This window comes from Azospirillum sp. P4_B5 (genome assembly GCF_056402275.1).
Genome location: NZ_JBFUHT010000007.1, coordinates 115343 through 156379, shown reverse-complemented (window position 1 = coordinate 156379; position 41037 = coordinate 115343). Strand labels below are relative to the sequence as shown.

27 protein-coding genes and 3 pseudogenes (1 of these 30 running past the window's edge) are annotated in these 41037 nt (G+C 66.2%); 21 read left to right on the top strand and 9 right to left on the bottom strand.

Annotated elements, in window-relative coordinates:
- The first annotated feature begins 98 nt into the window (after window positions 1-98).
- The 6 genes and pseudogenes from AC1DVI_RS07735 to AC1DVI_RS07710 all read left to right on the top strand — a co-directional run bounded on the left by AC1DVI_RS07735 (window position 99) and on the right by AC1DVI_RS07710 (window position 6928).
- Window positions 99-1219, top strand: a pseudogene (locus tag AC1DVI_RS07735) (IS256 family transposase).
- Window positions 1220-1415: 196 nt separating this feature from the next.
- Window positions 1416-2276, top strand: a complete 861-nt coding sequence (locus AC1DVI_RS07730; protein ID WP_476957440.1) for a site-specific integrase — start codon at window positions 1416-1418, stop codon at window positions 2274-2276.
- Window positions 2277-2295: 19 nt separating this feature from the next.
- Window positions 2296-3480, top strand: coding sequence for an IS91 family transposase (locus AC1DVI_RS07725; protein WP_476957444.1), 1185 nt, complete (start codon window positions 2296-2298; stop codon window positions 3478-3480).
- A gap of 969 nt (window positions 3481-4449) precedes the next feature.
- Window positions 4450-4659 (top strand): cold-shock protein, encoded by a 210-nt coding sequence (locus AC1DVI_RS07720; protein WP_149222407.1) that lies wholly within the window; start codon window positions 4450-4452, stop codon window positions 4657-4659.
- Window positions 4660-4792: 133 nt separating this feature from the next.
- Window positions 4793-5212: a DUF6481 family protein gene (locus tag AC1DVI_RS07715; RefSeq protein WP_476957439.1), complete on the top strand. Its 420-nt coding sequence runs from the start codon at window positions 4793-4795 to the stop codon at window positions 5210-5212.
- A 441-nt stretch (window positions 5213-5653) separates the two neighbouring features.
- Complete coding sequence (locus AC1DVI_RS07710) at window positions 5654-6928, top strand: DEAD/DEAH box helicase (protein ID WP_476957438.1); 1275 nt, start codon at window positions 5654-5656, stop codon at window positions 6926-6928.
- Between the two features lie 361 nt (window positions 6929-7289).
- Here the strand turns inward: AC1DVI_RS07710 and AC1DVI_RS07705 are convergent, their stop codons facing one another.
- Complete coding sequence (locus tag AC1DVI_RS07705) at window positions 7290-8672, bottom strand: site-specific integrase (RefSeq protein WP_476957437.1); 1383 nt, start codon at window positions 8670-8672, stop codon at window positions 7290-7292.
- Window positions 8669-10765, bottom strand: coding sequence for a KAP family P-loop NTPase fold protein (locus AC1DVI_RS07700; RefSeq protein ID WP_476957436.1), 2097 nt, complete (start codon window positions 10763-10765; stop codon window positions 8669-8671). Before AC1DVI_RS07700 ends, AC1DVI_RS07705 begins: the two co-directional genes overlap by 4 nt.
- A gap of 199 nt (window positions 10766-10964) precedes the next feature.
- Between AC1DVI_RS07700 and AC1DVI_RS07695 the strand changes: the two genes are divergently transcribed.
- The 11 genes and pseudogenes from AC1DVI_RS07695 (at window position 10965) to AC1DVI_RS07645 (ending at window position 25040) form a co-directional block, all read left to right on the top strand.
- A complete protein-coding gene (locus AC1DVI_RS07695; RefSeq protein WP_476957435.1) occupies window positions 10965-12644 on the top strand; it encodes a Mu transposase C-terminal domain-containing protein in 1680 nt (559 codons plus the stop codon).
- The gene (locus AC1DVI_RS07690) at window positions 12637-13509 is read left to right on the top strand and encodes a TniB family NTP-binding protein (RefSeq protein ID WP_476957434.1); all 873 of its coding nucleotides are present in this window, start codon (window positions 12637-12639) and stop codon (window positions 13507-13509) included. The genes AC1DVI_RS07695 and AC1DVI_RS07690 overlap by 8 nt, the downstream gene beginning before the upstream one ends.
- Window positions 13506-15026 (top strand): TniQ family protein, encoded by a 1521-nt coding sequence (locus tag AC1DVI_RS07685; RefSeq protein WP_476957433.1) that lies wholly within the window; start codon window positions 13506-13508, stop codon window positions 15024-15026. Before AC1DVI_RS07690 ends, AC1DVI_RS07685 begins: the two co-directional genes overlap by 4 nt.
- Window positions 15027-15321: 295 nt before the next feature.
- Complete coding sequence (locus AC1DVI_RS07680) at window positions 15322-17517, top strand: peptidase domain-containing ABC transporter (RefSeq protein WP_476957432.1); 2196 nt, start codon at window positions 15322-15324, stop codon at window positions 17515-17517.
- Window positions 17514-18143: pseudogene (locus tag AC1DVI_RS07675) on the top strand (hypothetical protein); the annotation flags it as partial. The gene AC1DVI_RS07680 and the pseudogene AC1DVI_RS07675, both read left to right, overlap by 4 nt.
- 76 nt (window positions 18144-18219) lie before the next feature.
- Entirely contained in the window at window positions 18220-18834 is a 615-nt protein-coding gene (locus AC1DVI_RS07670; RefSeq protein WP_476957443.1) for an HlyD family type I secretion periplasmic adaptor subunit, read from the top strand.
- A 237-nt stretch (window positions 18835-19071) separates the two neighbouring features.
- Window positions 19072-19581, top strand: coding sequence for a toxin-activating lysine-acyltransferase (locus AC1DVI_RS07665; protein ID WP_476957431.1), 510 nt, complete (start codon window positions 19072-19074; stop codon window positions 19579-19581).
- Window positions 19582-19777: 196 nt separating this feature from the next.
- Complete coding sequence (locus AC1DVI_RS07660; protein ID WP_476957430.1) at window positions 19778-20263, top strand: hypothetical protein; 486 nt, start codon at window positions 19778-19780, stop codon at window positions 20261-20263.
- 47 nt (window positions 20264-20310) lie between these two features.
- Window positions 20311-20760, top strand: coding sequence for a hypothetical protein (locus AC1DVI_RS07655; protein ID WP_476957429.1), 450 nt, complete (start codon window positions 20311-20313; stop codon window positions 20758-20760).
- 329 nt (window positions 20761-21089) lie between these two features.
- Window positions 21090-21917 (top strand): annotated as a pseudogene (locus AC1DVI_RS07650) (calcium-binding protein); the annotation flags it as partial.
- Window positions 21918-21920: 3 nt separating this feature from the next.
- Window positions 21921-25040 carry a calcium-binding protein gene (locus tag AC1DVI_RS07645; RefSeq protein WP_476957442.1) on the top strand — a complete coding sequence of 1040 codons (3120 nt, stop codon included), beginning with the start codon at window positions 21921-21923 and terminating at the stop codon, window positions 25038-25040.
- Between the two features lie 60 nt (window positions 25041-25100).
- Here AC1DVI_RS07645 and AC1DVI_RS07640 read toward each other — a convergent pair whose 3' ends face one another.
- Entirely contained in the window at window positions 25101-26006 is a 906-nt protein-coding gene (locus AC1DVI_RS07640) for a recombinase family protein (RefSeq protein WP_476957428.1), read from the bottom strand.
- A gap of 135 nt (window positions 26007-26141) precedes the next feature.
- Here AC1DVI_RS07640 and AC1DVI_RS07635 point away from each other — a divergent pair, with 135 nt between their 5' ends.
- From AC1DVI_RS07635 to AC1DVI_RS07625, 3 genes are read left to right on the top strand one after another with little or no spacing between them, the layout of a single operon-like run.
- Window positions 26142-27824, top strand: coding sequence for a transposase (locus tag AC1DVI_RS07635; protein ID WP_476957427.1), 1683 nt, complete (start codon window positions 26142-26144; stop codon window positions 27822-27824).
- Window positions 27817-28689 (top strand): TniB family NTP-binding protein, encoded by an 873-nt coding sequence (locus AC1DVI_RS07630; RefSeq protein ID WP_476957426.1) that lies wholly within the window; start codon window positions 27817-27819, stop codon window positions 28687-28689. The genes AC1DVI_RS07635 and AC1DVI_RS07630 overlap by 8 nt, the downstream gene beginning before the upstream one ends.
- Window positions 28686-29693 (top strand): TniQ family protein, encoded by a 1008-nt coding sequence (locus tag AC1DVI_RS07625; protein WP_476957425.1) that lies wholly within the window; start codon window positions 28686-28688, stop codon window positions 29691-29693. The genes AC1DVI_RS07630 and AC1DVI_RS07625 overlap by 4 nt, the downstream gene beginning before the upstream one ends.
- Before the next feature lie 5 nt (window positions 29694-29698).
- Here AC1DVI_RS07625 and AC1DVI_RS07620 read toward each other — a convergent pair whose 3' ends face one another.
- The gene (locus AC1DVI_RS07620; RefSeq protein ID WP_476957424.1) at window positions 29699-30643 is read right to left on the bottom strand and encodes a recombinase family protein; all 945 of its coding nucleotides are present in this window, start codon (window positions 30641-30643) and stop codon (window positions 29699-29701) included.
- 1088 nt (window positions 30644-31731) lie between these two features.
- Here AC1DVI_RS07620 and AC1DVI_RS07615 point away from each other — a divergent pair.
- Window positions 31732-32841 (top strand): helix-turn-helix domain-containing protein, encoded by a 1110-nt coding sequence (locus AC1DVI_RS07615; RefSeq protein WP_476957423.1) that lies wholly within the window; start codon window positions 31732-31734, stop codon window positions 32839-32841.
- A gap of 369 nt (window positions 32842-33210) precedes the next feature.
- On the opposite strand, the gene AC1DVI_RS07610 is transcribed toward AC1DVI_RS07615, so the two are convergent.
- The 5 genes from AC1DVI_RS07610 to AC1DVI_RS07590 all read right to left on the bottom strand — a co-directional run.
- Window positions 33211-34608 carry a glycosyltransferase gene (locus AC1DVI_RS07610; protein ID WP_476957422.1) on the bottom strand — a complete coding sequence of 466 codons (1398 nt, stop codon included), beginning with the start codon at window positions 34606-34608 and terminating at the stop codon, window positions 33211-33213.
- 473 nt (window positions 34609-35081) lie between these two features.
- A complete protein-coding gene (locus tag AC1DVI_RS07605; protein WP_476957421.1) occupies window positions 35082-35969 on the bottom strand; it encodes a ParB/RepB/Spo0J family partition protein in 888 nt (295 codons plus the stop codon).
- Window positions 35959-36966 (bottom strand): AAA family ATPase, encoded by a 1008-nt coding sequence (locus AC1DVI_RS07600; protein WP_247888480.1) that lies wholly within the window; start codon window positions 36964-36966, stop codon window positions 35959-35961. The genes AC1DVI_RS07605 and AC1DVI_RS07600 overlap by 11 nt, the downstream gene beginning before the upstream one ends.
- A gap of 178 nt (window positions 36967-37144) precedes the next feature.
- A complete protein-coding gene (locus AC1DVI_RS07595; protein ID WP_476957420.1) occupies window positions 37145-39451 on the bottom strand; it encodes a DUF4347 domain-containing protein in 2307 nt (768 codons plus the stop codon).
- A 517-nt stretch (window positions 39452-39968) separates the two neighbouring features.
- Window positions 39969-41037 carry the end of a DUF4347 domain-containing protein gene (locus AC1DVI_RS07590; protein ID WP_476957419.1) on the bottom strand. The gene runs 1790 nt beyond the window's last position, so only the last 1069 of its 2859 coding nucleotides appear in the window; its start codon lies beyond the right edge, outside the window; its stop codon occupies window positions 39969-39971.

The window sequence follows — 41037 nt, the reverse complement described above, 5'->3', positions numbered from 1 at the left end:
GAGCTATGCGGGAAAGTGGGTGATGACGGTCTGAAGAAGGCGGCGTATCGAGGCGGGTGACGAAGCCTGCCAGAACCTCCACGAGGGAGCGATACGCCATGGACGAGATTAGCAAGGTTGTCCGCTTACGTCAGCCGGAGGAGATCGACGACCCGCTGACGACCATTCTGCGSGCCGGCGCGCGTCGGCTGCTGGAGCAGGCCATCGAGGCGGAAGTAGACGCCTTTCTGGCGTCGATGAGAGACCTGAAGCTGCCGGACGGCCGCGACCGGGTGGTCCGGCACGGCCACGGCCCCGAGCGGGCGATCCAGACCGGGATCGGGCCGGTTCCGGTGCGCCGGGTCAAGGTCCGTGATCGTGGCGCCGAGGAAACCGGCGCACGCATCCGCTTCACCTCGGCGCTGCTGCCGCGCTGGGCTCGCCGGACCAAGAGCCTGGACGCATTGTTGCCCATCCTATACTTGCGCGGCGTCTCCACCGGCGACTTCCAGGAGGCGCTCGGGGCCTTGCTCGGCMRGGAGGCGCCGAACCTGTCGCCCTCGGTGATCGGCCGGCTGAAGGAGGACTGGGCGGTCGACTACGTGCGTTGGCAAAAGCGCGACCTGTCGGCGCGCCGCTATGTRTATGTCTGGGCCGATGGCGTTTACCTGCAGGCCCGCATGGAGCCGACTGCGGACTGCATGCTGGTGATCATCGGCGCCACGCCGGAAGGCCGCAAGGAACTGGTCGGCTTCCAAGTTGGCGTACGCGAGAGCGCCCAGAGCYGGCGCGAACTGCTGGTCGAYCTCCAGGCCCGCGGCCTCACCACCGCCCCCGAACTCGCCGTCGCCGACGKCGCGCTGGGCTTCTGGAAGGCGCTGGAGGAGGTATTCCCGACCACCCGGCACCAGCGGTGCTGGCAGCACAAGACGGTCAACGTCCTCAACAAGGTGGCCAAGTCCGTCCAGCCAGCGATGAAGCAGGACCTGCGCACTGGGACCATGTCCGGACCACGAATCCCATTGAAAGCGTGTTTGCCACCGTCCGCCACCGGACTGTCCGCACCAAGGGGGCGCTCTCGCAGGAGACCGCCAAGCTGATGGTCTTCAAGCTGATCACCGCCGCCGCGAAGACTTGGCGKCGCCTGCAGGGGGAAAACCAGTTGCCCAAGGTCATCCAGGGCGTCACATTCCGTGATGGCATCGAGGTCACGGAAACCGCGTCACAGAGCGCCGCCTGACCAGACCATCACCCACTTTCCCGCATAGCTCCTACCGCGGTGAATGAAGAGCGAACCTGCAATTAGAGCGGATTGCTGGGCATCTGAATCGGGGATTGAACGAAACCGCTGACGCGGTATAGGGCGACGGAGTCGGATCGGCTTCTGTCTGGAGGGTGCGGGCATTTCCGCCCCGTCTCACGACAGGAGCTATCCGATGGCTGAGATGAGCCCTCTGCGCCGCCGCATGATCGAGGACATGACGGTTCGCAATCTATCGCCGGCGACCCAACGGTCCTACGTCCACGCGGTCGCCAAGTTCAGCCGCTTTTTCGGGAGATCACCGGAGCGGCTCGGCTTAGACGAGGTCCGCACCTTCCAGGTTCACCTGATTTCCCAAGGCATTTCCTGGGCCAGCCTCAACCAGACGGTCGCGGCGCTCCGTTTCTTCTATGGCGTCACGCTCGGACAGGCGGAGGTCCCAGAGCGGATCGCCTACGCCCGGGAACCGCGGCGCTTGCCGGTGGTGCTCGGCGCCGACGAGGTCGTCCGTTTCCTGGAGGCGGTGCCCAGCCTGAAATGCCGCGCCGCGTTGGCGACGGCCTATGGAGCCGGGCTGCGCGTCTCGGAGGTGATCACGCTGAAGGTAGCCGACATCGACGGTTCCCGCAGGCTCATCCGCATTGAGCAGGGCAAGGGGGGCAAGGACCGCTACGCGATGCTGTCCGTCCAGCTCCTCGGCATCCTGCGCACCTACTGGCGCTTGGCCAAGCCGCGCCACTGGCTGTTCCCCGGCCGCGATGAGGATCACCACATCGACCAGACCGTGCTCCACGCCGCCTGCCGCTCGGCCGCCAAGGCGGCGGGGCTGGCCAAGCACGTCACCGTCCACACGCTGCGCCACAGCTTTGCGACACACCTCTTGGAGAACGGCACCGACATCCGCGTCATACAGGTTCTGCTCGGGCACACCCAGCTGGCGACCACGGCGCGGTACACCCAGGTCGCCACGACCACGATCCAGAAGACGACCAGTCCGCTCGACCGCCTGCGCCTGGAGGTGGTGCCGCCAGCATAGCGGGACACGATGGGCGCCGCTGTTGGAGGTGGCGGACATCATCCGCCGCCACGGTGCCGCATACCGGGCCGCTCACGCCGGCCACCTGGATCGCGACCAAAGCCGGGTCTTGGCCGCGCTTGCGGCGTGCCGGACCGCGGCCTTGGGCGGTCACGCCGAGCGGTGTGGCGACTGCGGGCACGTGCGCATCGCTTACAACTCCTGCCGCGACCGGCACTGTCCCAAGTGCCAGGGGTTGGCGCGCGCCGAATGGCTGGCGGCGCGGCAGGCGGAGCTGTTGCCGGTGGCCTACTTCCACGTCGTGTTCACGCTGCCGGCGCCGGTGGCCGCGCTCGCCTTTCAGAACAAGGCGGTCGTCTACGCCATCCTGTTTCGCGCGGCGGCGGAGACCCTGCGCACCATCGCCGCCGACCGGCGTCATCTTGGGGCCGAGGCTGGCGGCATCGCTGTCCTGCACACTTGGGGACAGGCGCTGCAGCACCACCCACATGTTCATTGCATCGTGCTTGGTGGCGGGCCGGCGACCGACGGCAGCCGCTGGGTATCCGGCCGGCCGGGCTTTTTTCTGCCGGTGCGCGTCCTCTCGCGATTGTTCCGCCGACTGTTCCTGGACCAGCTGACCGCGGCCTTCGCCGCGGGCACGCTCCAGTTCTTCACCGATCTGGCCGGCCTTGCCGATCCGGCGGCCTTCGCCGGCCACGTGGCGGCGCTGCGTCGGATCGAGTGGGTTGTCTACGCCAAGCCTCCGTTTGGCGGGCCGGAGCAGGTGCTGGCCTATCTTGGCCGCTACACCCATCGCGTCGCCATCGCCAACAGCCGACTGCTCGACCTCACGGACGGCCAAATCCGCTTCCGCTGGAAGGACTACCGGCACCACGGCAAGGTCAAGGTGATGACGCTCACGGCCGAGGAGTTCCTGCGCCGCTTCCTGCTCCACGTTCTGCCGCCGGGGTTTCACCGGATCCGCCACTTCGGCTTTCTGGCCAACGGCCATCGCGGCGTCAAACTCGCTCTGTGCCGGCGCCTGCTCGCGACACCGGCACCTCCCACTGCGGTGCCGGCGGACGACTACCGGGAGCGGTGCATCCGCCTGTTCGGTCATGCCCCCGACACCTGCCCGTGCTGCGGCGGGACCATGGTGCTGATTGCCGCTCTGCCGCGGGCGGCGCCGTCGCCAACCCCGGCGGGGATCGACAGCTCATGACGCTGCCGTCCGTCCTGCCACTGCTGCCGCCGTACCTCCTGCTCCGGTTCGCCGGCCGGTGCTGGGCCGGGTGTGTGCCCTTTGCCGGCTTGGCCTCCCGAAGGGCTTTCGGCGGCGCTCCAGCCGATGGGACTACCCTTCCAAGGGCGGGTTCGGCCGCACCGGATGCAGACAGCACCGAGGATTTCAGCCTCACCCCGGGCATTCTTGCGCCGTTCAGCAGTTCCGGGCGGGTGCTACTTCTCCCATAAGCGCCGGCCACCGCCGCGGTTTCATTCAATCCGGCTTCTATGAGGTCCCAGGGAGCGTGCCCGCACCCCGAGGCGCCGGCGGGACCTCACAGAACCCTCCAGAATCTACGATTAGTAAAATCTGTTGCCACGCCATTGCCATTTCTGAATTGACGGTTCGACTTTCCACTATCTTGACAGAGTGTCGCTTCCTCCTGAAAACTTTCTTTGAAAGTTAAACTCGACGATGCTGCGAGGAGTGACCGATCGGAGTGAATTCATAAGATTTTGATATATAAAGATATTTTTCTGAGGAAAGCGTCCAATTGCAAACCGTGCACGCTGGTTGATGTGCCCAGCCCGCGCCGGGATGCAGACGGTCCTGGTGCTCCAGCACCGATCAGGGCATCGTCAACCTCGCCTGACCGACTCCGTTGCGTGCCTTCGGAATATGGTGGCGGTGGTTCGCGTTGGCCCTATGCGGCAAGTGGTTTCGGCGTCAGAGAAAAACGCCAATACGAGCCCCATATCGAGACGATTGTCCGGCAATCGAATTACGCATGGCCGCCCACCGGCGTTTTTCGCTTGCAAGATATCAGGCCACACGCCACTTTCGGTTGGTCGAGGTTGCTCTGGGCTTTGTTATTCTGATCCCGTCCAAGGATTTGAGTCTCTTCCCGAAGTGAGATTGATGCCCTGCGCAATGTTGCGCGGGCAACGCCAGGAAGGGAACTGACCCATGGCCATCGGAACCGTCAAGTTTTTCAATTCGACCAAGGGCTTCGGCTTCATCCAGCCGGAAGATGGCACGGCTGACGTGTTCGTCCACATCTCCGCCGTCGAGCGTGCCGGGATCAGCAACCTCGGAGAGGGCCAGAAGCTGTCCTTCGACGCGGTTCGCGACCCTCGCCGTGGCAAGGTTGCCGCCGAGAATCTGCGCGCACTCTGAGTGTGGCAGGTTCGGGAAAGAAGGGTGGCTCCGGCCGCCCTTTTTTTGTACCGGGATCCAGAAACGACGCCGCCGCCCCTCCCCATAGCCGGTGCAGCATCACCGCCTTCGGCGACCGTGACCGATACAAGATTTGCCTGACGGCCTGTTCCGGGGCACGGCCGGATTCACGAAATGGAAAAACATGAACGGCTTTAAAAACGCAGGGCTTTCCGAGCGTCTGAGCACGGCTGCGGGCGCAAAAAAGGCCCTGCTTGAGAAGTTCAAGGCGCAATCGACTTTGAACGATCTGGCCTTTGCGGAGCGGGAAGAGGCCCGGCGGGCCGTACGCATCGCCCGTGAGGCTCGCGAGGCCGAGCGCAACGCGGCGCGCGACGCCCGCAAGGCTGCCGAGCAGGAGGCCCTGCAAGCGGAACAGGCCGAGCGGGCCGCCCGCGAGGCGCTGGAGGCTCAGGAAACCGCCGAGCAGGCCGCGCGCCAAGTGGCCATGGGCGTGGAGGCGAAGGCTGCCCGCGACGCCCGCTATGCAGCCCGAAAAGCAAGGGCTCGCTGACGGTCCGCAGTGTCCAGAAGGCGGTGTCCAGGCGGCACCGCCAAAGCCGTCCGGTCCAGACGCCGAATGGCTCCGGACCGGATGGCGGGAGATGAAAAAAACAGACGCTGAGGAAAGCCGTGATCATCGGGTTCCAAGTCGCCACCACCGATGCGGAAAAGCCTGTGCATGGCTGACAAGCGTCTGGTTTCGCTCCTGATTGCCGAATGACCTTGATATTACGGCGTCATGTCTTATTCTATAGATATTGATCGCTGGAGGCTTAAAACGTCTCTTGAGAGAGACGCGGTAGGTTTCTTGGCGTGGCACCCTGCCGCGCTCCTCAGCAAGTCGCAACTCCCTCTTTCGACCTCCTCCTGGCGAGATCGCCGGCGCTTGACTGTTCCCCAACCGGGGGCATGGTCCGCTTTGCGCCGTCATGCTTGTGGAAGGCCCCACTCCTTGTCCGAAAATTTCGTTTCCGAACAGACGTTTGCTGATCTCGGCATTCATTCCAAAATCGCCCAGGTTCTGGGTGAGCATGGCTATATCACGCCGACGCCCGTTCAGGCGGCGGCCATCCCTCCGGCGTTGGTCGGCCGCGACATTCTCGCCACCGCCGAAACCGGCACCGGCAAGACCGCAGCCTTCATGCTGCCGGCTCTGACCCGCGTGGCCGACCTGCCCCCTCCTGCCGTCGCCGCTCCGCGCATCCTCGTGCTTGCCCCGACGCGTGAACTGGCCAGCCAGGTCACCCAAGCGGCGCGCAAATACGCCAAGCCGCTGCGCATGAACATCATCGATGTGGTCGGCGGCATGCCGTACGGCGAGCAGCTTCGCATGCTGTCGCGCCCGGTGCACGTCGTGGTGGCGACTCCCGGCCGCCTGATCGACCACATCGAACGTCAGCGCATCGACCTCAGCGCCGTCGAGACGCTGATCCTCGACGAGGCGGATCGCATGCTGGACATGGGCTTCCTCGATGACGTCGAGCGGATCGCCGACGCCTGCAAGGCCGGCCGCCAGACGCTGCTGTTCACGGCCACGCTGGATCGCCGCATGAGTCAACTCGCCGGCAAGCTGCTGCGCAACCCGGAACGCGTCGCCGTCCAAAGCCAGGCGACCGCGATCAACGTCGAACAGCGACTGCACCACACCGACGATATGGACCACAAGCGCCGGCTGCTGATGCACTTTGCCAGCCAGGATGAAGTCGGCAAAGCGATCATCTTCGCCGCGACCAAGCGCGACGCCGACGCACTGGCGGAGGAGTTGAGCACCGCCGGCCATGCCGCCGCTGCCCTGCACGGCGACATGGACCAGTCCAAGCGCAACCGCACCCTTCAGCGGCTGCGCACCGGCCAGGTCCGTCTGCTGGTCGCGACCGACGTGGCCGCCCGCGGCATCGACGTGCGCGACATCACCCACGTCATCAACTTCGATCTGCCGCGCTCGGCCGAGGATTATGTCCACCGCATCGGCCGCACCGGCCGGGCCGGTGCCTCAGGCATCGCGGTGTCCTTCGCCTCCCGCGCCGACCGCGAGACCCTGTCCCGCATCGAACGCTTCACCGGGGCGACGCTGGCGATCCATACGATCTCCGGCATGGAGCCGCAACGTTCCTTCTCCGGCGGCACCGGCCGGCCGGCGGGCCGCCCGGCCATTCGCGGCGGAGCGAGGCCGTGGCAGCGCGACGGCGGCCAGGGCAGACCGCAGGCCCGCGCCGGACGCTGGTAAACGCGTTCGGGCAAGACAACCAGATCAGGCGCGTCCCTTCGGGACCGCGCCTTTTTTCTTGGGGAACCGAAGCGGGCACCGGGCGTCTATCTGCGGATATCGCAGGGCAACGGCTTGAAGCATCTTCGCGGCTTGTCCGGCCAGTTCCTGGGCGAACTGCCGTGCCTGCGATTCCCGCGCATCGCGAGCCGCAGCGTACAGCGCAGCCTTCGGCGCAACGGTGAGAAAGCCCGTGCAATGCCTCGTCGGCTCATCCAACGTGCTCCTGAAAGCGCCGCTCCGCGTCCGTGATATCCTTGGCGCTCGGCAACCTCATACCCGCAATCGATCCTACCCTGCAGGTCCCATCTTGGATGGGCCATCAGGTGTCAGCCGATCCTCGCGCCCGGCGCACCTGGGCCACGGCTCCCCGCGTCGCGCGCAGGCGCTCGGTGTAGCGCGCCGGCATCTGCGGCGACTTCCAGCGTCCGGCCTGCATCAAGCCGGCGAGGTCGACGCCGGCGGCCAGCAGGTCCTGGGCAGCACCGACGCGCAGGCTGTGCCCGGTGATGCCGGCGGCCAGCGGATCGGCGGCGGCGGCCCGCTCCGCCACCACCCGCCGGACCGCCGCCGGGCTCATCCGCTCGCCGTAGCCGCGCCGGGCGAGGCTGCGGAACAGGAACGTTCCGGCGCCGGCGGTGGCGCCGGTGGTCGGGTCGAGCGCCACCGCGATGGCGCCACGCCACGCGGCGAGCGCCGCCATCGCCTCCACCGACAGCCAGGCCATGGCGCCCTCGCCGGCTTGGTCGGTCTTGGAACGGCGGATCAGGATCGTCCCTTCGCCGGGCTCGGCCGCCAGGTCGTCCGGATCGACGGGCTCCAGGTCGGCCCAGCGCAGCGCCACCAACTCGTCGGCGCGGGCCAGGGTGTCGCGCCCGACCAGCAGCAGCGCCCGGTCCCGCAAGGCGCGCAACGGGAGCGCGGCGCCCTCACCGGTGGATAGGCGGTCGAGGATGGCGGCCAGCTCGGCGTCGCCGAGCGGCCGGGCCTGCCGTTGGCGGGCGCCCTGCTCCTGGCGGTGCGCCTTGCGGGCGAGTTGGACCCGCCAGTGATCGCAGGGGTTGGCGGCGCCGGCGGCGCGGTGCAGCGTGGCGAGCGAGCCGAGGTAGCGGGCGACCGTCGCCGGCCGCCGGCTGGCCCCGAGGTCGTCGACGAAGGCCTGCACGGTCTCCGGCGCCGCCGGCAGCCAGGACAGGGAACGCGCCGCGCACCAGGTGGCGAACACCCGGGCGTCGGCGCGCAGCGCGCGCAGCGTCGCCAGGGCCATCGCGCGCTGGGCCAGGGCCAGGTAGGCGTCGAGGCGCCCGAGGATGGCGTCATCCGGCGGGATCGGCACCGTCGCGACAGCCGTTCCGGTGCCAGGGGTTCCTGCACAGGGATTGGCGAAGCCGGCGGCGGCGTGCCACCAGGCGAGCGAGCTGCGGTAGCGGCGCAACGTGCTGTCCTTGCGGCCAGCGGCGCGGGCGGCAGCGAGGAAGGCCCGCACGGTCGCCGGCGACGCCGGCAGCGCGACGTGGCCGGCCTGGGCGCACCAGCGCACGAAGATCCGTCCGTCTCCGAGCAGCGCCCGGCGGGTCGCCGCGGCCATAGGTCGGGCGATGGCGGCGCGCAGGCGTTCTACGGCGGCGCCGCTCAGCGTGGGGAGGTGAGCGAAGGGAATCGCATACGCCGGAGCAGTTGGAAGGATAGCGGCTTCGATCGTCATCGACGCGCGAGCCAGTGCTGAGCCCGCGCCCGGGCCGTACGGGCTCGCTGGCACCATGCCGCATCCGTGTCCACGACGGCCGCCAGACGTTCCAACAAGAGAGCGGCGTCCAGATAGTGGTTCAAGTGGGCGAAAGGGAGCATTCCATGGCTGAAGAATATGAGCGTGACGGCGCGAAGTGCTTCATCGTCGACCCGAATCCGTTCCGTCAGGCCTCCGCGGCAGTCCGCGTCCCAGCGATTCAGATTGTTTGCCAGGAACAGCGGCTCCGGTGTGCTGATCGCCGACAGGAGGGTTCCAGCCTGCCAGTGAATCACTATGGCATCGACCAGCACATGACACAGACGCTCGACGGTTTCAGGGGAGAGCCATGCGCCGGTGGCGTCCTGCTGCTGTTCTCCGAACAGGCCATATGAGAAGACTTGCCCGCGCAACACGGTCGCCACCACGTCGAGATGACCGGCTTCCATCAACGTGGTCAGCGCACGCATCCCGAGGTCGGCCGGCGCCCCGCAGCGCATTACCGCGTGCTGCAGAAAGCCGGCGAACCAGAGACTTCGGGTATAGCTTTCGCCGGCGCGCTCGTGTGCGGCAGCGTCGATGTCCCGCGGGACCTTGCCGAGAACTAGCAGGAGTTGCTCGGGATTGGGGCCCCCAATGTCCCCATAGATGTCCTGCAGCCGCTCAAGGAAGGGCTCGAGAGTCTGTTCGTCGTGGCGCCGCCGGAGCTGCGTCAGCATGGAGTCGTCGGTGCCTGCGAGAAAAGCAACGACTTCGGGGCGCGCCACGGCGCCGGGCAGCAGGCCAAGACGCAAGACGGTCATCAGCGGACGGTACCGGCACAAGCTGTCGGCGGTTACCAGGAGCACCGACAAAGATGAGTTGCGCAGCCGCGGGAACAACAGCGCCAGAAGACGGGCCAGCGGCGTTTCTGGGGCGACCCCCAAACGGGCCAGCCGATCGGTGGGGCTTGCCCGTTCCCGTTCAGAAAAGGCGGCCCAGTCCCTGTCGGCTTCCCGGTCCACCGGTGCATCAGGCACCACCAGGCGCGGCTCGTGGCGGATCGCCTCGACGACAGCCGGAGCCTTGGCCAGCAGGATGCAGTAGCCGAGCAGATCCAGCCAATCGACCTCGCCGGCGACCATCGGCGCCAGCACGGCGTACATGCCGCAGACCTGCCGGCTGTCGCGCGGCGTGGCCAGCAGACCGTCGGTGGCGATGGCCAAGAGGCGGGTCCAGCGCGGATCGGAGTGCCAGCCGGCCGGCAGGGTGCCGGCCAACACCGCGCCTTCGAACTCCGCGGTGAAGAGGCCCCGCGTCTCGGAACCCACGGCGCTGGGAAGGGGAATCTCCAGCTGGACGATCTTCTCCAGGTAGGCGGCTCCGCGATCCGAATTTCCGCCGCCCAGCGCCTCGACCACCCGGTCGCGGTCGTAGGCGAGGAGGTAGGAGAGGCCGGTGAAATCGGCGACGGCGCGCACGAGCTGGGCGACGGCGCGGACCTCGGCGTCCTCGACGCGATCGAGCTCGTCGATAAGAACGACGATCGGCACCGCCACCCCGGCCAGCAGCGCGGTCAGTTCGCGGTGCTGCGCCGCCAGGGAGCGATCGCGGGTCAGCAAGGTTTCGGCCACCTTGACGGCGCCGGCGGCCGCCGCGCCGACACCAGGCACCACGCTGAACAGGCTGGCGGCCGGCGCCAGGTCCTTGGCGTAGTCGGCCAGCTTGGCGCCCAGGTCGCGCAACGCATCGCCGTGCCGGCCGTTGGCGGTGCCCACCGCGTTGATCGTCGCCAGCAGCTCGGCAAAGAACTGGGTGATGACGTCATCGCGGCCTGACACCAGCCAGGGGTCGAAACGCACCACCACCGGCTCGGGCCATCCGTTCCGCTGTGCCGCAGCCTTGATCTCGGTTTCCAGCAGGTTGAGGAGGGACGACTTGCCGCTGCCCCAGGGGCCGGTGAGGCCGACCACGACACCGCTGGCCCGGCCGTCCGGGGTGACGAGGGCGCGGGCAAGGCGGGCGACGAAGCCGTCGCGCCCCAGGCGGTCGTCGGCGGGATCGGCGATCGGGCGGTCGGGGCGGTGGCTCACGGAGCGGCCTCGGGCGGGGGAAACGGCAACGGCCACGGTAGCCCAGGGCGCTTCCGCCGCCAAGGGTTGTCGCCGCAGAGTAGATCTGTTTAAAAGCTCACCAGGAAAACCGCGGGGTCGTAGGAAATTTGGTTGAATAGATCAGTTTAGAAAAAGAGGTATTCTGGTTAAAAGTGTTGAGCGGATCAGGTGAAAAGTCTTGGCCCGATCTCCGACCGATACTCCCCTGACCAAGGTGCCTGACGAGGTCTGGCAGACCGCGCGGGAGCGTGAACGAGTCATCAGAACGCTCGTCCAGCAGCCGGTTCTGTACGGAGCCCGCAGCGAGGCCATGGTTGCCGCGGCCAACGAGCTTGGGATCACCCTCCAGTACCTTTATCGCCTCGTCAAAGCCTATGCCGCCGACCCGCGAACCCGCTCCCTGCTGCCCAAGGTCCCTGGGCCGCAAGCAGGGTTGCGGCGCCTGCATCACCGTGTCGAGACGATCATCGAGGAGGAGATCCAGACCCGCTACATGGATCTTCTCAAGCCGAAGAAATCACTTCTGATGAAGGGCATCCATGCCCGGTGCGTCGCCGAAGGGTTGGGCAAGCCGGCCCGTGAAACCGTCGAGGCCCGGCTGGCGGTTATCAGCAAGCGGGAGCAGACCAAGCGGCGCCACGGCCCCAAGAAGGCGCGCGAGGACTTCAACCCGATCCGCGGATCGCTGGAAGCCGAGCGTGCCTTGGAGATCGTCCAGATCGACCACACCCCGACCGACGTGATGGGGGTGGAGCCCGACACGCTGGAGGTCATCGGACGCCCGTTCATCACCCTGGCGGTGGACATCCGAACCCGGATGTACTGCGGCTTCTACCTGACCTTCGATCGGCCCAGCGCGTCCAGCGTGGCGGCCTGCCTCGCCCACGCGGTGATGGACAAGAGCGACTGGCTGTCGACGCGCGGTCTTCCGGCCAAATGGCCGGTCGGGGGCCTGTGCGAGGTCATCCACGTCGACAACGGCAAGGAGTTCCACTCCAAGGCCTTCACCCGGGCCTGCGAGGATTACGGCATCGAGGTGCGGTACCGGCCGCCGGGAACGCCGCACATGGGCGGCCACGTCGAACGGCGCATCGGCCATCTGATGCAGGAACTGCACCTGCTGCCCGGCACCACCTTCTCCAACATCAAGGAGCGGGGGATCTACGATCCGGCCGGCAACGCCTGCCTCACCATCGCCGAGATCGAGTGGCTGGTGGCCAGCATCATCCTGGAGCATCACGCCAGCTTCCACGAAGGCATCGGCACGGCCCCGCTCGCCAAATGGACCGCCGACACGGAGGGGCGAACCTTCCGCACGCCGGCTGACTTGCGGACGTTCCACCGCGACTTCCTGCCGTTCGAGGAACGGAAGGTCCAGCAGGACGGCATCCACCTCTTCAACGTCCTCTACTGGCACGACGCGCTGACACCCTTCCTTCACAACAACGCGTGGGTGACGGTCCACTACGACCCGGCCAACCTGTCCAAGGTCTTCGTCCGGGGCGTGTCGGGGGAGTACCTGGAGGTGCCCTACCGGAACCTGCGCCGTCCGGCCATCTCCAAGTGGGAGTTGAAGGCGGCCACCCGCGCGCTGCGCCGGCAGGGACGAGCCGGCGTCGACGAGGCGATGATCTTCGAGATGGTGCTGGCGCGACGCAAGTTGGTCGACGAGGCCCGCGGCCGCAGCCGGCGGGCGCGGCTGGAGCATGCCCGCGGCGCCCGGCCGGGATCGGGACCGGCGCTGCCGGCCCCCGATACCACGCGGATGATCGACGCGGAGTTCCAGGCCGTCGCCGAGGACGCCGACGATGTTCCTCTCGACCTGCCCTTCTACGAGACCGAGGAGTGGGATGACTGACGCACACGGGCATCTGGGAACCTCGGCGCGCGATGTGATCGGGCTGTCCCCCGAGGAGCGCATCGCCCGGATGCAAACCCGCCGCTTCACCGAATACCCGCGCTGCCGCATGGTGCTCGACCTGCTGAGCGACCAGATCAACCAGCCGAGCGGCGTGGTGAAGCCCAACCTGCTGGTCTGGGGCGAGTCCGGACAAGGCAAGTCGACCATCATGGAAAAGCACCTGCGCGACCACCCGGCGGTCTTCGACAAGAAAACCGGTGTGCGGCGCACGGCGGTGGTCGGCCTGGAAATGCCGCCGATGTGCGACGTCCGCTGGTTCTACATCAAGCTGCTCAGCGCCATCGACGCGCCGGTCAGCGAATCCCGCAGCAGCTTGCCGGTCATGGCGGATCGGGTGGTTGCCCTTTACCGCCTGATGGGCGTCCGTCAGATCCTCGTCGACGAGGCGCACAACATGCTGATGGGCAGCGTGCGGCAGCAGCGCGTGATGCTGGCGGTGATCCGGAACCTGTCCAACGAGCTGGGCATTCCGCTGGTGCTCTTCGGCATTCAGGACGCCCGCGAGGCCCTGATGCACGACCGCCAGCTGACACGGCGTTTCCGTTTCATCGAACTGCCGATGTGGGGGGCCGGGGAGGAGTTCCAGGCCTTGGTCGGCAGCATCCTGCGCTCCTTGCCGCTGCGCCGCCCCTCGCCCCTGACGGCACGCGCGCTCAAGACCCTGCTGACCCACAGCGACGGCGGGACCGCCAAGCTGTTCGAAACGTTGATCGACCTCGGCATCGATGCCATCCGCTCCGGGGAAGAACGCATCACCCCGGAGATGATCAAGGATTACGTCAGCCTGCCGGTTCTGGCATGACCGACAAACCTCTGTTCACCACCATGCCGGAACTGCCGGTGGTGCCGTTGCCGGCCAGCGGAGAGGCTCTCGGCAGCTGGGTCTGGGCGATCGCTCGCACCTACGGGCTGATGCCAGGAACCTACCTTCGACGGTTGGGCATTCCGCATCGCTGGGTGACCAAGGATATCCACCGGGACCTGGTGATCCGGCCGCTGCCGAGCGTGATGGAGCGGCTTCAGGCCGACACCGGGGTAGCTCCGGAGGTTCTGCGGCGCATGACCTTCTCCGGGCTGAACCGCGAGCTGGAGGAAGCCTGCCATTACCACCATCTCCCTTGCGCAGCCTGCGTGGATGAGGCGTCTCGTCGGGCCGGCCGGCCTGTCGGCTTGCTTCATGCGTGGGCCGTGTGGCGCGTCGTCTGCCCCGATCATCCGCCCTGCCCGAAGCCGAGGGACGTGGCGGAAGGGCTCCCGCTTGCGCCCTTTTACGGCCAGGTGCGGACCATCATCACGTTTCTCGACCGGGCGGCGTTCGATCCGCGGGCGTTGGAAGGCATCGTCGGCACACGGATGGCTCCAGCCCTCACGGTTGCGGCCTTCGTGCGGTTCGTGTTTCTGCTGAACGCGTATCTCAGCGTCCGCGTCACCGAGTTTGACGAGTTCCGTGATTTGGCCGGGTTCCGCATCCGGCATGCCTTCTCCCGGAACGAGGACGGTGAACCGATGCCGCTTCCACCGGAGGAACGGAACGACCCGGCCATCTCCCTGGTTCTGGCGTGGCAACTCGTGGCCGATCCGATGCGCACACTGCTGGCCGGCTTGCACACCGCCAGCCCGGTTCACCGCAAGACCGAACGCGATGCCGGACAGTTCATGGCGCTGGTCGGGCTCCTGCTGGAATTTTGGCCGGACGAGATGCTGTCTCTGCTTCTGACCGGGCATGCCTTGTCCCGCCGGGCCTGGAGCGGCGATGGCGTCCGCACCGGGCTGGCCATCGCCGCGACCGATCAATGGAGCAACGATCCGAGCCATTCCGCGCGCCTGGCCGAGGCGCAGTGGAATCACACCGCCTGGACGAGGGTTCTGTTTTCCGACGCAGTCCGGAACCGTCACGCCGGATGGAGATCGCGGTTTCCGATCGACGGGCCGTTCCAGTCCGGGTTTGTGGCCGCCAACACGAAGGCGGCGAGCCTGATCGGGCAGGCCCGCCGTGACGCATGGAGGCCCAGCCAGGATGAGCGATCTGGTCTGGGACGGTTCCTGGCGAAACCAGCGCCGGCGATCCGGGAGGCGCACGCAGCTCCGCCGCAACCGATGTCGGTGCCCGCTATCCCAACGCACATTGCGCAGGCCGTCCAGTTCGCCTTGGACGCCCATGGCCCCCTGCCGACCGGAAAGCTCCGAGCGCGCCAACGGCGTGCGGTGCAGCGCAAACTGTCCGCGGCGGCGGTCCGATGCTTGAATCAGGAGGCGTGGTGCGGGATAGCCGGCAGCACCTCACATGACCCGCCCGTTCCGTCCCGGAAGACGCGTTGATGCCGGGGCGCCGACCGCAGTAGGCCTTGTTCGGGCCGTGGGCCGCCGTGATGATCCTCACCATGGTCGGCATCACCGAAACCTCAACCAGCGTGTCCGCCCCAGCGGTCATGCACAGGGGCACACAGCCGCGCTCGGACATGACAGAAATTTTATGATTGGCGTTGACTGGTTTAATGTCGTTGTGGCATTGCAACCAAAAAACGAGAATGTATGCGGAAAATGCCCTTTTATCGGGTTCTAGAGACATAAACGCATACAGATATATGCACGACTCTAGGAACTGGAGCCCTTATTGGTTGCTCTTGAGTGCCAGATCGAGGACGTCACGCCGACGATCCGTCCACCCTCGGTTCCCCCTGCCGGGGAACATGCCCTGTCCGCCTTTCTGCGGCTGACCGGCCGTCCAGTCGACGCCGGCCAGATCACGACGGCGGTGGCGGGATTGCCCCAGCCGCTCGACGGCAAGGCGCTGGTGGCCGTGGCGCACCGACTGGGCGCTCCGGTCCGGCGCCACCGGGTCGGGCGGCAGAGGCTGGCGGGGACCCGGCTGCCCGCCCTGGCGGAAATGGCCGGTGGCGAGGTCGTTCTGATCGCCCGCGCCGATGCCGAGCGCGTGCTCCTGCTCGACACCGTGGCCAACCGTCCGGTGGAGCAGACACGCGACACCTTCGACGCCTCCTGGACCGGCCATCTGATCACCTCAGCACCGGTCGGCGCCGCCCGGCCCTTCGGGTTGGCGTGGTTCCTGCCGGCCCTGGGCCGGCACGCCGGTGTGCTGAGTCAGGTCACGCTGGCCTCGCTGTGCATCCAGCTTTTCGGTCTGGCGACGCCGCTGTTCAGCATGATCGTCATCGACAAGGTGCTGTCGTCCGGCACCATCACCACGCTGGACGTGCTGGCCATCGGCATGGCGGCGATGGCGGTGTTCGACTTCCTGATGGGCGCCCTGCGCGCAGCACTGCTGTCCCACACCACCAACAAGGTCGACGTGGAGTTGGGCAGCCGGCTGTTCGAGCATCTGATGGCCCTGCCGCTGGCCTTCTTCGAAAGCCGCCCCGTCGGCGTCCTCGCCGCCCGGGTGAAGGAGCTGGACAGCGTGCGCGCCCTGCTCACCGGGCCGGGGCTGACGGTGCTGCTGGACGTGCTGTTCACTTTGATCTTCATCGCGGTGATGTGGTCCTTCAGCCCGTACCTGACGGGCATCGTGCTGCTGACGCTGCTGGGCTTCGCGCTGGTCCACGGGCTGCTGGCGCCGCTGCTGAAGGCGCGGCTGACCGACCGCTTCGCCAAGGGCGCCGAGGCCCAGGCCTTCCTGGTCGAGGCGGTGCATGGGGTCGAGACGCTGAAGGCCGCGGCGGCGGAACCGCGCATGCTGCACCGCTGGCAGGAACTGCTGGTCGCCAACACGCGGGCCTCCTTCCGCTCCGCCGTGCTGTCGGAGACGGCCAACCAGGCGGTCGCCTTCCTGACCAAGATCATGAGCGTGGCCATCCTGTGGTACGGGGCCCGGCTGGTGATGGACGGGGCGCTGACCGCCGGCACACTGATCGCCTTCAACCTGATGGGCGGGCGGATCAGCGCCCCGGTGCTGCGGCTGGCGCAGATGTGGCAGCAGGTCGAGCAGGGCCGCGTCGCCATCGCCAGGCTGGGCGACGTGATGAACGCCCAGCGCGAGCCCGGCGCCGTGCCCGGGCGCACGCCGCTGGGGCGGATCGAGGGGCGGGTGGCGCTGCGCGGCGTCACCTTCCGCTACGGGCCGCGCGGGCCGGCGGTGCTGGAGGGGCTGAGCTTCGCCGTCCCGGCCGGACAGGTGGTCGGGGTGGTCGGGCTGTCCGGCTCCGGCAAGTCCACGCTGGTCCGGCTGCTGCAACGGCTGCATGTGCCGGAGCGCGGGGCGGTGACGGTGGACGGCATCGACCTCGCCGGGGTCGATCCGGCGTGGCTGCGCCGGCAGCTCGGCGTGGTGCCGCAGGACGTGACGCTGTTCAACCGGTCGGTGCGCGAGAACATCGCCCTGGCCGACCCGACCCTGGACATGGAACGGATCGAGGCGGCGGCCCGGCTGGCCGGGGCGCACGACTTCATCGCCGCCCTGCCGGAGGGCTACGACACGGTGGTGGGCGAGCGCGGCATGCGGCTGTCCGGCGGGCAGCGGCAGCGGCTGGCCCTGGCCCGCGCCCTGGCGGGCGACCCGCGTATTCTGATCCTGGACGAGGCGACGAGCGCGCTCGACTATGAATCGGAGATGCTGATCCACCGCAACATGCGGGGCATCTGCGCCGAGCGGACGGTGTTCATCGTAGCCCACCGGCTGGCCGCGCTGCGTCACGCCGACCGCATCCTGGTGCTGGAGCACGGGCGTGTGGTCGAGGATGGGCCACACGCCAAGCTGGTCGCCGCCGGCGGGCGCTACGCCCGGCTGCACGCCATCCAGGCCGGCCTGGCGGCGCCCCAGCAGCCCCGGCCACCGGCGGGAGGCCCAGCATGACCGCGATCCCGGAGCACAGCCTGCACGACCTGTTGCCGCCGCCGATCCTGGAGGTGACCGAGGAGCCCCCGCCCTGGCTGCTGTGGCTTCTGCCCTGGCTGGTGATGGCGGCGACCGCCGCCGGTCTGATCTGGGGGGTGGTGGGGGAGCTGGACATCGTGGTGCCGGCGCAGGGGACGCTGGTGCCCTCAGGGCGGGTCAAGGTGATCCAGCCGCCCGAGCAGCGGGTGGTCCGGCGCATCCTGGTCATCGAAGGGCAGCGGGTTGCGGCGGGCGACGTCCTGCTGGAGTTCGACACCACCGACGCCCTGGCCGACCGCGACCGCACGGCCAAGGAGCTGGCGGCGGCCCGGTTGCGGGCGGCGCGGCTGCGCGCGGCCCTCGCCGGGGCGGCGGGCTTCGCGGTGCCGGAGGGCGCCGATCCGGCGCGCGCCGCCGACGAGCGCCGGCTGTTCGAGGCGGAGCGGGCGCGGTTGGAGGGCGAGGCGTCGGGCCTGCGCCAGGAACGCGACCGGGCGCAGGCGACGCGCGAGGCGACGGCGGCGACGATCGCCAAGCTGGAGGCGGTCCTGCCGCTGATCCGCACGCGGGAGGAGGCCAAGCGGACGCTGGTGGAGCGCCAGCACGCCACGACCTCGGAGTACCTGACGCTGCGCCAGGAGCTGGTGACCGCCGAGGCCGACTTGCGCATCCCGCGCGACCCTGCGCGAGGCGGAACTGGCGGCGTTGGCGGCAGCGGACCGGATCGAGCAGGCGCGCCGCTCGGCCGCGCGCGATCAGGCGGCGGAGCTGGTGGAGGCGGAAACCCGGGCGGCAAGCCTGGCCGAGGAGTTGGCGAAGGCGGAGCAGCGTCTGGCGGCGCTGACCCTGCGGGCGCCGGAGGACGGGACGGTGCACGAGCTGGCGCTGCACACGGTGGGCGGGGTGGCTCAGTCGGCGCAGCCGCTGATGAAGCTGGTGCCGGTGGGTGCGGTGCTGGAGGTCGAGGCGACGGTGCTGAACCGCGACGTCGGCTTCGTGGAGCCTGGTCAGCCGGTGCAGGTGAAGCTGGACGCCTTCGCCTTCACGAAATACGGGGCGGTGCCGGGCCGGGTGCAGGCGGTGTCGTCGGATGCGGTGGCGGACGAGCGGCTGGGGCCGGTCTACAAGGTCCGGGTGGCGCTGGACCAGCAGAACATCATGGTGAACGGGCGCGCCTTGCCGCTCGGGCCGGGGCTGTCGGCCACTGTGGATGTCCGCACCGGCAGCCGGCGGGTCATCGACTATCTGCTGATGCCGATGCTCAAGGCGACGCAGGAGGCCATGCGGGAGCGATGACTTGATCGGGCAAAGAAAAGATTTTCATGAGGATCATTTTGATGATGTACGACTGCAAAGGTGGTCGTGCAGGCGGAGCATTTTCCTGAACACTACTACACAATAAACAAAAACGATGCTTCCAATGTTTTATTGTGTTTTTCTTGTTTTGCGCTAATGAATGCTTGCGTATATCATTTTATACCTATCAAAAGACGCATGCGGCGATCCGAAGTGTAAGCAGACGGAGACAGTACGGTGAACAAACCTACGAAAGCAAAGGCACCTTCGGAAGCCGGTGAGACGGCGATGACAAACGGAACGGCAGTCAATGGAGTGCCATCGCCGGACCGGACGCTGGAGAACGCGACATCTCCGAAGATGGCGACACTGCTGGGGGAGATCGTCTGGCTTCTGACCCAGTCGCCGGCCCATCGCCACCTGTTCCTTGCCGACCTCGAATGGACTGTGATGCCAGCGTTGAAACTGCGGCAGGTCTACCTGTTTCGCTCGAAAGAGCGAATCGTGGGATTTGCCGCCTGGGCCAAAATTTCCGAAGAGGTCGAAAAGCGACTCTCGTGTGGGGTCAATCGCTTAGCTCCTCACGAATGGAACAGCGGAGAAAATCTCTGGCTTATGGACTTGGTTACGCCATTTGGCGGAGCCGAGCATATGATTAGCGAGATGAAAGTCCACCTATTTCCTAATAGAGTAATAAAATTACGTGCATCTAATCGAGAAGGAAAGCAATGCTTTAGGCATCTGTAATACTGTGTTGGAAAAATTTAAACAGAAACGAAATAATAAAAATGCCATTTTAATAAATAAAGGCTGTCTAAGAATTTATTTATTAAAATTGAGAAAATATTGTTTTACTGTTGTGGGCATTAACTTTGCATGACAAACCCTGTTGTTGTGGCAACTCTTAGGGGATATCTCTATCCAAATAGAAAGGAGATCAGCTATGATGGAAGAAATAAAAAATATTTTAAGTAAACGTTTTACATTTTTGCAATGCAATATCATTGCGCTTATAATTTTATGTCTACCTAATACAGTGTATGCTACTGAGAGTAGCGAAGAAAGACAAAGAAAAGGTGTCATATATTTGTATGATCATAATCCATTGCAAACAAAGTCATCTGATCACAGATGTTTTATTAATATTTACATGAAAATATCTAGAGAATTTTCTAAAGAATTTAAGATTATTTTATCAAGAGGCAAAAACATTCAGCTTTCTGACAGTAGAGGTGAATATAAATTATACGTTTACTGTCAAGAAAGGGCTGATCATGCATTCTTTCATATTGATGCTTATAGAATTGATATAAACCCCATGAATAAGATCTTGTCATCAACATATGTTGAAATGCCGATTAGGACGAATGAGGATACAGAAAAAATGATTTACGACCTTTCAAACAAAATGCGCAATTTGTCTAATTAATCATTTACGAGTTTTGTTCCTGTAAACAACCCTATGATGAGGATACAATGGCTGGAAGTGCAAATGCTGCAGATGGTGAGAATAACAGCGACACTGATTCTCGTGATGCTGCATATGGCGGCGGCTGGAGTGACGGCGGACAGAATGGAAATGCATCGTCCTCCGAGGAAATTTCCCCGAATCCAGCTCCGGCTCCGCGATCACATGTAGAGGTTACGCCACTCGACCCGCCTGTTCCGAACCAATCCACAACCCAGGAAACCCCAAGATCACCTGTTGTCACAGATGAGACGGCTATTGAAATTGGAAAGGTAACAGAAGTTGATGAAATGGATAGAGTTGTAAGAGAGCAAACAACCATTGGTCTAAAGGGGCTTGTTGCAACACCTGATTCCCAAATGACTAAGGACGACAATGTAATAGGTCCAAGCAAATATGGTGACTATCCAAGCAATTTTGACTTTTCTGACACCCCCGTGGTACGCCTGTTATTTTAGATCTCAATGGAAATGGGATCGAGATAGTAGGTCTAGATAACAGTGTAACATTTTTCGACATTGACGGCGATGGTTTTAGAGAAAATGTTGGGTGGGTAAGACCAAATGATGGAATTCTTACTATTGATCTGAATGAAAACGGGATAATTGATCAGGCACATGAAATCAACTTTACTATTCATGCGCCTGGTGCAGAAACCGATCTCGATGGGTTGCGGGCGTCTTTTGATAGTGACCATAATGGCATTTTAGATGCTCGAGACGCTCAATTTGCTAGCTTCCGAATTTGGCAAGATCGCAATAGTGACGGAATATCAGAATATAGTGAAATGCAAACTTTGCAGGAAGCCGGTATTGTCTCGGTAGGTTTAACTGGTCCGCGTGCTGATGAGGTTCATGATGGAAATATAATTTCTCGCTATACAAATTTTACTAGAAGCGATGGTTCAAATGGGCAGGTTGCAGATACAGGATTTTCTGTCTCACATGCTGGCTTTAGAATAGTAGACGGCGTACTCAGTGTATCCTCTAGTCCTATCAACCGTATTGAAGCCTCTTCTTATGGAGGGGTAGCAATAGATGGTAATTCTAATTCCCTTATTGTGGGAAACACTGGACAGGAAACACTTATAGGCGGAGGTGGAAGCGATTGGATTGTCGGTGGCGCTAGGGCAGATAGTTTATCTGGAGGTGACGGGCACGATATATTGTTTGTTGATCATATGGACAATATAAACGGAGGCTCTGGATTCGATATAGCGTTAGTTGACGATTATGACGGAGTAAGCATTAATCTTGGCTCAACCAATATCGAAGCTGCTATTGGGGGATATGGAAACGACTCGTTTTACGGAGGTTCTGGAAACGAGTTTCTATCAGGTGAAGGGGGTAACGATTTACTAACAGGTGGGCAAGGCAGTGACACAATATATGGGGGTAGCGGCAATGATGTTGCAATGGGGGACGATGGTCACGACATTGTTTCCGGAGAAGATGGAAATGATAGTGTTTACGGCGGGAAGGGCAACGATACTGTCATAGGAAATAATGGTGATGATTGGCTGCATGGCGGCGATGATGCAGACACGCTCTTTGGCGGTAATGGCAACGACTCATTAAATGGTGGTGCGGGTGGTGACCGCATGGATGGCGGTTCTGGAGTGGACAGTGCAGTTTACCAATGGGCCACCTCCGGCGTTGGCGTATCGCTCGAAACCGGCTCCGGTTCGCTGGGTGAAGCGGCCGGCGACGTCTATGTGTCGATTGAAAACGTGGTAGGCTCCGATTACGGCGACAGCATCGTCGGCGATGGGCAGGGCAACTGGATCGCCGGGCTGGGCAGCAACGACACGCTGGTCGGCCAGAACGGCAACGACACGCTGATGGGCGGCTGGGGCGAGGATTATCTGGCCGGCGGTGCCGACAACGACTCTCTCACCGGTGACGACGGCTTCGACACGCTGGTTGGCGGAGCCGGCGACGACGCTCTGTTCGGCGGCGGCCATAACGACACGCTCAGTGGCGAGGACGGCTTCGACACGCTGGTCGGCGGCTGGGGTGAAGACTATCTGGCCGGGGGCAACCACAACGACGTCCTGTTCGGTGAGGACGGCTACGACACGCTGGCCGGCGGTGCCGGCGAGGACAACCTGTTCGGCGGTGGCCACAACGACACGTTGTTCGGTGAGGACGGCAACGACACGCTGTCTGGAGATTGGGGCGACGACCACCTGCACGGCCAGAATGGAAACGACACGCTGTTCGGCAACGACGGCTCCGACTGGCTGACCGGCGGCGCCGGAGCCGACTGGCTGGACGGCGGGGCCGGCTGGGACAACGTCAACTATAATGCCTCCTGGGGCGCTGTGGCCGTCGATCTCGCCGACGGCGTCGCCTGGAGCGCCGAGGGCGAGGGTGACCGCCTGATCAACATCGAAGGCGTGCAGGGCTCCCAGCACAACGACGACCTGCGGGGCGACGGCAACAACAACTGGCTGCACGGCCAGGGGGGTGACGACTGGCTGTTCGGCCGTGGCGGCGCAGACATTCTCGACGGTGGTGACGGCTTCGACGTGGCGAACTATGTCGACTCCTGGACCGGCGTCATTGTGGATCTGCGGAACGGTACCGCCAGCGGTGGTTCGGCTCAGGGCGACCAACTCCACAACATCGAGGGCGTGCACGGTTCGATCCACGACGATCATCTGCACGGCAACGACGCCACCAACTGGCTGTACGGTTCCTGGGGCAACGACTGGCTGCACGGTTACGGCAGCGACGACAGCCTCTACGGCGACACCGGCAACGACTCCCTGAACGGCGGCTGGGGCGCCGACAATCTGTTCGGCGGCGCCGGTAGTGACTGGGCCACCTACATGTGGGCGTCCTCTGGCATCGGCATGACGCTGGAAGGCAACTACGGCTGGCTCGGCGAGGCGGCGGGGGACAAGTTCTACGAGATTGAGAACATCCTCGGCTCTGAACACGGCGATGAGATCCACGGCGACTGGCAGAGCAACTATTTGGTCGGGGCCGGCGGGGATGACGCACTGCTGGGCAAGGATGGCCACGACACGCTGGTCGGCGGCTGGGGCAACGATTACATGGAGGGTGGCGGCCACAACGACGTTTTGGTGGGTGAAGACGGCCACGACTACGTGGTCGGCGGCTGGGGCGAGGATTACCTGGCCGGCGGCAACCATAACGACACGCTGATCGGCGACGACGGTCACGACACGTTGGTGGGCGGCGCCAACGAGGACTATCTCGTCGGCGGCAACAACAACGACGTGCTGCACGGCGAGGATGGCTACGACACGCTGTTCGGCGGTGCCAACGAGGACTACCTGCACGGCGGCGGCCACAACGACACGCTGATCGGCGACGACGGTTACGACACGCTGGTTGGCGGCTGGGGCGAGGATTACCTGCACGGCGGCGGCCACAACGACGCGCTGCATGGCGAAGACGGCCACGACTATCTGGTCGGCGGCTGGGGTGAGGATTATCTGGTCGGCGGCAACAACAACGACACGCTCTTCGGTGAGGACGGCCACGACACGCTGGTCGGCGGCGCCAATGAGGATTATCTGATCGGCGGCAACAACAACGACGTGCTGCATGGCGACGACGGCTACGACACGCTCGTCGGCGGTGCCAACGAGGACTACCTGCACGGTGGCGGCCACAATGATCATCTGTTTGGCGACGACGGTTACGACACGCTCGTCGGCGGCTGGGGCGACGATTGGATGAGCGGTGGCGGCCACAACGACGCGCTGCATGGCGAAGACGGCAACGATGCCATGCACGGCGGTTGGGGCGACGACAACCTGTTGGGTGGCGAAGGCGGCGACTGGTTGGTCGGTGAAGAAGGCAACGACGGCATCAACGGTGGTGGCGGCTACGACACCGCCTACTTCGCTGGCAGCCGCAGCAACCACTACATCCATTACGTCTCCAACGGCCATGGGGCGATCATCGACGCCACGGGCCGCAACGGTGGTGACTGGGTATGGGAAACCGAGCGCCTGTGGTTCGACGACGCCGTGGCCTATTTCGACGGCTCGCAGGGCTGGCCGCCGCTGGTCATCGACCTCGACGGCGACGGTCTGGAACTGACCGATGTGTTCGAGAGCACGGTGCGCTTCGACATGACCGGAGACGGCATCGTCGACCGCACCGGCTGGGCGGCGGCGGACGACGGCCTGATCGTCTACGACCTGGGCGGTGACCGGAAGATCACCGAGCAGGCGGAGGTGGTGCTGGCCACCCACGGCGAGGCCGGCATGACCGACCTGGAGGCGCTCGCCTACGCCTTCGACGACAACCGGGACGGCTGGTTCGACGCGAACGATGCCCAGTGGAAGGACTTCGGCGTCTGGCAGGACCGCAACCAGGACGGCATCACCGACGACGGGGAGTTCCGCACCCTGGACGAGGCCGGGATCGTCCGCATCGGGCTGGTCGGCGAAGGTCTGGCCGAGGTGGTGGCGGGCAACGTCATCAATTCCGTAACCCGCTTCGAGACCGCGGACGGCCGTGAAGGGCTGATCGGCGACGTGACGCTCTACGCACAGTCCGGCGTGGAAGCGGACCGCGTCGTCATCGCGGCGAACGACGACGTTTCCGAGTTGCCGAGCCTGGAAAACGCCCTGCACGGCCTCGCCACCGCGATGGCACTGTTCGACGCCCAGGGTGAGGCGGCGGTCGTGGAGATGCCGACGATCGTGGACGATGCGCTCTACCCGGTCGACGACGCACTGCCGAAGGCCGCGTAGGTCGGAGACCGAGGGAAGCGGACGCCCGACCGGCCCGCTTCCCTCGGTCCATACGCCGCATCATGCCGACGCCCGGTCTTTCTCACGCACCAGCCCCTGTTCCTTGGCGCGGTCGAGGAGGTTCTTGACCGAGGCCGCCGCCCAGGTGCGCCCGCCGCGCGGCGTGGTCTCCCGCATCGCCTCCAGCTGGGCGCCGATGGCCCGCAGCGACAGCTTGGGGTTCGCGCGGGCGATGCCGGCGACCAGCACCATGAGCCGGTCGTCTCCGCGCACGGAGGGCACCTTGTCGAGCAGAGCCGGGTCGGCCAGCCCCTCGGTGACGAAGGCGCGGACGGCCCGGCGCAACCGCTCGGCGGTCCAGTGCCGGCCCGGCGGCAGCTTGGCGTTCACGGCGCGGGTCACCGCCGCCCACGAGCGGGACGGCCGGAGGCGCCGCACGGTGGGCAGCCACTCCTCCGCCGTGTGGGTCAGCTCCAGCAGGTAGAGCTGGCGCTGCCGGTCGGCGAGGCGCTGCGTGGTCGCTGCGTCGCCCTGCTTCAGCTTGGGATTGCCGCCGACCCGGCCGCGCGCCTTGGCCGCCGCCAGCCCGGCCCGCGTGCGCTCGCGGATCAGCGATCGCTCGTACTCCGCCACGGCGCCGAGCATCTGCAGCACCAGCGTGCCGTGCGGGCTGGCGGTGTCGATCGGGCTGGTCAGGCAGCGGAAGTGGCAGCCGCGGCCACGCAGGTCCTCGATCACCTCCAGCAGGTGGGCCAGCGAGCGGCCGAGCCGGTCGAGCTTCCAGATGACCAGCGTGTCGCCGCGGGCGATGCGGGCGAGCGCCCGCGCCAGCTCCGGCCGCGCCCGGGACGCGCCCGACGCCTTCTCCTCGAAGATCTCGGTGCAGCCGGCGGCGCGCAGCGCGTCCAGCTGGCCGGCGGTGGTCTGCTCGTCGGTCGAGACGCGTGCGTAGCCGATCAGGGCCATAGCCTTTGTCGCCGTAGAGTCGTTGATGCGAAAAGTGGGTGAGGAATTCTGCGGTGGTTAAGCCCTTTCCTCAGAGCAGTTCATGCGAAAAGCAGAGCTATTCTGGTGAAAAGCCGAGAGTGGATCGGGTGAAACGTGCAGAACCATCCACGCGGGGACCAGCCGCTGACGGGTGTGCCGGACGAGATCTGGGAGATCGCCCGAGAGCGTGAACGCGTGATCCGGCGGCTGGTCCTGGAGCCACCCGCCTACGGTGCCCGCAGCGAAGTGATGGCCGCAGCAGCGGCCGAACTGGGGCTCAGTCCCCACCATCTCTATCGGCTGCTCAAAGCCTACGAAGCCGATCCCCGAACCCGGTCACTGGTGCCGAAGACGCCGGGTCCACAGGTTGGCGCCCGCCGGCTCGCTCTACGCGTCGAAACGATCATCGAGGAGGAGATCCAGACCCGCTACATGGATCTGCTCAAGCCGAAGAAATCACTGCTGATGAAGGGCATCCACGCCCGGTGCGCCGCCGAAGGGCTGGGCAGGCCGGCCCGTGAGACCGTCGAAGCCCGCCTGGCGGTCATCAGCAAGCGGGAGCAGACCAAGCGGCGCCACGGCCCCAAGAAGGCGCGCGAGGACTTCAACCCGATCCGCGGATCGCTGGAGGCCGAACGCGCCCTGGAGATCGTCCAGATCGACCACACCCCGACCGACGTGATGGGGGTGGAGCCCGACACGCTGGAGGTCATCGGGCGCCCGTTCATCACCTTGGCGATGGACATCCGAACCCGGATGTACTGCGGCTTCTACCTGACCTTCGATCCGCCCAGCGTGTCCAGTGTGGCGGCCTGCGTCGCCCACGCGGTGATGGACAAGAGCGACTGGCTGTCGGCGCGCGGTCTTCCGGCCAAATGGCCGGTCGCGGGCCTGTGCGAGGTCATCCACGTCGACAACGGCAAGGAGTTCCACTCCAAGGCCTTCACACGGGCCTGCGAGGATTACGGCATCGAGGTGCGGTACCGGCCGCCGGGAACGCCGCACATGGGCGGCCACGTCGAACGGCGCATCGGCCACCTTATGCAGGAGTTGCACCTCTTGCCCGGCACCACCTTCTCCACCATCAAGGAGCGGGGCATCTACGATCCGGCCGGCAACGCCTGCCTCACCATCGCCGAGATCGAATGGCTGGTGGCCAGCATCATCCTGGAGCATCACGCCAGCTTTCACGAAGGCATCGGCACGGCACCGCTCGCCAAATGGACCGCCGACACGGAGGGGCGGACTTTCCGCACGCCGGCCGACCTGCGGACGTTCCACCGTGACTTCCTGCCGTTCGAGGATCGGAAGGTCCAGCAGGACGGCATCCACCTCTTCAACGTCCTCTACTGGCACGAGGCGCTGACGCCCTTCCTTCACAACAACGCGTGGGTGACGGTCCACTACGATCCGGCCAACCTGTCCAAGGTCTTCGTCCGGGGCGTGTCGGGGGAGTACCTGGAGGTGCCATACCGGAACCTGCGCCGTCCGGCCATCTCCAAGTGGGAGCTGAAGGCGGCCACCCGCGCGCTGCGCCGGCAGGGACGAGCCGGCGTCGACGAGGCCATGATCTTCGAGATGGTGCTGGCGCGACGCAAGCTGGTCGACGAGGCCCGCAGCCGCAGCCGGCGGGCGCGGCTGGAGCACGCCCGCGGCGCCCGGCCGGGATCGGGACCGACGCTTCCGGCCCCCGATACCACGCGGACGATCGACGCGGAGTTCCAGGCCGTCGCCGAGGACGCCGACGATGTTCCTATCGACCTGCCCTTCTACGAGACCGAGGAGTGGGATGACTGACTCGTACGAGCACCTCGCCCCTGCGGCGCGCGCGGTCATCGACCGGCCGGCGGCGGAGCGCATCGCGACCATGCGCTCCCGCAAGTTCCTGGAGTACCCGCGCTGCCGTTATGTGCTGGATGTCATGACGGAACAGCTCGAGCGACCGAGAGGCTCGATCAAGCTCAACCTGCTGGTCTGGGGCGAGTCCGGACAGGGCAAGACGATCATCGTCCGCAAGTACCTGCGGGACCATCCTCCCATGTCCGAGCGCACGGCGGGCGTACGGCGGACACCGGTCATCGGCATCGAGATGCCGCCGCTGTGCGACATCAAATGGTTCTACACGGACCTGTTGCGGGCCATCGATGCCCCGCCCCGGACCGGCCGATCGGACCTGCCGCTCATGGCGGAGCGGATCATTCATCTCTACCGCCTGATGGACGTCCGACAGATCGTCATCGACGAATCCCACAACATGCTGATGGGGACGATCCGTCAGCAGCGGACCATGCTGGCGGTCATCCGCCATCTGTCCAACACGTTGGAAATCCCTCTCGTGCTGTTCGGCACCCAGGACGCCCGCGAGGCTTTGCTGCACGACCGCCAGCTCGCCCGCCGGTTCCGGTTCATCGACCTGCCGACCTGGGCGCCGGGCGAGGAATTCGACGCGCTGGTCGGCGGGGTGTTGCGCTCCCTGCCGCTGCGCCGGCCCTCGGTCCTGACGGCGCGGGCGGTCAAGGCGTTGGCGGCGCACAGCCAGGGGGTGACCGCCAGCGTGTTCGAGACGCTGGTCGACCTCGGCGTGCGCGCGATCCAGTCGGAGGAGGAACGGATCACCGCCACCGCCGTGATCGGGCACACAACGCTTCCTGCCATCGCATGACCGCTCCCTCCAGCGGTCCCTTCACGGCCGTCCGCCCCTGGCCGGTCGTTCCGCCGCTCCGACCCGGCGAGTGCCTGTCGAGTTGGCTGGCCCGGATTGGCCGGGAGTATGGTCTTGCCGGCGAGCAGCTGCTCGGGAGCGACGGTCCCGCGGCGACGGAGACCGGCGTGGCTCTCGACGAGGCCCCGCCAGACGAACTGGTCGCGTGGCTGGCGCGCAAGACCGGGCAAGCGCCGCGCCGCATCCGGGCGATGACCCTGTCGGGCCATGTGCCGTTCCTGCTCGACGGCGTAACGCCGCCCGCCGCGTGCTTGGTCGCCTACGTCGCCGGCACGCGGTTGATCACCAGGCCCGACGAACCGATCGTCAGAACGAAGACGCTGCCATGGATCGACCGGACCTGGACGGGCCAATGGGCGTGCCGTGCCTGTCTGGAGGCGGATGAGGCGCCGTACCGGCGTCTGTCCTGGCACCTGCCATGGACGCTGACCTGCCCCGTCCACGGGATCTTCCTGACGCGCGCCCTGGTGCTTCCGGGCCGCACCTGGAGCGTCATCGAGGAGCGGCCGTTCGGGCGCGTGACCCCGGAGGCCGATTTGCTGCGGCTGGATCGCACCACGCATCAGGCGGTCACGCGCGGCATCGTCGAGACGCCGGCCGGCCGGATTGCCGGCGGGACATGGGTTCGGCTGCTGCGGGCTGTGATCGAGGAACTGGCCTCCGTCGTGCCCGATGGCTCGCCGCGTGGTGCGGGGATCGCCGAGCTGTGGGCCGATGTGGGCATGACCCCGCCCACGGCCAGGGAGCGGGCCTGCCCCTACGAAGCGTTGCCACCCCGGTTCAAGCTCCGCCGCATGCGGGCTGCGGCGCTTGTGCTGGAACGGGCCCGATCGGTTCTGACCGGCTGGATGGACGGGAACGCGCTGCCCTGGCTCGACCCCGAAGCCGATGCTGTGCGCCGCGGTCTCACCACGCAAGGAGCCGGATCGGTGTGGCCGGCGTGACCGCGCTACGGCACCGCGGGGCTGTCCTCCTGGTCGAGCAAGCCCTGTTCGCGGGCGCGGTCGAGCAGCGCCTTGACGCTCGACGGCGCCCAGGTCCGCGCCCCGGTCTTGGTGAGAACGCCTTGGCGTTCCAACTGTCGGCCGATGCGGGTGAGGGTCGGCTTCTCGCCGGCGGCGGCGTTGTGGATGGTCGCGACCAGCTCCACCAAGCGCTTGTCCTGGGCGATTGCCTTTTTGGCGCGGCGTGGTGCGGCCTTGAGCAGATCGGGTTCGGCCAAGCCGTCGGCGACCAGGCGGCGGACGGCGCGGATCAGCGCGTCGCGCGTCCAGGGCGCCGGGTTGTCGCCGGGGCGCTTCTTCACGGCGGTGTTGAGAACGTCGACGACGCGGTCCCAGGGCTGGGCCGGCCGCAGGCGGCGCACGACGGGAAGGAACTCGCCGGCGCCAGCGGCCACCCGCTCGCTCCGGCGGTCGTCCCGCGCCCGGGCGACCCGCCGGCGGATGAGCGGGTCTTTGGCGACCAGGCCGGGGTTGCCCGGCTGCTTGCCAACCGCCTTGGCCGCCCGCACGCCGGCCTTGGTGCGCTCGCGGATCAGGGAGCGTTCGAACTCAGCGACCGCGCCGAGGATCTGCAGGGTGAACTTGCCTTGCGGGCTGCCGGTGTCGATGGGATCGCCGAGCGACTTGAAGGCCACCCCCTTGCGCTCCAGCGTGTCGATGACCGCCAGCAGGTGAGCGAGCGAGCGGGCCAGGCGGTCGATGCGCACGACGACCAGCGTGTCGCCCTTCTTCACCCGGGTCAGCACGGCCTTGAGCTGCGGGCGCTCACGGTCGGCGCCCGAGGCGTTCTCGCGAAAAATCTCGGTGCAGCCGAATTTCCTCAGATCGAGGATCTGCGCCTCGGTCGACTGGTCCTCGGTGGAAACGCGCGCGTAGCCGATGAGCGCCATGGGGCCTGCCTTTTCCTGTCCATGCGGCGCATCCGGCCCAGAGTTCGGTCATCAAGCCGGACCACCGCGCAAGCCCTACCGCCACCTCCCTTCGTTTTCAAGCTCTGCGCAGGGGATCAACCGGGCGGTTGAAAACCAGCGGAAAAAATTTGGCCGCCCACACCCCCGTCCAGGAACGACCGGAAGGCAGCCCATGGCGAGGGGCAGCAGGCGGGTGATGGCGCCGTCGAAGCACCGGAAACTGGGGTTCGCTTAGTTGTCGCGGAGAGAGAGCCGGCATTGATGAAACAGGTCGGACCCAAGAGAGGCCAAGGCGCTCTGACTTGTCGCCTGATCAACCCGCAGCTTTTCGCATCATTAGCCCAGCAAAACAGGACTGGTGATGACAAGAGGCGGCTCAAACGCCGTTTTTCACCTGATTAACCCAGCAACGACAGCCTTCTCCCAAGCCGGAAAAAAAGCCTCCGGACACCCCATTTGTAAAGTCTGGGAGAATGAGAGTAAACGACCGTTTTGGAGCGCGCCAATTCCTTTACAGCGACCGTACGGTCGGCCGTCCCGTGATCGGGAGCGTCCCAAAGGAGATCTGCGACGTGGATCAGGGCGCCGGACCGCGGACCGCAAAACCGGGCTACGGACATGTGCGGAATGGCCCGGCGATCTGGCTGGGATCGAGCGCCCTGACGCGCTTGGAGCGGCCGATCTAAGCAGCGGCGGTCCAGCTCTAAATCGATTCACTCTCTTCTAAACGGATCTGGTCTGCAAAGCGGCGGCCGGGACGGGGCGGAAGCCGCGGAAAGCCGGCTTCTAAACGGATCCCCCCGATAACGACACTAATAAACGGGCGATAGCTGCGCTTATCGGTGGTTTATCAAAGCCAGCCGCCCCGCGGACTCCGGCAAAGAGAAGCCAAATGCCTCCTAGCTTCGCTCTTGTCTTCCAACCTACTGGTTTTTATCGTCCCTGAGCGCTCCTCATCGAGCAACGCTGTCCTCCCACCCGCCCGGATCACCGATGCCGCGTCTCCTCCCCCGCCCCGCTACCGCCGCCCGCTGGGACCCGCCGCGCCGCCCCTCCGGAGGGCGACGGTGAGCCGGTGGCGCCCCGACAACGACGCCCTGCCGCCCCGCCGCGCCTGGGACGATGACGACGCCGAGGAGGACATGGACTGGCGGCCGCCGGTCGACGAGGAGCCGGCGCCCGCGCCGCTGAGCGGAGCAACGCCGCCGCTGGTCGCCGCGGTCGCCGCCGCCACGGCGGCGCTGGTCCGCCTCGACGAGCGCCTCGCCCGCTCGCCGCCCGCGCTGCGCGCCGGCTGGCAAGCCCGGATGGTGCTCGAGGACGCCGCCGCCGCCGTCCGCCTCGATCACGGGCCGGCGGTCAATCCCCGCGTCCTGCGCGACCACGACCTCGGAATCGCCACTGGGCCGTCCAACCCCGACGTCGCCCGAGCCGCCCTGGTGCTCGCCCTGCTGCGCCACCTGCTGCGCCGGTCGCCGCGCCACCTCTTCCGCCCGGCCCGGCTGCTCGCCGGCGCCGGCCACCGCCGTCCGGCCGCGGCCACCCGGACGCCCGGTCCCGGCCGGTTGCCCGCCTGGACCGGCCTCTTCGTCCCCGACCGCGCGGCGATCCACGACGCCCTGGTCGAGGCGCTCGACCCGGCGTGGCTCAGGGAGCTGGAGGGCCAGCCGCCGCTGCTCGCCGCCGCCCGCTTCGTCGGGCACTGGCACCGCTGCGGCGCCGCCGCCCTGCTCGGCGGCACGCCCGGCCGCCAGCTCGCCGCGGCCTGGCTGGTCCGCACCGGCCTGCTGGAGGCGCCGCTGCCGCTGATGAACGTCGGTTGGCTCGGCGCCCGCGCCGCCTACACCCCGGACGACCCGGCGCTCTGGCCGTGTCTCTTCGCCGAGGCGGCGGCGCGGGCGGCGGAGCGCGGCCTGCAACTCCACCGCAACCTGGACTCTTGGCGCGGCCGCCTGCAGGAGGCCGCGGGAGAAGGCCGCCGGGCCTCGGCGCTGCCGCGCGCGGTCGAGGTGCTGGTGGCGCGGCCGGGGGTGTCCGCCACCGCCCTCGCCGCCGCGCTCGGCGTCACCCCGCGCGCCGCCCAGACGCTGCTCGACGGCCTGCGCCGCCGCGGGCTGGTGGCCGACCTCACCGGGCGTCAAGCCTTCCGCGTCTGGACGGCGCCGGAAAGCCTGTGACCACGCCCGTCACCCCGGATGGGCATGGATCGCAAGGGGGACCGCGCAAGACCGCCCTTCGAAGCCTCGGCTTTCGGCCTCGACCTCAGCGGCGCCGCGTTCCGTTTCCAAATCGGCCGTTTGGCGAAGATATCCGGGCCGCAGAGGACAGCGAAAACAATGGCCTCCGCTTCCGTCGGGAACTCGATCTAGAGGTAGGAAAAATTCTTAAGTGGGCGCGACAGTCGACGATTCCGTGACAACCGGATGGACGGGCAGCAAGGCGCACCGCCGTGACGATACGCCCCGCTCCCGGTGCGCAGTCACACGCGCGATTCCTCGCGCCCGCCCCTCCTCAGAAGGGGCAGGTCCTCGCCTTGCCGGGGATGATCAAAGCGCCTTCAGCTTTTTCCAGGCGAACAGCACCATCCGCAGCAGCAGCCAACCGTGGGTGAAGCGGCTGATCTGCGTCTCGCCATAGCTGCGGTCGGCGTAGCGGATCGGCACCTCGACGATCTCCAGATTGAGCTTCGACGCGCCGAAAATCAGGTCAAAATCGCCGAACGGATCGAAGTCGCCGAAGTAATGGCGATTGGCGACGATCTGGTCGTAGTCGCGCCGCCAGAGCACCTTCGTGCCGCACAGCGTGTCGGTGAAGCGCGTGTTCAGCAGGAAAGAGAAGATGCGGGCGAAGGCGCGGTTGGCGATCCAGTTCAGGAAGCGCATGGCCTCGTCGGCCATCGGATAGACCAGCCGGGTGCCGTTGATGAACTCCCCCTGCCCGGACGCGATGGCGCGGTAGAATTTCGGCAGGCTTTCCGGCGGCACGGTCAGATCGGCGTCGAGGATCATCAGAATGTCGCCCCGCGCCGCGGCGAAGCCGGCCCTCACCGCGTCGCCCTTGCCCTTGCCCGGCTGCTTCATGACCTTGATGTCCCAGTCCGGATAGGCGGCCTGGACGCGCAGGCATTCCTCGTAGGTATTGTCCTGGCTGTTGCCCTCGACGTAGATCACCTCCACATCCGGGCAGAAGCGCGGCATGCGACGGATGGCGTTCTCTATGTTGCCGCGCTCGTTCCGGCAGGGGATCAGCACGGTGCAGGACGGCTGCCGTTCCTGTGCCCTGGCAATCGGGCGTCCCACGACATAATTGCGCAGGCAGAGTTTTCGGACCCCCGGCAACGGGGCGATGCTGCGATTGATGAGCGTGCCGAGACCGAGCAGCCGGCGCGGCACGAGTTGCCGCCATTCCCGCTTCACCGGCTGCCAGCCGGCGAGGGTCAGCAGGCCGGCGATGTCGGCGCTCGACAGCCAATTCATCTGCCCCTGTGGCATCTTCAGGCCGAACCGCTCGGCGGCGGCCAGGACTGGCTCCCACAGGCGGGAATGGTAGCTGACGATGATGCGCGTCTGCGGCGTGGCGAAGCGATGGAGTTGGCGCAGCGTCTCCTCGATGTCGTCGAGAAAGCCGACGGTGTCGGACAGCAGGATGACGTCGAAGCGCCCTTCGATCTCCGCCAGGACGGCGGGGTCCTCCGCGTTGCCGGTGTGGAATTCCAGCCCCGGATGGCGCTGCCGTGCCCGTTCGATCATCGCCGGGCTGAGGTCGATGCCCACCCCGCGCGACGGCTCCAGGAAGGCCAGCGTGTCGCCCGTGCCGCAACCGATCTCCAGAATCGACGCGTTTTCCGGAATGAGGAAACGCAGATAGGCGCGGTCGGCCTCATGAAAGGCCCTGTTGCGCTCGACCCAGCGGTCGCGCTCGGGAGCAAGGCTGTCGAACAGCATCCGCACGCTCTCCTGACGGGGCGACAGGGAAGCTGCGTCACCGGTTCGGGTGGGAGCACCGGCTGCAGTGTCCTCGAAACTCTCAACAGTCATGAATAGGGTCCGTGACAACGTGTTCGGAAGCAACCGGGCCTCCGCCGAACAGGGCAAGCCAAGCGCGGCAGCCGGCAAAGGCCGGTGGTCCGGACGACAGTCCAACGGGCGGGCGCCACAGTGATACCGATCCCGGCAAAATGCAACCGGGGTGTGGAGGCGCTTCCCAGAGGACACAAACGGGGAATTCGTCACCCGGCGGCAGCGCGGACCTCCTGGAAAGTGGCGCGCTGCGACGAGCCGCGGTCATGAGGTCCTCGCCCTTGAACCGGAGCATTGGCCAGAGATCATCGCCGCCGGAAAAGGTGGTCTCCGGACGGTGAGAATTMTCACCGCTATGCCCATAAAGGGATAACGGTGAGAATTCTCACCACCGCATGTCACTCTGGATCGTCGTCCAGAATGGCGTCGATGGTGCTGCGCAACGCGCGCAGAACCTCGCGGTCCACACCGTCCAGCCGCTTCGGCTTTTCCTGAAACGCCTGCAAAGCGTCCCGTGTCCGCAGGATGTTGCGGGACACGCGCAGGCTGAAGGCGCTCAGCACGACCTCGGGCTCGTCCTCCCGACGGACCGGCCGTTGCATCGGTGCGCCGGCATCCCCGGCTTGGGGGGGGACGGCGGGCAGGGGGTCGCTGACCAGCGTGTCCCACAGGCGAAGCTGCGCCTCCGGATCGTCGAGGGCGGCGACCTGGTACAGCTTGTAGCGCGCGAGCTTCCTGGGAGCGGTTTCATACCGCTCGCGCACCGCGGCGGACACCTTCGTCAGGGCGATGGTCCGGGTGATCTCGGCCCGGTCACGCCCCATGATCTGGCCGAGATCGGCGTGGGAATAACCGTGCTTCTCCACCAGGGCCACGAAGGCATCCGCCTCTTCGAACGGCGTCAGGTCGGCGCGCAGCACGTTTTCCACCACCGCCACCTCGGCGGTGTCGATGCCGTCCGGCACCAGGATGCAGGGCACCGTCTGTTGGCCGAGCGCGCGGACCGCACGCAGGCGCCGCTCTCCGAAGACGAGCTGGAAACGGCTCGGCCCCAGCTCCCGCACACCGATCGGCTGCTGCAGGCCGTGTTTGCGGATGGAGTCGGTCAGCGCGGCGAGGTCCGCCTCGTCGAAGCGGCGGCGCGGCTGGTTGGGGTTGGCCTCGATCCACTCCACATCCGGGTAGACGAGCTTCACGCCCTGCTCCGGCTCCGCGAAGACGGCGAGCGCGCCGCGGCTCATAGCGTTCAGCCGGGCGAGGTTCCCGGTCCCAAGTTTACGCGACATGGGCCACCTCCACACGCTTGTGCCGTTCCGCGGCGATGGCGTCGGCGAGCGCCCGGTAGGAGGACGCTCCCGGCGCGTCGGGCACCGCCTCCAGAGCGGCGCGGCCGGCAAGGGCGGCGTCACCGTAAATGGTCGCCCGCGGCACCGGCGGGAAGATGCGCAGCGTGCCGCCCAGCGCGCTGTGAAGCTGCTCCAGAGTCACCTGATGCTGGTTCAGCCGGGCGTTGTGCATGGTCGGCAGGATGCCCAGGACGGCGAGGCTGGGGTGGCAGCGCCGCTTCAGCTTGTTGATCGTCTTCAGCAGATGGTTCACGCCAATGGAAGACAGATACTCGGTCTGGCAGGGGATAACGATGACGTCCGACGCCACCAGACCGTTGGCCGTGCATTGACCCAGGTTCGGTGGACAGTCGATGAAGATGAAGTCGTAGGCGGCCCTCGCGTCCTGCAGCCGCTCCCGCAGGGCCATGGGACCGCTGGGATCGGCGGTCAGTTCCACCTCGACCGACGCCAATTCGATGCTCGACGGGGCGATCTCCAACCCGATGTCGCCGACCGGGACCACGATGTCCTCGACCGCGACCTCCTCGCGCAGCACATGGGCGAGCGACTTGCGCCGGCCCTCCTCGTACTCGATCAGGTCGATGCCGAGATGCGCCGTGGCGTTGGCCTGCGGATCGGCGTCGATGATGAGCACGCGGTAGCCCTCGCGCGCCAGGATGCTGGCGGTGTTGACCGTGCAGGTGGTCTTGCCGACCCCGCCCTTCTGGTTGGCGAGGCAGACGACCAGCGCCGGGCCGTGCTTGCCGTCCACCACCGTCGTCTCCTTCAGCAGGAAACGGACCACCGCGTCGGGGATCTTCTCGCTGTTGCTTTCCCAGCGGGAGATCTTGGACCGGTCGTAGCGCCGCTCCAGCCGCTCGTTCAGCCAGGCCGCGAAATCCGGCTGTGAAAGTTTGCGCTCCTCGCGCAGGAGCCTCATGTCTTCGCCACGCACGTCAACCTCCACAGCGAATGCGCTTGCCGTGTTCAACCGATACGACGGAGCCCCGAATCGGTCAAGGTTGACAGTCATCCCTGTTGCATCAACAGCCGGCATCAACAGAAAAAGGCCGGCCCGGAGGGGGCTCCGGGCCGGCGCTTTTCGGCGCTGTCTCAGACCACAGCGTCTCGGATCACAGGTTGATGAAGGCCACGTAGCTCTGGCCGTCCACCGAACCGGTGGTCATGCTCATCGCACCCACGGCCTTGCCGGTGAAGGTCATGCTGGCGTCGACGGTGCCGTTGCCGTCGATGTCGCAATGGACCGTGGCGCCCTTGTAGCCTTCGGCGCCGCCCATCTCCTCCCAGGACAGCTTGGAGACGCCCTCCTGGTACCCCCACAGGGTGGACCACTCGCCCTGCTCCAGATCGGTGACGGTGGACCAGGTCGTCGTCGCCCCACGGGCATCGACGAAGAAGGTGTCCTTGCCCGATCCGCCGATCAGCCAGTTGGAGCCCGCGCCGCCGTCCAGAACGTCGTCGCCCGCCCCGCCCCAGGCCGCGTCGTCGCCGCCCAGCAGATTGAGGAAGTCGTTGGCGTCGGAGCCGCCCAGCACCTCGCCGCGGTCGTCACCCAGGAAGCTCCACTGCAGGCCGGAGACCGGACCGTCGTAGGCGTAGGCCTTTACGTCCTCCGTCACGCCGTCCACCGTGCGCTGCATCGGCGTGAAGGGACGGTTGTCCACCGGCGGCTCGGTGGTCGGCGGGGTACCGGTCGGCGGCTCCGTCGTCGGGGGAGTCGTCGTCGGAGGTTCGGTGGTCGGCGGCTCCGTCGTCGGAGGAGTCGTGGTGGGGGGTTCCGTGGTCGGCGGCGTGGTGGGCGCATCCACCAGCGTGACGGTGCTTCCGCTGATCTGGAACTGCCCGGCGGTGAAGCTGCCGGCGAAGCGCAGGGTGACGTCGGCGCCCGCCGTGGCGTCGATGCCGATGTGCAGAAGGGTGACGCCGTCCACCGTCGCCGCCTGGACCTGCCCGGTGGTCAGCTGGCTGCCGTTTCCGGCGGTCGCCGTCCCGGTCATCGCCGTGCCGGTGATGGTGAAGGCGTCGCCCACCATGGCCCCGGTGATGCCACTGGTGAATCCGTTGGCCTGGGCGTTGGTCATCGTCACCGTGTGACGGGCGCTGCCGACCAGATCGAGATTTTCCACGCTGGTAAGGGTCATGCCGGAGAGGTCGATCTGCGGCGTCGCCGTGGTGATCTTGCCTTCCGGATCGGTCACATCGTCGGAGCTGATGCGCAGCGTGTCGGTGCCGTCGCCGCCGTCGTAGGAAACCGTGCCGGCATCGCCCTGGGCGGCGATGATGAAGGTGTCGTTGCCGGCGCCGCCCTGGATGACGTCGGCTTCGTCCATGGTGCCGTGTTCGCCGCTGTAGAACACGTCGTCACCATCGCCGCCGACCATCGTGTCGGCGTCCCAGTCGCCGACCAGCGTGTCGTTGCCGGCCCCGCCCATCAGACTGTCCTTGCCGCCGCCGCCGACCAGCAGGTCGTCGCCGTCGTCGCCGTAGAGCATGTCGTCGTCGGCGCGCCCGAAGATCTGGTCGTTGCCGGCCCCGCCATGGACGGTGTCGTTGCCGTTGCCGCTCTCCAGCGTGTCGTTGCCGGCCCCGCCGGTCACCGAGTCGGCGCCGTCATGAGCCCAGAACCACACGGGGTCGTTGCCGGCCACCATGGTGTCGTCGAAGTTGCTGCCGACCCAGCGCTCGATGTCGATGAAGCTGTCGCCCGCGGCGTCGCCCGTGCTGTTGCCTGGGGTCAGCAGGTCGAGCACGATGCCCGTGGTGGCGGTCTCGTAGGACGCCTCGTCGAAGCCGCCCCCGCCATTCAGCACGTCGGCGCCGGCCCCGCTGATCAGCGTGTCGTTGCCGCCGCCGCCGATCAGCGTATCGTTGCCGGCGCCACCCTCGATGACGTCGGGCTCGTCGTCGCTGGTCAGCAGGTCGGGACCCGTCGTCGGGGCGCCGGTCACGGCCAGCACATGGCCCCAGCCCTCGACCCCGGCGAAGGGGGAGGGGGTGACGACGGGCGCGGTGCTCTGGTCGAGCGTCCAGGAGGCGCCCAGCGCGTCCGGGCCGACCAGCCCCGAGGAGGAGGCGACCGTGGCACCCGTGGCAGCGGCCAGCCGGTCGAGGAGCAGACGGCCCTCGGCTCCCGCGCCGGCATGGCAGGCGTGGATGTGAACCTCGGTGCCGCGCGCATCCGGCCAGGAGCGGTCGAGCAGCGACCATGCGTCCAGCGGCTGGGCGCCGATCAGGACCCGTCCCGGCTCGCCATGGGCGACCACATGCAGGACGGACGGACGCGCGGCGAGCACCGTGGCCAGCACGGCATGACCATCGTCGGCGGCGGAGACGAGGATGACCTGGACGTCGGGACGGCGGCGGCTGAGCAGCCCGTCGAGATCCTCAAGTCCAGCGTCCGCGATGATGACTTCGTTCAAGGGAAACTCTCCGTGCATTCTGTGGTGATCGCTGGGGCGCCCGGTCGCATCGTTCACGGATACGGGGTAGCGCGACACCCATTCACATGCGCCTTCGGAGATGCATCCTGCAATTGCCCAAGAAGAAATAACACGTCGTCATCATGGCAACTTAATTGGTGCGTTATCTTATTTGATGATCAGAAAATCATCATTCATATGATCATGAGATGTCTTATGAGATCCAGATAGGCGACATGCCCATCAAGAGAGGTTGAGGGCAAGACGGCGACCCCGCCGAACAATTTCGAGGGGCGATATGCCAGAACGGGCTACCCCACCCAACGGACCATCCGCGCCCCATCCAGAAAAAAGCCGGCCCGGAGCGGTCTCCGGGCCGGCGCTTTTCGGACCATCTTACACCGTTGGCGGATGATGGCTTTCATCATCCGCCAACGGTCGAACCCGACAGATCAATGCGATAGCATCGATTGAAAAGGTGAGACGGCTGGCGCTTGAAGGCTTCGTCCGTCTCAGGTCACAGGTTGATGAAGGCGATGTAGTCCTGGCCGTTCACCGAGCCGGTGGTCATGCTCATCGCGCCCACGGCCTTGCCGGTGAAGGTCATGCTGGCGTCGATGGTGCCGTTGCCGTCGATGTCGCAGCGGACCGTGGCGCCCTTGTAGCCTTCGGCGCCGCCCATCTCCTCCCAGGACAGCTTGGAGACGCCCTCCTGATACCCCCACAGGGTGGACCACTCGCCCTGCTCCAGATCGGTGACGGTGGACCAGGTCGTCGCCCCCCCACGGGCATCGACGAAGAAGGTGTCCTTGCCCGAGCCGCCGATCAGCCAGTTGGAGCCCGCGCCGCCGTCCAGCACGTCGTCGCCGCTCCCGCCCGCCGCCGCGTCGTCGCCGCCCAACAGGTTGAGGAAGTCGTTGCCGTCGGACCCGCCCAGCACCTCGCCGCGGTCGTCGCCCAGGAAGCTCCACTGCAGGCCGGAGACCGGACCGTCATAGGCGTAGGCCTTCACGTCCTCCGTCACGCCGTTCACCGTGCGCTGCATCGGCGTGAAGGGACGGTTGTCCACCGGCGGCTCGGTGGTCGGCGGGGTACCGGTCGGCGGCTCCGTCGTCGGGGGAGTCGTGGTCGGGGGTTCCGTGGTCGGCGTCGAGGGCGTCCCGCTCAGGGTGATTCCGCTGCCGCTGACCTGGAACTGGTCCGCCGTGAAGCCCCCGGCGAAACGCAGGGTGACGTCGGCGCCCGCCGTGGCGTCGGTGCCGATGTGCAGCAGGGTGACACCGTTCACCGTCTCCGCCTGGACCTGCCCGGCGGTGAGCTGGCCGCCGTTGCCGGCGGTGACCGCGCCGCCCATCGCCGTACCGGTGATGGTGAAGACGTCGCCGCCGGTGGCGCCGGCGATGCTGGCGAAGCCGTTGGCCTGGGCGACGGTCATCGTCACCGCGTGGCGGACGCTGCCGACCAGTTCCAGCCTCTCCATGCTGGTCAAGGTCATGCCGGAGATGTCGATCTGCGGCGTCGCCGTGGTGATCTTGTTCTCCGGATCGGCGACGTTGTCGGAGCTGATGCGCAGCGTGTCGGTGCCG

Coding starts and splice junctions, on each gene's coding strand:
- AC1DVI_RS07605 (WP_476957421.1), bottom strand. CDS start 35,969: ATGTCGCGTAAACTTGGGACCGGGAACCTCGCCCGGCTGAACGCTATG.
- AC1DVI_RS07705 (WP_476957437.1), bottom strand. CDS start 8,672: ATGACGATCGAAGCCGCTATCCTTCCAACTGCTCCGGCGTATGCGATT.
- AC1DVI_RS07690 (WP_476957434.1), top strand. CDS start 12,637: ATGACTGACGCACACGGGCATCTGGGAACCTCGGCGCGCGATGTGATC.
- AC1DVI_RS07625 (WP_476957425.1), top strand. CDS start 28,686: ATGACCGCTCCCTCCAGCGGTCCCTTCACGGCCGTCCGCCCCTGGCCG.
- AC1DVI_RS07620 (WP_476957424.1), bottom strand. CDS start 30,643: ATGGCGCTCATCGGCTACGCGCGCGTTTCCACCGAGGACCAGTCGACC.
- AC1DVI_RS07630 (WP_476957426.1), top strand. CDS start 27,817: ATGACTGACTCGTACGAGCACCTCGCCCCTGCGGCGCGCGCGGTCATC.
- AC1DVI_RS07685 (WP_476957433.1), top strand. CDS start 13,506: ATGACCGACAAACCTCTGTTCACCACCATGCCGGAACTGCCGGTGGTG.
- AC1DVI_RS07730 (WP_476957440.1), top strand. CDS start 1,416: ATGGCTGAGATGAGCCCTCTGCGCCGCCGCATGATCGAGGACATGACG.
- AC1DVI_RS07720 (WP_149222407.1), top strand. CDS start 4,450: ATGGCCATCGGAACCGTCAAGTTTTTCAATTCGACCAAGGGCTTCGGC.
- AC1DVI_RS07640 (WP_476957428.1), bottom strand. CDS start 26,006: ATGGCCCTGATCGGCTACGCACGCGTCTCGACCGACGAGCAGACCACC.
- AC1DVI_RS07660 (WP_476957430.1), top strand. CDS start 19,778: ATGATGGAAGAAATAAAAAATATTTTAAGTAAACGTTTTACATTTTTG.
- AC1DVI_RS07610 (WP_476957422.1), bottom strand. CDS start 34,608: ATGCTGTTCGACAGCCTTGCTCCCGAGCGCGACCGCTGGGTCGAGCGC.
- AC1DVI_RS07655 (WP_476957429.1), top strand. CDS start 20,311: ATGGCTGGAAGTGCAAATGCTGCAGATGGTGAGAATAACAGCGACACT.